The sequence below is a fragment of the Flavobacterium sp. DSR3-2 genome (assembly GCF_049896525.1).
In the GTDB taxonomy this organism is placed as follows: Bacteria; Bacteroidota; Bacteroidia; order Flavobacteriales; family Flavobacteriaceae; genus Flavobacterium.
On the sequence record NZ_JAFCUM010000002.1, the window covers coordinates 346,029 to 403,699 of the forward strand.

48 protein-coding genes and 2 tRNA genes (2 of these 50 cut by a window edge) are annotated in these 57,671 nt (G+C 35.0%); 24 read left to right on the forward strand and 26 right to left on the reverse strand.

Annotation, left to right across the window (positions count from 1 at the left end):
* On the forward strand, positions 1-469 hold the 3' portion of the coding sequence (locus ACP7AV_RS05060; protein ID WP_426091013.1) for an ATP-binding cassette domain-containing protein. Its footprint begins 1,439 nt before the window's first position; 469 of the gene's 1,908 nt are visible here — the last part of the coding sequence; its start codon lies beyond the left edge, outside the window; the stop codon is at positions 467-469.
* A gap of 30 nt (positions 470-499) precedes the next feature.
* Here the strand turns inward: ACP7AV_RS05060 and ACP7AV_RS05065 are convergent, their stop codons facing one another.
* On the reverse strand, positions 500-1,468 hold the full coding sequence (locus tag ACP7AV_RS05065) for an App1 family protein (protein ID WP_426064139.1): 969 nt from the start codon (positions 1,466-1,468) through the stop codon (positions 500-502).
* A gap of 64 nt (positions 1,469-1,532) precedes the next feature.
* Between ACP7AV_RS05065 and ACP7AV_RS05070 the strand changes: the two genes are divergently transcribed.
* The gene (locus ACP7AV_RS05070; RefSeq protein WP_426064138.1) at positions 1,533-2,423 is read left to right on the forward strand and encodes a diacylglycerol/lipid kinase family protein; all 891 of its coding nucleotides are present in this window, start codon (positions 1,533-1,535) and stop codon (positions 2,421-2,423) included.
* Here ACP7AV_RS05070 and ACP7AV_RS05075 read toward each other — a convergent pair.
* Positions 2,416-3,564: an 8-amino-7-oxononanoate synthase gene (locus ACP7AV_RS05075; protein ID WP_426091014.1), complete on the reverse strand. Its 1,149-nt coding sequence runs from the start codon at positions 3,562-3,564 to the stop codon at positions 2,416-2,418. The genes ACP7AV_RS05070 and ACP7AV_RS05075 overlap by 8 nt on opposite strands.
* A 212-nt stretch (positions 3,565-3,776) precedes the next feature.
* Here ACP7AV_RS05075 and ACP7AV_RS05080 point away from each other — a divergent pair, with 212 nt between their 5' ends.
* On the forward strand, positions 3,777-3,938 hold the full coding sequence (locus ACP7AV_RS05080; protein ID WP_426091015.1) for a 4a-hydroxytetrahydrobiopterin dehydratase: 162 nt from the start codon (positions 3,777-3,779) through the stop codon (positions 3,936-3,938).
* Positions 3,939-3,996: 58 nt separating this feature from the next.
* Here the strand turns inward: ACP7AV_RS05080 and ACP7AV_RS05085 are convergent, their stop codons facing one another.
* A complete protein-coding gene (locus ACP7AV_RS05085; protein WP_426091016.1) occupies positions 3,997-4,479 on the reverse strand; it encodes a DUF1761 domain-containing protein in 483 nt (160 codons plus the stop codon).
* A 179-nt stretch (positions 4,480-4,658) separates the two neighbouring features.
* Between ACP7AV_RS05085 and ACP7AV_RS05090 the strand changes: the two genes are divergently transcribed.
* Positions 4,659-5,513, forward strand: coding sequence for a leucine-rich repeat domain-containing protein (locus ACP7AV_RS05090; protein ID WP_426091017.1), 855 nt, complete (start codon positions 4,659-4,661; stop codon positions 5,511-5,513).
* A 708-nt stretch (positions 5,514-6,221) separates the two neighbouring features.
* Here ACP7AV_RS05090 and ACP7AV_RS05095 read toward each other — a convergent pair.
* Positions 6,222-6,294 (reverse strand) — tRNA-Met (locus ACP7AV_RS05095).
* Positions 6,295-6,326: 32 nt separating this feature from the next.
* A tRNA-Met gene (locus tag ACP7AV_RS05100) sits at positions 6,327-6,399 on the reverse strand.
* Between the two features lie 117 nt (positions 6,400-6,516).
* Between ACP7AV_RS05100 and era the strand changes: the two genes are divergently transcribed.
* Positions 6,517-7,398 (forward strand): GTPase Era, encoded by an 882-nt coding sequence (gene era, locus ACP7AV_RS05105; protein WP_426064133.1) that lies wholly within the window; start codon positions 6,517-6,519, stop codon positions 7,396-7,398.
* Positions 7,399-7,557: 159 nt separating this feature from the next.
* Here era and ACP7AV_RS05110 read toward each other — a convergent pair whose 3' ends face one another.
* Positions 7,558-8,055 carry a hypothetical protein gene (locus tag ACP7AV_RS05110; protein WP_426091018.1) on the reverse strand — a complete coding sequence of 166 codons (498 nt, stop codon included), beginning with the start codon at positions 8,053-8,055 and terminating at the stop codon, positions 7,558-7,560.
* Positions 8,056-8,162: 107 nt separating this feature from the next.
* On the opposite strand from ACP7AV_RS05110, the gene der reads away from it, so the two are divergent.
* Positions 8,163-9,473, forward strand: a complete 1,311-nt coding sequence (gene der, locus ACP7AV_RS05115; RefSeq protein WP_426064131.1) for a ribosome biogenesis GTPase Der — start codon at positions 8,163-8,165, stop codon at positions 9,471-9,473.
* An 80-nt stretch (positions 9,474-9,553) separates the two neighbouring features.
* The gene (locus tag ACP7AV_RS05120; protein WP_426091019.1) at positions 9,554-10,345 is read left to right on the forward strand and encodes an SDR family oxidoreductase; all 792 of its coding nucleotides are present in this window, start codon (positions 9,554-9,556) and stop codon (positions 10,343-10,345) included.
* Positions 10,346-10,413: 68 nt separating this feature from the next.
* On the opposite strand, the gene ACP7AV_RS05125 is transcribed toward ACP7AV_RS05120, so the two are convergent.
* From ACP7AV_RS05125 to ACP7AV_RS05165, 9 genes are all read right to left on the reverse strand, one after another.
* The gene (locus ACP7AV_RS05125) at positions 10,414-10,656 is read right to left on the reverse strand and encodes a hypothetical protein (protein WP_426091020.1); all 243 of its coding nucleotides are present in this window, start codon (positions 10,654-10,656) and stop codon (positions 10,414-10,416) included.
* 133 nt (positions 10,657-10,789) lie between these two features.
* Positions 10,790-11,530 (reverse strand): DUF2490 domain-containing protein, encoded by a 741-nt coding sequence (locus ACP7AV_RS05130; RefSeq protein ID WP_426091021.1) that lies wholly within the window; start codon positions 11,528-11,530, stop codon positions 10,790-10,792.
* 186 nt (positions 11,531-11,716) lie between these two features.
* Positions 11,717-14,260 carry a TonB-dependent receptor gene (locus ACP7AV_RS05135; RefSeq protein ID WP_426091022.1) on the reverse strand — a complete coding sequence of 848 codons (2,544 nt, stop codon included), beginning with the start codon at positions 14,258-14,260 and terminating at the stop codon, positions 11,717-11,719.
* 247 nt (positions 14,261-14,507) lie between these two features.
* Entirely contained in the window at positions 14,508-14,918 is a 411-nt protein-coding gene (locus ACP7AV_RS05140; protein ID WP_426064126.1) for an RrF2 family transcriptional regulator, read from the reverse strand.
* Positions 14,919-15,050: 132 nt separating this feature from the next.
* A complete protein-coding gene (locus ACP7AV_RS05145) occupies positions 15,051-15,863 on the reverse strand; it encodes a TPM domain-containing protein (RefSeq protein ID WP_426091023.1) in 813 nt (270 codons plus the stop codon).
* Entirely contained in the window at positions 15,863-16,300 is a 438-nt protein-coding gene (locus ACP7AV_RS05150; RefSeq protein ID WP_426091024.1) for a TPM domain-containing protein, read from the reverse strand. The genes ACP7AV_RS05145 and ACP7AV_RS05150 overlap by 1 nt, the downstream gene beginning before the upstream one ends.
* Positions 16,301-16,311: 11 nt before the next feature.
* Entirely contained in the window at positions 16,312-16,899 is a 588-nt protein-coding gene (locus ACP7AV_RS05155) for a LemA family protein (RefSeq protein ID WP_426064123.1), read from the reverse strand.
* 71 nt (positions 16,900-16,970) lie between these two features.
* Positions 16,971-17,303: a MerR family transcriptional regulator gene (locus ACP7AV_RS05160; protein ID WP_091202441.1), complete on the reverse strand. Its 333-nt coding sequence runs from the start codon at positions 17,301-17,303 to the stop codon at positions 16,971-16,973.
* 99 nt (positions 17,304-17,402) lie between these two features.
* Positions 17,403-18,380: a M23 family metallopeptidase gene (locus ACP7AV_RS05165; protein ID WP_426064122.1), complete on the reverse strand. Its 978-nt coding sequence runs from the start codon at positions 18,378-18,380 to the stop codon at positions 17,403-17,405.
* Positions 18,381-18,720: 340 nt separating this feature from the next.
* On the opposite strand from ACP7AV_RS05165, the gene alaS reads away from it, so the two are divergent.
* The 4 genes from alaS (at position 18,721) to ACP7AV_RS05185 (ending at position 24,121) form a co-directional block, all read left to right on the forward strand.
* Entirely contained in the window at positions 18,721-21,396 is a 2,676-nt protein-coding gene (alaS, locus tag ACP7AV_RS05170; RefSeq protein ID WP_426091025.1) for an alanine--tRNA ligase, read from the forward strand.
* A gap of 235 nt (positions 21,397-21,631) precedes the next feature.
* The gene (locus ACP7AV_RS05175) at positions 21,632-22,411 is read left to right on the forward strand and encodes a hypothetical protein (RefSeq protein ID WP_426091026.1); all 780 of its coding nucleotides are present in this window, start codon (positions 21,632-21,634) and stop codon (positions 22,409-22,411) included.
* Positions 22,412-22,541: 130 nt separating this feature from the next.
* On the forward strand, positions 22,542-23,498 hold the full coding sequence (locus ACP7AV_RS05180; RefSeq protein WP_426091027.1) for a GSCFA domain-containing protein: 957 nt from the start codon (positions 22,542-22,544) through the stop codon (positions 23,496-23,498).
* 2 nt (positions 23,499-23,500) lie between these two features.
* Positions 23,501-24,121 (forward strand): DUF4230 domain-containing protein, encoded by a 621-nt coding sequence (locus ACP7AV_RS05185; protein WP_426091028.1) that lies wholly within the window; start codon positions 23,501-23,503, stop codon positions 24,119-24,121.
* Between the two features lie 104 nt (positions 24,122-24,225).
* Here ACP7AV_RS05185 and ACP7AV_RS05190 read toward each other — a convergent pair whose 3' ends face one another.
* The 9 genes from ACP7AV_RS05190 to ACP7AV_RS05230 all read right to left on the reverse strand — a co-directional run bounded on the left by ACP7AV_RS05190 (position 24,226) and on the right by ACP7AV_RS05230 (position 43,584).
* Entirely contained in the window at positions 24,226-25,983 is a 1,758-nt protein-coding gene (locus ACP7AV_RS05190; RefSeq protein ID WP_426091029.1) for an aromatic amino acid hydroxylase, read from the reverse strand.
* Positions 25,984-26,896: 913 nt separating this feature from the next.
* The gene (locus ACP7AV_RS05195) at positions 26,897-28,030 is read right to left on the reverse strand and encodes an esterase-like activity of phytase family protein (protein WP_426091030.1); all 1,134 of its coding nucleotides are present in this window, start codon (positions 28,028-28,030) and stop codon (positions 26,897-26,899) included.
* Between the two features lie 62 nt (positions 28,031-28,092).
* Positions 28,093-28,494 (reverse strand): group III truncated hemoglobin, encoded by a 402-nt coding sequence (locus tag ACP7AV_RS05200; protein ID WP_426091031.1) that lies wholly within the window; start codon positions 28,492-28,494, stop codon positions 28,093-28,095.
* Between the two features lie 60 nt (positions 28,495-28,554).
* Positions 28,555-29,091, reverse strand: a complete 537-nt coding sequence (locus ACP7AV_RS05205) for a DUF4136 domain-containing protein (protein WP_426091032.1) — start codon at positions 29,089-29,091, stop codon at positions 28,555-28,557.
* 49 nt (positions 29,092-29,140) lie between these two features.
* Positions 29,141-31,123, reverse strand: coding sequence for a urocanate hydratase (locus ACP7AV_RS05210; protein WP_426091033.1), 1,983 nt, complete (start codon positions 31,121-31,123; stop codon positions 29,141-29,143).
* 76 nt (positions 31,124-31,199) lie between these two features.
* Positions 31,200-31,376: a DUF5522 domain-containing protein gene (locus ACP7AV_RS05215; protein ID WP_426091034.1), complete on the reverse strand. Its 177-nt coding sequence runs from the start codon at positions 31,374-31,376 to the stop codon at positions 31,200-31,202.
* Between the two features lie 252 nt (positions 31,377-31,628).
* Positions 31,629-38,198, reverse strand: a complete 6,570-nt coding sequence (locus ACP7AV_RS05220) for a LamG-like jellyroll fold domain-containing protein (protein WP_426091035.1) — start codon at positions 38,196-38,198, stop codon at positions 31,629-31,631.
* Positions 38,199-38,726: 528 nt separating this feature from the next.
* A complete protein-coding gene (locus tag ACP7AV_RS05225) occupies positions 38,727-38,948 on the reverse strand; it encodes a hypothetical protein (protein ID WP_426091036.1) in 222 nt (73 codons plus the stop codon).
* A 37-nt stretch (positions 38,949-38,985) separates the two neighbouring features.
* Complete coding sequence (locus tag ACP7AV_RS05230; protein ID WP_426091037.1) at positions 38,986-43,584, reverse strand: M14 family zinc carboxypeptidase; 4,599 nt, start codon at positions 43,582-43,584, stop codon at positions 38,986-38,988.
* Positions 43,585-43,918: 334 nt separating this feature from the next.
* Here ACP7AV_RS05230 and ACP7AV_RS05235 point away from each other — a divergent pair, with 334 nt between their 5' ends.
* The 5 genes from ACP7AV_RS05235 to hemL all read left to right on the forward strand — a co-directional run bounded on the left by ACP7AV_RS05235 (position 43,919) and on the right by hemL (position 49,811).
* Complete coding sequence (locus ACP7AV_RS05235) at positions 43,919-44,257, forward strand: hypothetical protein (protein WP_426091038.1); 339 nt, start codon at positions 43,919-43,921, stop codon at positions 44,255-44,257.
* 473 nt (positions 44,258-44,730) lie between these two features.
* The gene (locus ACP7AV_RS05240; RefSeq protein ID WP_426091039.1) at positions 44,731-46,563 is read left to right on the forward strand and encodes a T9SS type A sorting domain-containing protein; all 1,833 of its coding nucleotides are present in this window, start codon (positions 44,731-44,733) and stop codon (positions 46,561-46,563) included.
* A 90-nt stretch (positions 46,564-46,653) separates the two neighbouring features.
* Positions 46,654-47,550: a 1-aminocyclopropane-1-carboxylate deaminase/D-cysteine desulfhydrase gene (locus ACP7AV_RS05245; protein WP_426091040.1), complete on the forward strand. Its 897-nt coding sequence runs from the start codon at positions 46,654-46,656 to the stop codon at positions 47,548-47,550.
* A complete protein-coding gene (locus tag ACP7AV_RS05250; protein ID WP_426091041.1) occupies positions 47,543-48,481 on the forward strand; it encodes a glucosaminidase domain-containing protein in 939 nt (312 codons plus the stop codon). The genes ACP7AV_RS05245 and ACP7AV_RS05250 overlap by 8 nt, the downstream gene beginning before the upstream one ends.
* Before the next feature lie 43 nt (positions 48,482-48,524).
* Positions 48,525-49,811: a glutamate-1-semialdehyde 2,1-aminomutase gene (hemL, locus tag ACP7AV_RS05255; protein ID WP_426091042.1), complete on the forward strand. Its 1,287-nt coding sequence runs from the start codon at positions 48,525-48,527 to the stop codon at positions 49,809-49,811.
* Between the two features lie 65 nt (positions 49,812-49,876).
* Here the strand turns inward: hemL and ACP7AV_RS05260 are convergent, their stop codons facing one another.
* Entirely contained in the window at positions 49,877-50,341 is a 465-nt protein-coding gene (locus tag ACP7AV_RS05260) for a hypothetical protein (RefSeq protein WP_426091043.1), read from the reverse strand.
* Positions 50,342-50,536: 195 nt separating this feature from the next.
* Here ACP7AV_RS05260 and ACP7AV_RS05265 point away from each other — a divergent pair, with 195 nt between their 5' ends.
* The 8 genes from ACP7AV_RS05265 (at position 50,537) to ACP7AV_RS05300 (ending at position 57,553) form a co-directional block, all read left to right on the forward strand.
* Positions 50,537-51,025, forward strand: a complete 489-nt coding sequence (locus tag ACP7AV_RS05265; protein ID WP_426064101.1) for a c-type cytochrome — start codon at positions 50,537-50,539, stop codon at positions 51,023-51,025.
* Between the two features lie 16 nt (positions 51,026-51,041).
* A complete protein-coding gene (gene nosZ / locus ACP7AV_RS05270) occupies positions 51,042-53,015 on the forward strand; it encodes a Sec-dependent nitrous-oxide reductase (RefSeq protein WP_426091044.1) in 1,974 nt (657 codons plus the stop codon).
* Positions 53,016-53,079: 64 nt separating this feature from the next.
* A complete protein-coding gene (locus ACP7AV_RS05275; protein WP_426091045.1) occupies positions 53,080-54,096 on the forward strand; it encodes a nitrous oxide reductase accessory protein NosL in 1,017 nt (338 codons plus the stop codon).
* 81 nt (positions 54,097-54,177) lie between these two features.
* Positions 54,178-55,407, forward strand: coding sequence for a nitrous oxide reductase family maturation protein NosD (locus ACP7AV_RS05280; protein ID WP_426091046.1), 1,230 nt, complete (start codon positions 54,178-54,180; stop codon positions 55,405-55,407).
* A complete protein-coding gene (locus ACP7AV_RS05285) occupies positions 55,404-56,126 on the forward strand; it encodes an ABC transporter ATP-binding protein (RefSeq protein ID WP_426091047.1) in 723 nt (240 codons plus the stop codon). The genes ACP7AV_RS05280 and ACP7AV_RS05285 overlap by 4 nt, the downstream gene beginning before the upstream one ends.
* On the forward strand, positions 56,110-56,877 hold the full coding sequence (locus ACP7AV_RS05290) for an ABC transporter permease subunit (RefSeq protein ID WP_426091048.1): 768 nt from the start codon (positions 56,110-56,112) through the stop codon (positions 56,875-56,877). The genes ACP7AV_RS05285 and ACP7AV_RS05290 overlap by 17 nt, the downstream gene beginning before the upstream one ends.
* A complete protein-coding gene (locus ACP7AV_RS05295) occupies positions 56,877-57,170 on the forward strand; it encodes a hypothetical protein (RefSeq protein ID WP_426091049.1) in 294 nt (97 codons plus the stop codon). Before ACP7AV_RS05290 ends, ACP7AV_RS05295 begins: the two co-directional genes overlap by 1 nt.
* Before the next feature lie 11 nt (positions 57,171-57,181).
* Entirely contained in the window at positions 57,182-57,553 is a 372-nt protein-coding gene (locus tag ACP7AV_RS05300) for a group III truncated hemoglobin (protein WP_426091050.1), read from the forward strand.
* 69 nt (positions 57,554-57,622) lie between these two features.
* Here the strand turns inward: ACP7AV_RS05300 and ACP7AV_RS05305 are convergent, their stop codons facing one another.
* Positions 57,623-57,671, reverse strand: partial view of a fasciclin domain-containing protein gene (locus tag ACP7AV_RS05305; protein ID WP_426091051.1) — the 3' end only. The gene runs 506 nt beyond the window's last position; the window shows 49 of its 555 coding nt (coding positions 507-555); its start codon lies beyond the right edge, outside the window — the gene reads right to left on this strand; its stop codon occupies positions 57,623-57,625.

Consider the following 57,671-nt stretch of genomic DNA (forward strand, 5'->3'; position numbering starts at 1 on the left):
GAATGTTTTGAAAGCCGCACTTCAAAAATTTGGGGGAACTTTATTGTTGGTTTCTCACGACAGGGACTTCTTGCAGGGGATGTCAAATTTGGTGTATGAATTTAAAGACCAAAAAATAAAAGAATATTTAGGCGACATCAACTATTTCTTAGAGCAGCGTAATATGGAGAATATGCGTGAAGTCGAGAAAAAAGATGCTGAAAAAGCAGCTGCACCAAAAGAAAGTAACAAAGCTTCTTACGAAGATCAAAAGAAAGGGAAAGCTTTACAAAACAAATTGAGTAAAGTAGAAAGTCAAATTAAACAATTAGAAAAGGATATTCAACAAGATGATAAAATGCTGGCATCTAATTACGATAAGCACATTGAAGATGCGAAGTTTTTCACTGCTTACAACAAGAAAAAATCAGAGTTAGACAAACTGCTCTTAGATTGGGAAGTTGTTCAGGAAGAAATAGAAAATGTATAAAAAAGAGAGTTCCATTTTGGAACTCTTTTTTTATACAATAATTCCAATAGATTTGGAGTGCGCGATTGCTTCACTGCTATTTTTGAAGTAACAAATTGAAACGTTTAAGGTTTCTAAATTTTTCATCACATTTATTACTTTTTCTTTTTGCGTTGAACCAGTCTGTCGGATATATACGGCTTTTACGGTAACTGGAAAAATTTTGCAAATGGCTTCGTATAAATAAGGATCATGTTGTGAATCATCGCCAAGAAGCACATATTCTAGATTGGGGTAAAACTCCAATATGTGTTTTATTTTATCAAATTTATGATTGTGATTTCCGCTGCCGGTGAAGAAAAAGTCAGTGAGACTCGTTTTAATGTCCTTCAAAAGTAACACCGCTTTAGGCAGTTCGTGAAGTTCGGTGAATTTTGTGATGAAACGGTATAAATTCCACTCGCTGCTGGAAACATAGAAAAAAGCATTAAACTCTTCCTTTTTTTCTCTTCCAGCAGTACTCAAAGCCTGATAATGGGTAACAACATCATCATATATTTTTCTCTTATTTACGTTTTTAAATAATAAAACATATAATTTTTTCAATGGATTCAGTGTGTGAGATACTAAAAAAGTATCATCAATATCAGAGATAATTCCGAGATTTCCTTTATGTGGCCGAATGTAACTGTCTTTTGTAGTGATGGTTCCATTTTTATAGACAATGCTTACTTCATAATCGATCCAGCCGTAATTTTTGTCTTGGTCTAATGGAACGCAAAATTTAAAATAGCCATCCACAAGTGTTTTGGTATGAATTTTGGAATTGTTGTGTTTTAAATAAACATCGGCGTTAGCCTGCGTTTTTATTTGAAACATTTTAATAACAGAAGTAGCATTTTTTAGATTCTTTTTTTGAAAATTATATTCTTCTACCGATGTTGGTTTGAAAACATGGCCCATGACAATTAATTCTTGCTCATTCGCGTAGCCTCGGTATAATTTTAAAATTGGTTTCATATATTGTATTACTTTTGATAAAAGTTCAATTTATAGGTTTTTAATCAATAAAAGAAGAAAAAGTTTGAAAAAGAATATCATGTTAGTTGTAAATCCTATCTCTGGCGCTGTCGATAAGTCAGAACTAATTGATGCTGCTACTGTTTTTGCTGACAAAGAAAATTTAAATCTTGTAATTTACAATACTTCAGGAATTTCAGATAGTGAAAACATAAAGGTGCTTTATGATACCTACATTCCAAAACGAATTATTGTGGCCGGTGGTGACGGAACCATAAAAATGGTTGCTGAAGCTATGGAAACACACGATGTTATTATTGGTATTTTGCCAGCTGGTTCTGCTAACGGTTTAGCGGTAGATTTGAATTTACCATCGACCATTGAAGAAAACCTAGAAATCGCTTTTCACAATGATTATATGGAAATCGATATGATTTCTATCAATGGAAAAAAAAGCATTCATTTAAGTGATTTGGGTGTAAATGCAGAAATGATAAAGAACTATGAAAGCGGAAGTATTCGAGGTAAATGGGGATATGCTTTGCAAACATTGTCTACTTTGATTGATTTAGACGATCCGTTTGTGGCAACAATTACCGGTAATTTTCCAACGATAGAATGTGAGGCAAGAATGATAGTTATAGCGAATTCTCAAAAATACGGCACCGGAGTTTCCATAAACCCGAATGGAATTATGGACGACGGAAAGTTTGAATTGGTTATTCTGAAAAATATGGATTTATTAGTACTAGGTAAAATTATCACTGGAAATATGCCCGTAGATAACAATGATGTTGAAATTATTTCTACTGATAAAGCATTTGTTACTACCAATATTCCGGTTAGTTTTCAAATTGACGGTGAATATTGTGGAACAGAAACAAAGTTGAATATAGAAATTTTACCCAAACAAATGAAAGTTGCAATTCCCAATCCAATAACTGAAATTATTTAAACGGATTGCGTTCTTGCCAGACAGTTTCAGGTTCTAAATATTTAAATATTTTAGGAAGATATACATTTACAATCTTAGAACTATGATGCATCAATCCGAACATTTTTAACGGTTTAGCACCAACAGAACTTTTAATTTCCAAAGCGGTTCTGGCAAAGATAATTTCGTTGAAATTTTTATTGATGGAGTAGGCAATCATGTCGTACAGCATGTTGAGATACAGCATTTTTTCACGCTGAATACTTTCGTCGTAACCCAGAAAATAAGTGTCCATGACTTCTCCGTTTTTTATTAAAGTATTAAATCCGATGAGTTTTTCGTCGATAAAATAGCCGTAAAATAGAAATTTTTCTTTAAAAGTTTCTTTAAAAACCCTAAAATGATTCTTTGGTAAAAAGAAAGTGTTAAAAGGTGCATTTTTGGCTACGTGAAAATACAACTCATAAATAGTATCTTCAAGAGCAATAATATCTTCCAAATGCAATTTTCTTTTCTCAATTAATGCTGCTTTTTTTCGGGCTCTTTTATATTGATCTCTGTATTTTTTTGAAAGTGATTCTATATAATCTTGTTCAGATTGCCAGTTTTTATTAATCGAGAAAACCATGTTAGGTTGTGTCGAAAATAGATAATCATTTTGGAATTCAGGAATGTCAAAATTTTTGATTTCTTCCTTGTCGAAATCTTTATACGTGGTAATGTGAATCTTTATGCCTTTGGATTTAAAGATTTTTTTTAATTCCGATGTTGCTGCATGCAAGGTTTGCATTGCGTCCTTGTGATGAATGGCATTGGACAAGGCAAATGAATTTTGGCCAGTTAGCATATTGTTGCCAATAACAAGTACGTTGGACGCAAAGTTTCCGAAAATAATATTTCGTACAGCGGTTTTAATGCATTTGTCGCGCTCCCCAAAAGATTCCAGTGCATTCAAATCCAAAAATTGCGAAAGTGCAATACCTACCAAAATCTCATTGTCGAAAATTCCTATGAAGTGACAAGTCATATTTTCAGGGGAAGATTTTTCTAAAACTTGTAAGTATTTTTTAGATAAAAAAATTGTCGAAACAGCTAAATCATCCCAAATTTCAGGAAGTTGAGCAGTTGAGTTATAAATTTTGAAGGAATAAGCTGTATTCAAATTGTGTAGAAATATTTTTCCAAAATTAGTTAATAAAGTTAAAGAATTATAGATTGTCTCTAAATTACTTAACTATATAAAAATAAAAAAATAAATTATGAAAACTTATTCAGAGAAATCTATTCAAACCGATTTGAAAGTGCTAAAAGAATGAAAATTTATCAAGAATTGAATAGAGAAAAACTTTAAATTCTTAGATTTTACGCAAGTTATTGGTTTTCGTTCAAGTACGATTAATAGCTGAAAAGAGCAATCGCCACCCGGAATTATTCAATGTATACAACAAAGTTACGAGTCGCCTTACTACACATGATGCTGGAGGTGTAACTGATATGGACATTGATTTGACAAAAACAATTGAAAAAATTCAATAAAAATAAATTTCGATTAGCTTATTGATAGTCGAAATTTATTTTAAATCAAAACAAATGTTTACTTCCAGGCACATATAATTCCACCCATAATTGTAAAGCATAGTATCCAAAATCCACCGGTTACAAAAGTGTATTTGAAACTTCTTTTTTCGTATAAAGCATTTGTTCCAATAATTGGCAAAGCAAAAAAGAGCCCGCTCATAAATCCGTGTAAAGCTCCATGTTTGAAGGTTCTAAATGCGGTTCCATAATCGGTCATAAATGCGGAGAAGGATGGTTTGGCAATACTGGGATCTCCTCCAACCATTCCTAGAGCACCAAATTGATGTATTGTTAGCATTTGAAGTGAAAAGCTAATAAAAAAAGCGTAAAGTAATGAGGTGCCAAATAGTAAAAGCATATTTCCTTCCTTCAGATTTTCTGCTGTAAGGCTTGATTCTTTCATCCAAATAGTTCCAAAAACTTTTGGGTGGTACCAAAAAAATCCGATTACGAGTGTCGATAAAGCCGCAACAAATAGTGCTAAGAAATTGATTTCCATAAATTTGGTTTTGTGGTTATTAAAACAAATTTAATAAATTATAAATTAACATCAAAAAAATCAAAATTGTAAGTTATTACAGTATATAAAAAACAAAACAATGTATTTTGTCGATTATATTTGCGGATTAACTATAATAAAAGTAGCTTAGATCTGTAAAAATTTAAAATATCTTAATTATGAAAAAAACAGCTACTTTATTATTCATCCTTTTGTTTTCCATTTCGATGTTTGCCAATGTATCTCAATCAGAAAAAGATGCGTTAATTAAATTGTACCAATCGACAAATGGCAAGGAGTGGACTGTAAAATGGGATTTATCTTCCCCTGTTTCGACTTGGTACGGAGTGAAAGTACTGGATGAAAAAGTAATTTCAGTTCGTTTAGCTGATAATAATTTAGTGGGTGACATTCCCGCTGAAATTATGAACTTGGTGAGTCTTCAAGAATTGGATTTACACAAAAATCAAATTTCAGGAAATATTCCTTCGGCTATCGGGAAACTAAAAGAAATGAAAGTGTTGAATCTTTCTTTCAATAAATTATCAGGAATAATTCCATCTTCAGTTTGTGAAATGAGTAATTTAAAAGAATTAGAGTTGTATATGAATGCGCTATCAGGAGAATTACCAATGCAAATTGGAGCCTTGAAACAGTTAGAAGTGTTATCATTGTTTAATAACGAGATTGTGGGAGAAATTCCAAATTCGCTATATGACATCAAAACAATAAAAACATTACTTCTTAATAGCAATAAACTTGTGGGAGAATTAAGTCGCGATGTAGAAAATATGACTTCTCTTGAAAACCTTAGTTTGTTTGATAATAATATGATTGGACAGGTTCCAATGGAATTGGAAAAATTAGACAATCTAAGAGAGATGAATATTTCTTACAACAGATTTAATGGTCTTGTGTCTAAAGATTTAGCCGTTTTGGACACCTTGAATATGACCATGTTAAATGAGCAGGGAGTTACCGTATTATTAGATGTGACAACCGGCAGAAATTCAGCAATTGCTTCAGAGGATTAATTTTCAAAAAACAACAGATACGTACTTTTAACAAAATAGAATTTAGTTGATTTTTGGTTATGTTAATTTTAATAAACGTAGTTGGTAAAAAACCTGTGAGACTTGTTTCACAGGTTTTTTTTATCAAATGAATTGAGAACTTTATTTTATACTTTTTTGCATTAATTCATTGGCTATAAGAACGTTTTTAAACGTGTTGGCTATTTAAAATTTTTAGCTGAATTTGAAAAGTTATCCAATTTAATATATACCATTTTTTTGTTGTTTGAATAAATTTTAAATCTGTCGACACATTTTCATTATTAATGTTTCTAAAGGTTAATTTCTTCAAATTAATTGTTCGAAACTTAATTGAAGTGTAAATAAGTTTCTTGATCTAATCCATTTTAATTTTCTCTTTTTGAAGTTCTAAAAGTGGCGTTCCAGAAAATAATTGAAAATGAAAAATTGCATAGATAGTTGAAGTTGTAAAAGCGAGAATATAAATCAGGAGGCTATTTCTTACGCTAGTTTTTTCCAAAAGGACTCTGAGAAGAGGTGAAGATCATATTTATATTTCCGAGAGGTGTTATTGATACTGTTTTGGCTTTTAAATGTAATACGTTTTCTTACGTTACTTAAATCTAAAAGATTTTACAAATTCTAAACAACAAATTTATCAAAGGTTTTATAACAAAAAAAGCTCCAGATTTCTCTGAAGCTTTTTAGTAGCGGGAACAGGACTCGAACCTGTGACCTTCGGGTTATGAGCCCGACGAGCTGCCTACTGCTCTATCCCGCGATGTGCGTTTGTAATTTCAATAAAATCCTTAGTAGCGGGAACAGGACTCGAACCTGTGACCTTCGGGTTATGAGCCCGACGAGCTGCCTACTGCTCTATCCCGCGTTGTTTCGGGTGCAAATGTACAACGAATTTCCGTATATCCAATAAAAATTTTTAAAAATGTTTTATTTCATCTATTAACTTGATATGTCTACCTTTGCACAATAAATTATTATAGAAATGTCACATAAAGCAGGTTTTGTAAACATCATAGGAAATCCAAATGTTGGGAAATCAACATTAATGAATGCCTTTGTTGGAGAAAGATTATCAATTATTACTTCAAAAGCACAAACAACACGTCATAGAATTCTAGGAATTGTAAACGGGGAAGATTTTCAATTGATCTTATCGGATACGCCGGGAATCATAAAACCAGCCTACGAAATGCAGGCGTCCATGATGAATTTCGTAAAGTCAGCTTTTGAAGATGCTGACATCTTGATTTATATGGTGGAAATTGGAGAACAGGAATTGAAAGACGAAGCATTTTTTAATAAAATTATTCATGCTACAATCCCAGTTCTACTTCTATTAAACAAAATAGATAATTCTAATCAGGAACAACTCGAAGAGCAGGTGGCTTTCTGGACTGCGAAAGTTCCTAATGCAGAAATTTTCCCAATATCAGCTTTACAGAATTTTAATGTACCGGAAGTTTTTGGACGAATCATTGAATTATTACCAGAATCGCCTGCATATTATCCAAAAGATCAATTGACAGACAAACCGGAACGTTTCTTTGTCAATGAAACCATCCGCGAGAAAATATTGTTAAATTACAGCAAAGAAATCCCGTACGCAGTAGAGATTGTAACCGAAGAGTTTTTTGAAGATGAAAACATCATTAGAATCCGTTCTTTGATTATGGTCGAGCGCGATACTCAAAAAGGAATCGTCATCGGACACAAAGGTGCTGCTTTGAAAAAAGTAGGTATGGAAGCCCGAGCTGATTTAGAAAAATTCTTTGGCAAACAAATTCATATTGAGTTGTATGTGAAAGTGAATAAAAACTGGAGAAGTAACGTGAATATGTTAAAACGATTTGGTTATAACCAGTAATTTTTCTGGTTCGTTTTTTTCAAAAATCAATATTGGAATTCAATTTCTGATATTGATTTTTTTTTAGCCCAGATAGCAGCGGCATCCTTTTGTGCAGTCCCGAAACTTCGGGACAGTACAAAAGATATAGCGGAGAGCTGGAATTGCTCCAAATAAAAACTAAGATTCTATAATTTCCATAAATAAGTTTTCCAGATCATTCATTTGGTTGTGGCCGTTACTACGGATCTGTTTGGCTACAATGTATAGTAAAAACCAGGCAAAAACCATTAATCCCATTACTACTAAATCGAATGTTACGGGGTTTTTCAGGATATAATCAGAATAAGCAATTCCCGAAAAAATCAAAAAGATTCCCGCAATAATAAAATGGAAGAACATAAAAAGTGTCCATAAGGTTGGATCAGGGCCAAATAATGCTCTGATATGAGTCTCGTTTTGGTCTTTTGATTCCATTTCTAAATGCAAATGGGGAGACCAATACGCTTTTTTGGGGCCTTTGATGTTTAACCAAATGTGATAACCCCGAATTTTAACGAAGTAATCCTGAGACTTGATTCGGGTATAATTGGCAAATTTAACTCGCAAGGCATCGATGTTTTGCGGAACATCTTTGTAAAACCGTAAGCGAAGTCTGAGCTCATTATTAGTATCCATAATAGTAAACTTGTAAGTATTAAAAAGATAAGGGTTTGCTAATATATCAAAAAAATTGATATTCATGGTTATAAACACTACCTTTGCAAAATATTTGAATTTATATTATGAATAATATTGTTGCGATAGTAGGAAGACCTAATGTGGGGAAATCAACCCTTTTTAATAGGCTGATACAAAGAAGAGAAGCTATTGTAGATTCAGTATCGGGGGTTACCCGTGATAGAAATTATGGTAAAAGCGAGTGGAACGGAAAAGAGTTTTCTGTAATTGATACCGGCGGATACGTGCGTGGTTCTGATGATGTTTTTGAAGGAGAGATCCGCAAACAAGTGGAATTAGCTATTGATGAGGCTGATGTTATCATTTTTGTGGTTGATGTTGAAGAAGGGATTACCCCAATGGATGATGCCGTTGCGAGATTGTTGCGTAAAGTGACGAAACCGGTTTTACTTGCTGTAAATAAGGTGGATAATGCGATGCGTGAGAAAGATGCAATTGAATTTTACAATCTTGGTTTAGGCGAATATTACACGTTTGCCAGTATTTCTGGAAGCGGAACAGGAGATTTATTGGATGCATTGATTGATGCTTTTCCTATAAAACCAGAGCCAACACAGGAAGAAGTGGTATTGCCTCGTTTTGCAGTTGTAGGTCGTCCCAATGCTGGAAAATCAAGCTTTATCAATGCGTTAATTGGCAAAGACCGATATATTGTTACTGATATTGCGGGAACTACCCGTGATTCTATTGATACTAAATTTGACCGTTTTGGTTTCGAATTCAACTTAGTTGACACTGCAGGAATTCGTCGTAAAGCGAAAGTAAAAGAAGATTTAGAGTTTTACTCGGTAATGCGTTCGGTTCGTGCAATTGAACACGCTGATATTTGTATTTTGATTATTGATGCCACCCGTGGATTTGAAGGCCAAGATCAAAGTATTTTTTGGTTGGCTGAGAAAAACCGTAAAGGTGTTGTAATCTTGGTGAATAAATGGGATTTAGTAGAAAAAGAAACGATGTCAACTCGTGATTATGAAGCTAAAATTAGAGAAGAATTAATGCCGTTTACGGATGTGCCTATTCTTTTTGTTTCTGCTATAACGAAACAACGTTTGTTGAAAGCATTAGAAGCTACTGTAAAAGTTTTTGAAAACAGACAACAACGTATCGCTACGTCAAAATTCAATGAATTCATGTTGAAAGTGATTGAAGCTTATCCGCCGCCAGCAACAAAGGGTAAATATGTGAAAATTAAATATTGCATGCAGTTGCCAACTCCAACACCACAATTTGTGTTTTTTGCTAATATGCCACAATACGTAAAAGAACCTTACAAGCGTTATTTGGAAAATAAAATTAGAGAAAACTGGGACTTTTCAGGAGTGCCAATCGATATTTATATCAGAGAGAAATAGTCTTTATTTCCATAATTATATTAGAAAGTTTATTGAGTTTGTAAAAGCTTGATAAACTTTTTTTATTTTTAAGAAAAAATATGAACGCAATAAACGATAAAGTTGTTTGGATTACTGGCGCTTCCAGCGGAATAGGAGAGGCTTTAGCGTATGAATTAGCCACTAGAAATTGCAAACTGATTCTTTCGGCACGAAATGGAGAAGCTTTAGAAACTGTAAAATCTAAATGTATAAACGCTGAAGTAATCATTTTACCTTTTGATTTAGTTGATTTTGATAATGCTAAAAATCATGTAGAAAAAGCTGTTGCTGCCTTTGGAAAAGTGGATGTACTTATCAATAATGGTGGCGTTAGCCAGCGTTCCCTAATTGTAGAGACCGATTTTGAGGTCGATAAAAAATTAATCGAAGTTGATTATCTCGGTACGGTTGCGCTGACAAAAGCTTTATTACCTCATTTTATTAAAAACAAGACAGGACATTTTGTTACTGTAACTAGTTTGATGGGGAAATTCGGGTCGCCCTATCGTTCCGGATATTGTGGTGCAAAACATGCCTTACATGGTTTTTTTGATGTGTTAAGAATGGAACATCAAAAAGACTTTATCAATGTGACGCTTGTTTGTCCTGGATTTATTCAAACGAATGTGGCCAAAAACGCAATGACGGCAGACGGATCCAAACAGAATATAGACGATGCGGCAACTCAAAATGGAATGTCAACAAGCGTTTTTGCCAAAAAATTTGTGAAAGCCGTTGAGTCTAAAAAATTTGAAATTTATATTGGTGGTAAAGAAATTATGGGAATTTATCTGAAACGATTTTTCCCAAAATGGTTGCATTATTTTGTTTTAAAAAGCAAAGTGAGATAAATTTTAATAGTGGCTAATAAAAAATCCCGAGCAATCGGGATTTTTTGCGTTAAAATGGATTCGAATGATTAGCTTTCTTCTTTTTCTTCTTCCAAAGTCTCCATAGGATGATCACCGTACCAATCTTTGAATGTTTTTGTAGTTTTATAATCATCAGTAAGGACGGTATATACCATTAATAGTATTAGTGGAATACCAATGCAATATAGGGTCATTATTACCGGCAAAGCAACGTTAGTTTGACATAAACCGGCAAATACAAAAATATAAATGGTAGTGAACCAAACGAGTTTAATTGCAAAATTTTTCATGGTCATATCTTTTTACTAAAGTTACGCCATGAATTGCAAATATTACGTTAATATATTGACAATCAATATTTAAAGTAATACTGATTATTTCTTTCTTGTAATCTTACAATCGATTACGGATTGTCAATCCAATTTAACCCTTTTTTTGGATTTTTATTTTATGGTAAATACTAAATCGAATGATGTCTCTGTTGAAGTAGTTGACTCCTCCAACTCGTCTTTGGAAGCTATTGAAATAACCTAGTTCAAATGCTAAATTGGTATTCATGCCATAATGTATTGCGGCATAAATTCTATTTTGATCAAACGTATTTTTGATGATTTTTTCTCCAAAATTGAACATTATTTCATCGGATACTACTGCTTTTAATAATTGTTTTTCTTTTCTCCAAAAAGTATAATCACCTTGAAGTCGGTATCTAAATCTCCACGAAAATGCGCTGCCTGGCAACAACTCTTCCTTATTGGAATTGTGAATAAATCGCTCTTCTATTTGAAACCGTTGCATCAATGTTACTTGCCTCACGTTTATTTTCAACGTAATATCTTGTTGTCCTCGGTATTCAGGTATGTTAAAATCATTGTTTGTTTCTTGGACTTGTTTGTCAACAGAGAAATAAGCAAAGCCAACACCGGTCTCTAAATAATCATTGATTTTATAACGTCCTTGAACGCGAACTACATATAAATTCCTTTGTATTGGTTTTATAAAAAGCCGGTTGTCAAATTCAGAATGCAAAGACCATTTATTATTTAAGAGCAATTGATTGTAATAGCGCGACCAAACGATACTTTGATGATCTATATTTTTCCCCGTTTGTGCTTGACAAAGTACTGATACAAATAAAAAGAAAATGGTTCTAATGGTTTTCACGAAGTTTTATTTGAATTTTTGCAAATTTACATAAAGTCTACAAATCCTATAGGTTTTGTTACTTTTTTTAAGTATTTTAACAAGTTAAAATTATTAATTATGTTATAGAAAAAGTAAAAACAGCACTTTAAAACCTAAGTTTTAACAATGCTGTTTTAAATTAAATGTTTCTCGAAGTTATTGTGTTTACAATGAATAGCGAAGTGTAATTCCATAGGTTCTCTGATCGCCTAATACTCCTACATATTGTCCTGAATTTCCGCCGGCAGGTAATAGTTGTTCGTAATAATCTTTATCTAAAAGGTTACGTCCCCAGAATTGTACAGAAAAACCATCCGTTGCACGAAAACCCAAACGAGCATTGAATAGGGCATAACCCTGAACTATTAAATATTTTGAAGCAGATGGACTTGAAGAGAATTCAGAACGTGCGTAAGAATCAATTCCAAGGAATATTTTTCCCGTATTCCCAAAAAATCTTGCTTTGTTTGAAAATTCACCTCCTAAAGATCCTGCCCATTTTGAAGCACCTGGCAAAGCAGTTCCGGAAACATCTTTGAAGGATACTGCTGCTCCTGTTTCTTCCAACGGAAGAGGTGCATTTGTAAATTTAACATATTTACTATCTGTGTAGGTCGCTGCGCCATTAATGGTAAAATGTTTACTGATTACAAAACTGGCATCCAATTCTACTCCTTGTACCTTTACTTTATCTGCATTGGCAAGATATCCACGGTTTACACCTAATTCAGCTGCCTGCACATTAGTTTGAAAATCTTTGATATTGGTATTAAAAAAGGTTAAATTGAATATTGCGTTTTTAAACGGTGATGTTTTTATTCCAATTTCATAATGATTTACTTCTTCCGGTTTAATTACGGCAAGTTCAAGAATTGGCTGTCCAGCAAGAGTAGGTAATCCCGCTACGTTTACTCCAACGGGTTTGTAGCTTTTTGCATAAGTCGCATATGCGTTAATCTTGTCAGTGGCTTTAAAAGAAATGGTTACGTTTCCGGAAAGGTCAGTATTATCTGTGTTAGATGAAAATGACTGATCCGTATAAACTAATTTTTTCAAAGCAATCAAGGCTGGCTCATTCGTTTGAAGTCCTCCGTATGTTGTACGGCTGTAATCCGCATCTTTTTTATCAAAATTATAACGTAAACCGGGTAATATGTGTAAACGTTCTGTTATAGCCCAGTCCAACTGACCAAATACTGCCGCACTGGAAGCTCTAATGCGTGCATCCGTTTTGATGCCGTAACCTTCAAATAGATTTGGTGTTTTCCATAAATTACTGGTGGTACTTTGGGCAAATCTCCATTGCGCATTACCGGATTCTTCAGTACCATCTGTTTGTGATGTTTGGTCAATAAAAAAGACACCAACAACCCCACTTAATTTAGAGGTAAGATGACCTGCGTAACGTGCTTCTTGTGTTATTTGTGTCTGTACGGTTGGGTTTTGCGATTTTGTTAATACTTGTAATCCTGTAAAATCTCTATCGTTTGATGGATCCCAATTCCAAAAACGCCAAGCTGTCGTTGCCGTAAGTGTTCCGTTTCCAATTTTTGTATCTATGTTAAGAGATATACCCCCCATATCTTGCCCTGAACGCCATGGCGTATCGTGATCAATTTTACGATCAAACGCATTTAAACTTGGCAGTTTATAATTCAAATCAGCAATAATAGCATCAAATTGACGGTAAGCTGCTCTTTGTGTCGGTGCGATACCTGCAACTACCTGAGCATATCCGTCGGGACGTTGAGTCGTAAAATCTGTAGCTAAAATGATATTAGTTCTTTCAGAAGGCGTAAAAAGTAATTGTCCTCTAATTCCTTGATTGTTGAGGGTGTTGGTAGGTTTTCCTGTTGCAATGTTATCAATCAGACCATCACGTTGCGTACCAGAAAAAGAGATACGACCTGCAATTTTTTTACCTAATGCACCTGTTATCGATGCTTTGGCTTGGAGAAATGCGTAGTTTCCGTAGCTAATTTCAAATGTTGCACCTGAAGTAAAGCTTGGTTTACGAGTAGTGATGTTAAAAGCTCCCGAAGTTGTATTTTTACCAAACAATGATCCTTGCGGGCCCCGCAATACTTCAATTTGTTCTACATCGATAAAATCTAGAGTGGTTGCCGCTGGACGTGCATAATAAACGCCATCAACATAAAAGCCGACACCTGGATCGATTCCATCATTAGTAAGTCCAAAAGGAGAACCTAGGCTTCGGATGTTAATACCGGTGTTTCTGGGGTTTGACGAATATAATTGAACGGATGGAACAAGTTCTTTTATACGATTAACATTAAAAGCTCCAGATTGTTCTGCCTGTTTTCCTGTAATTACTGATATTGCGATTGGTACATCTTGTACTTTTTCTATTCGGCGCCTTGAGGAAACTACAACCTCGACCAAAGCATTTTCTTCATCAAGCGTTATTTGTAATGAAGATATTGGTAAAGAAATAATTTCTACTTCTGCAGTTTTGTATCCTACATATTGAACCAAAAGAGTTACAGGGAGTTTTCCTTTGGTGTCTATTATAAATTTCCCGTAAGAATCTGAAGTAGTGTTAGAGTTAGTTCCTTTTATAATAACATTTGCAGCTTCTAATGGAATGTTTTGGTTTGTAGTAATGACACCTTCAATGTTTTGTGCAAATGAAATTGAGAAAGTTAAAAAGGATAGTATTGTAAGTATATTTTTTACGGAATTTTTCATTTATATAAAGTATATGTAATTAGTAGAATTTAAATTAAATTTTTTTTACTAACACATACACATCATTTGAGAACTCTTTTCTTCAATTACAATTAGTTGATTTTTTCGGGATTGCTTATTCAAAAAAGCAAGCTGACTTTGATGCGTTTTCATACTCTTAAATTTGGATTGTTAACGGTGTATTAAATTTGATGCAAATATATAATTAATTCTATAAAACTAGTAGGGTTTATAAATATTTTTTTTATTATCTTACTAACGAAGCTATGGTAATGCCTTCCATCGCCTTTAGCGTTTCTTCTCTAATAGTAATTAATCCGTGTCTTAACAGGCATTTAGATTCATCGACACAATCTGAACAACGTTCATAAAAATTTAATGAGGCACAAGGGAGTAAAGCAATTGCACCATCAAAAAGTCTGTGAATATCGGCTAAAGTAATATCGTTTTTAGATTTTAAAAGATAATAACCACCACATTTTCCTTGTTTACTTCCAACAAAATGACCACGTTTAAGATCCAACAGAATTTGTTCCAAAAACTTTTTAGGGATTGAGGCTGACTCAGCAATTTCGAAAGTTTTAGAAACATGGGTTTCTTCCTGTTGCGCTAAATATAAAAGTGCTTTTAGCGCGTATTTGGCTTTGTGTGAAAGCATTTTATATAATTGATTTAATTTTTAATGGATTTTAAATAGTACAAATATTTAAAAATAAAAATTATTTGCAATCTAAAAAATCCTTTAATTTTTTGATTTTTATTATTTGTTTTATCAAAAAGGAACTGGAAACTACCAGTCTCCACCAGATCCACCACCAGAGAAACCTCCGCCTCCAAATCCACCTCCGAAACCTCCACCGCCAAACCCACCACCCGATGAACCTCCGCCAAAACCACCTCCACCACTATTTCTACCTAGACTACTCAGAATAATGACATCCAATAAACTAGGTCCTATTCCGCCACCTCTATTGCCGGAATTTCCACCACCACCTTTGTTTCGAGCAATCAGCACTAGTACAATGATGACAATAATAATAATTGGTAAAATCGGAAATCCTTTATCTTTTGTCGTCTTTACACGCTCTCCTTTATACTTTCCTTTAAAAACATCGATCAATGCATCGGTTCCTTTATCAAGCCCATTGTAATAACTTCCGGATTTAAATTCAGGGATAATAATATTTCGGGTAATTTCTCCACCGATACCTGCAGTCAAACGATCTTCAAGACCATATCCTGCGGAGATCCATATTTTTCTTTCGGCTTTAGCCAATAAAATTAGAACGCCGTTGTCATTTTTTGCCGTTCCTCCAATACCCCAAGTTTGTCCCCATTTTGGTGTAAGAATACCAATATCTTCGCCTTTGAGCGTTTCTATAGTAACAATCACAATTTGAGTGGTGGTAGAATCAGAATATTTTATCAGTTTTTCTTCCAGTTGCGCTTTTTCTTTTGCGCTTAAAACATTCGCATAATCATAAATAGAAGTCTGTAAAGTTGGTTTTTCAGGAATGGTAAGTTGCGCAAAGCCAATTTGTGTGAATAACAAACAAAGAAACAGCTTTAGGAAAATTATAGTATTCTTTTTTTGTAATAACATTATCCTCTAGATATTTCGTTTGATAATTCATTTGTGTCGCCTTCCAGAAAAGGGAAATATTTCTGCAATTGCTCTCCGGCTCTGGTAATTCCGTCAATAAGACCTTGTTTGAAATCTCCTTTTTTGAACTCTGCTACCATAATATCTCGGGTACAGTTCCAAAAATCATCTTGAACAACATCATTAATACCTTTGTCACCACAAATTACAAAATGTCTGTCTTCAATAGCTAAGTAAATCAAAACACCATTTTGAAGTTCGGTTTCATCCATTTTTAGTTCATGAAAAACTTCCATGGCACGATCATACGCATCCATGGAAGTTGTTTTTTCTATATGAACTCTAATCTCGCCAGAAGTATTTTTTTCAGCCATACGAATAGCTTCAACAATTTTTTGTTCATCTTCTTTGGTTAAAAAATCCTCTACTTTTGACATTGCTTTTTAGATTAGAATTTTACTTCAACGGGTTTATCTGCACCTTCAACTGCAGTAAAGTATGCTTTCTCTTTAAATCCAAACAATCCCGCAAATAAGCTGTTTGGAAATGTTTTAATATGAGAATTATATGGTTTTACCGCTTCATTAAAACGCGTTCTCGCGGTTAGAATTTGATTTTCTGTACTCGCCAATTCATCCTGTAATTTCAAGAAGTTTTGGTTCGCTTTCAATTCAGGATATGCTTCAACAGTTACTAATAATCTTGATAATGCTGATGAAACGCCACTTTGTGCTTTGTTAAATTCTGCTAATTGTTCCGGAGTAATATTGGCAGGATCAACATTTACTGATGTTGCTTTAGAACGTGCTTCGATAACTGCCGTCAATGTGCTTTTTTCAAAATCGGCAGCACCTTTTACAGTATTTACCAAGTTTCCAATAAGGTCATTTCTTCTTTGATACGCAGTTTGGACATCACCCCAAGATTGTTCAACATTTTGGTTTAACGTTACCGCAGTATTGTTAATTCCTTTCACCCAGCTATAAATTACAAAAATTACAACTGCTCCGATAATCCAAGGCAAAAATCTTCTCATGTTTATTTAATTTAATGTTTAATATTTAGTTTTTATTTTTAATTTGTTTTTTAGAAAAACAATTGATATTTCTAAAGTTCGTTTTTAATATTTGTTAATTGTGTGCGAATGGTTTCTAGTTTCCGAATAATTTCAAACTTATCCAATGTCTTCTTTTGTCCTTCTTTCAAATGGGTTTTGGCACCTTCCAGCGTAAAACCTCTTTCTTTCACTAAATGATAAATCAATTGTAAATTAGTGATGTCTTCCGGAGTAAACATTCGATTGCCTTTAGCATTCTTTTTTGGTTTCAAAATATCAAATTCATTGTCCCAAAAACGAATCAGCGATGCATTCACGTCAAATGCTTTGGCTACTTCGCCAATGCTGTGATATCTTTTGTCTTTAGAAAGTTCAATGTGCATGTTTTTTTATTTTTTTTGTCCAGTTGAATTAGTCACTGAATACTGTTTTTTATCTTCTCACTGAACACTGCCAACCGAATACTGAACACTATTTTTGCATTAGTCTAATGATTGATTCTCTTGGTTCGCCAATTGTGCGATGACGACATACTCTACTGCCGAAATATTTCCGTAATAAAAATTAAGCGGATTTACTACTTTTTTATCCTTATGAACTTCATAATGCAAGTGCGGCCCTTCGGATCTTCCCGTGCTTCCCACATATCCTATAACATCGCCTCGTTTTATGCGTTGTCCCGCTCTCGCTTTGTATTTGCTCAAATGTGCGTACAAAGTTTCGTATCCAAATCCATGCCGAATAACAATATGATTTCCATATCCTGAGGCTGTATTGTCTGCTTTTGCTACAACTCCGTCGCCCGTGGCATAAATGGGAGATCCAGTTTTAGCTGTAAAATCCATGCCTTCATGCATTTTTCGTGCTTTTGTAAAAGGATCCGTTCGGTATCCAAAACCAGAGGCCATTTGTTTTAAATTTTCATTTCGTACTGGCTGAATGGCAGGAATAGCTGACAAAAAATCACTTTTGGCTTCTGCCAATTTTAAAATCGCATCCAGTGATTTGGACTGAATCGACAATTCTTTGCTCAGGACATCGATCCTTTTCGTGGTATTGATAACCAACTGTGAATTGTCGTAACCCTCTAATAATTGATACCTGTTTTTTCCTGAGAATCCCGCTTTCCGAACAGAATCCGGAATAGCGGATTTGTTGAAATACACACGATACAAATTATTATCCCGATCTTCAATATTATCAACAACGTCATTTAGCTGATCCATTTTTTTATTTAAAATGGCATAATTCAATCTCAAATTTTCAATTTCACGCGCCTGCAAACGATCTTTTGGCGTTTCAAAATAAGGAGTATTCAATAAAATTACAAAACTCAAAAAACCAAATAACGCCGATGCCAATAAAAACAGGATAATAACACCAAATTTTCTTCTTTTTTGTGTCTTTATTTTTCTGTAAGCTAGATTTTCGGAATCGTAATAATATTTTACTTTCGACATATTTTAAAATACCCTATTTTTGCACACTGTAAAAGGTTAGACGAACAAATTTAAGAAATGTTTCATTTGTTACACCTTTTTTTTAGGAATAAATAAAATAATGTGCCTGTTCCAGCTATTCGTTGCAAGTTCTCGTTTATACCTCTTTTTTTCTAATGAGCCAGCAGGAGCTTCCTACGGTCGCTCTGCTACCTCAAGAAAAAATAGAGGTATAAATCTCGAAGCTTTTCACTGCTATCTGGGGCAAAAGAAATTAAAAGATTTAATGATTTTAAGATTGAAAATTTCAATTTTAAATAATCTTTAAATTTTTGAATCTTTAAATATTTAAATTAAAAAAATGAAATCACAAGACGTACGTAAACAATTTCTGGATTTTTTCGCATCAAAAGGGCACTTAATCGTTCCATCAGCACCTATAGTTCTAAAGGATGATCCAACCTTGATGTTCAACAATTCAGGAATGGCGCAGTTCAAAGAATATTTTTTGGGCAACGGAACTCCAAAAAGCACCAGAATTGCCGATACGCAAAAATGCCTTCGTGTTTCAGGAAAACATAATGATTTAGAAGATGTAGGTTTTGATACCTATCACCACACCATGTTCGAAATGTTAGGCAACTGGTCTTTTGGTGATTATTTCAAAAAAGAAGCCATCAACTGGGCTTGGGAACTTTTGACAGAAGTTTATAAAATCCCCAAAGAAAATTTATATGTTTCCGTTTTTGAAGGAAATAAAGAAGAAAATGTACCATTTGATCAGGAAGCTTGGGATATTTGGAAGGGACTAATTGACGAAGACCGAATTATTCTTGGAAACAAAAAAGACAATTTCTGGGAAATGGGCGATCAAGGACCTTGCGGACCGTGTTCAGAAATTCATGTTGACATTCGTTCTGCTGAAGAGAAAGCGTTAGTGTCAGGAAAAAGTTTGGTGAACAATGACCATCCGCAAGTAGTGGAAATCTGGAACAATGTGTTTATGGAATTTAACCGTAAAGCAAATGGTACTCTGGAAAAGTTACCTGCAAAACACGTGGATACCGGAATGGGATTTGAGCGTTTGTGTATGGCATTACAAGGAAAAACATCTAATTATGACACTGATGTCTTTACACCACTTATTGAAAAAGTGGAACAAATTACAGGATTAAAATACACACCAAATGATGTCACTCTAAGCGAAGTCGAAGAAAGCGAAGAGCAAAATAAAACCAATATCGCTATTCGTGTAGTGGTCGATCACGTTCGTGCCGTAGCTTTTGCTATTGCCGACGGGCAATTGCCATCCAATACAGGCGCAGGTTATGTAATTCGTAGAATTTTGCGTCGTGCAATTCGTTACGGATTTACGTTCTTGAATACAAAAGAACCTTTTATCAATCAATTGGTAGCCGTTTTGGCCAATCAAATGGGTGAATTTTTCCCGGAAATCAAATCGCAACAACAATTGGTTACGAATGTAATTCGCGAAGAAGAAGCATCGTTCTTAAGAACATTAGATCAAGGATTGCAATTACTTGAAAATGTAGTTGCCGAAACAAAAGGTGCAATAGTTTCTGGAACAAAAGCATTTGAATTGTATGATACTTTTGGATTTCCTATTGACTTGACTGCATTAATTCTGAGAGAAAAAGGATTTGAACTGGACGAAGTTGGTTTTAACGCTTCGATGCAAGAACAAAAAACACGTTCTCGCGCAGCATCAGAAGTTTCAACCGAAGATTGGTCGGTTTTAATACCTGGGAATGTAGAAACATTTGTTGGGTACGATCAATCTGAAAGTGATGTAAAAATCACTCGTATTCGTAAAGTGGACAGTAAAAAAGATGGGGTTTTATACCAAATCGTTTTAGATAACACACCATTCTATCCAGAAGGTGGAGGGCAAGTGGGTGATAAAGGAACTTTGGTTTGCTACGCCAGTTCGCAATTGCTCGGGTCAGCAAATGATACGATCGAAATCATCGACACTAAAAAAGAAAATAACCTGATTTTGCATTTTACAAAACAATTACCGGCCAATGTAAACGCTGGTTTTGTTGCCATAGTAAATCAGGATTTAAGAAGTTTGTCTTCCAGAAATCACTCTGCCACACATTTAGTGCACCAGGCGTTGAGAAGTATTCTTGGAACGCATGTAGAACAAAAAGGTTCTTTAGTAAATCCAAATTACTTGCGTTTTGACTTTTCTCATTTTGCTAAAATGACAGAAACCGAATTGCAACAAGTGGAAGATTTTGTAAACGCTAGAATTCAAGAGCAGTTACCACTTATCGAAAGAAGAAACATTCCTTTTGCGCAAGCAGTTCAAGAAGGAGCGATGGCACTCTTTGGAGAGAAATATGGTGATGAGGTTCGTGCGATTAAATTTGGCGAAAGCATGGAATTATGCGGTGGAATTCACGTAAAAAACACGGCTGAAATCTGGCATTTCAAAATCGTTTCTGAAGGAGCAGTTGCGGCGGGAATTCGTCGTATCGAAGCGATTACAAGTGATGCGGTAAAAGCCCATTTTGCATCGCATGAAAATACATTGAAAGAAGTAAAAGCAGCCTTGAAAAATCCTCAGGATATTTTGAAAGCCGTTCATTCGATGCAAGAAGAAAATGCCAAATTGGCTAAGCAAATTGAGTCTTTGGTAAAAGATAAAGTTGAAAATTTGAAAGCGAGTTTGATTGCTGAAATTCAGGAAATAAACGGTGTTCAATTCTTGGCAAAGCAAGTCGATTTGAATCCAGAAGGAGCCAAAGATTTAGCGTATGAACTAGGGAATTTAGGGAATAACCTGTTTCTTGTTTTGGCTACAGCCGACGAGGAAAAACCAATGTTAACTTGTTATATTTCTAAAGAATTAGTTGCGGAGAAAAACCTAAATGCAGGACAAGTGGTTCGTGAATTGGGTAAATTTATCCAAGGAGGAGGAGGAGGTCAGCCGTTCTTTGCGACAGCAGGAGGGAAGAATGTAGCTGGAATTCAGCAAGCTTTGGAGAAAGCGATTGAGTTTGTAAAATAGAACAAATTTATTTTTAATTATAAATACCCTTTTAGAATTATTTTCTAAAAGGGTATTTTTTTAACTACAATTCCTTGTTTTAGTATCCTTATGCGGCATTAAAATTAGTTTTTAAAAGTAGTAGTTTAACCGAAATGTAGGGATTATAACGATGAACATTGTAGCGGAAATTATATTTGTGTAAACTTGAAATCTTTTGTGCCAAAAATTAAATGGTAGAAGCGATAAGTTTATTATGAAAAATAAAATAGTTCTACTTTGGGTCTTATTGGTTTTTGTATTGACACAATTTTCGTGTTCCAATGATTTGGAAGATAATGTAGAATTATTGAAGAAAGTTGTTGAAACTTCAGAAGAAGGGACTTCAGAAACAACTTTATTCAGTTACAATGGCAATGAAATCGTGAGTATTGAAGGGGCTGAGAAACGTACTGATTTTACTTATACCGATGGTTTGATTATAAAAATGCAAACGCTAAATAAAAAAAATCAGCTTCTGGAAACTATTGAATACAGTTATCTAAAAGGTAAGTTGTCCCTAGTTCAATCTTTAGGTAATTACAGAATCAAGTACATTCGTAATTCCGATAAAACGGTATCTTATGAAAGATTTACGATTATTTCAACGAATCAGCAGGTAAAAGAATTTCACGGAATATTGTATTTTGAAAATGAAAATTTGATCAAAGACGATCGAATATTAGACAATGCTAACGCCGGAGTTATCTCGAATCACAGCGTAAGCTATGATTATGATGTTGAGAAAAATCCCATGATTAATGTTACGGGGTTCAGAGAATTATTAAATCAAAACGAAAAAATTTCGCTAAATAATACTGTAATTAGCACAGTGATTACAACTGTTTCAAAAGATGACCAAATATCGTCATCAGCTATTATGTATAAAAGCTTCTATACTTACGATTTGGAAAATTATCCAAAAGAACGGGTTTCAGAAACTGCAATTTTTGCTAATGGGAATACTGGTTATTTAAAAACACAATATTTCTACTAATGGAAACAGTTATTTTATGTCAACCCTTTCAACGTTTAAAACTTTAAAGGGGTTTTTTATGCCAATGAAAAAAGAACTAAATATCATTTAATTCGCTAAAATTCCTGAAATTTGTAGCAAATAGAAAGTAATGCAATTCAGAACCTTAATTTCCATTTCTAAAAGTAATTGTCCTATAGATTATAATTCTAAAATTATGTCTTTAGGATCTTGTTTTGCGGTAAATATGGCAGAGAAATTCGACTACTTTAAGTTTCAAAATAGCTCTAATCCATTTGGAATTCTGTTTCATCCCTTCGCGATTGATAAGCTCATTGATTTTGCTGTTTCCGGAAAGCAGTTTACAGAGAACGACATTTTCTTTTACAATGAGCGCTGGCATTGTTTTGATGCGCATTCGGATTTGAGTAATTCAAATAAAGAGGATTTATTAACGTCCTTAAATGCACTGATCAAATCAACAAATCAACGCATAGCCGAATCGACACATATTATCATCACGTATGGAACATCGTGGATATATCGAAACATAGAAAGCGATTTTATTGTTGCGAATTGCCATAAAGTGCCACAAAAGCAGTTCAAGAAAGAATTACTTTCTGTTGAAGAAATAGAGGAAAGTATTGCAAATACAGTAAAGTTAATTCATGTTGTAAATCCAGATTGCACCATTATTTTCACGGTTTCGCCGGTACGTCACATCAAAGATGGATTTGTAGAAAATCAGTGGAGCAAAGCTAACTTGGTTTCCGCTATTCACAGTGTTTTAATTACTGAACACTACAAAATTAATACTGATTACTTTCCTTCTTACGAAATCATGATGGATGAACTTCGGGACTACCGTTTTTATGCCGAAGATATGTTGCATCCCAATCAAGTGGCGATCGATTATATTTGGAAACGCTTTAAGGAAACTACGATTTCTGAAACTGCTTATAATGTGATGGATGAAGTGGAAGGTATTCAAAAAAGTCTTTCGCACAAGCCTTTTAATCCGAATTCTGAAAGTCATTTGAAATTTGAGTCTAAAGTCAGAGAAAAAATCACTAAATTGGAGTCAGAATATTTATTTATGAAATTTTAATTATGTTAAGAAGAATACTTATTGCAATAGCAGTTATCGGTGGAATATTTTTATTATTCAAATACTGCGATTTTAAGAAAAACGATGATGAAGACATCAGTTACAATACTAATCTCATTCAACAACAAATTCTAAACGTTGGTAAATTGGTAGTTACCGAGGGTCATTTCTCGGAAGTGATTACCTATAAGAATCAACAGAAATATTTGTTGGATATGCTTTCTTTCGAGAAAAAAGCATTAGTGATTGTTAATGCTGATGTAACCGTTGCGTATGATTTATACAAAATGAAATACGATATTGATGAAAAAAATAAAACAATCACTATTATTAGCATTCCAAAAGAAGAAATAAAAATCAGCCCTGATATTCAGTTTTACAACGTCGAACAAAGTAAATTAAATCCATTTACGGGCGATGATTACAATAAAATCAATAAATCGGTTAAAGCGAATCTGGCTAAGAAAATCGAAAAATCGACCTTGAAGTCAAATGCTCAAAATCGATTGATAAGTGAATTGTCGAAAATATTAATTCTGACCAATACAATGGGCTGGAAATTACAATACGAAGGAAAAGTTATCGAAAGCGAGAAAGATTTTGGACAAAAAATAAAATTGTAATAGTTTTTTCGTCAGGTTGAGCGCACTCGAAACCATTTTTATAGCTGTTTAAGCCTATTAAAAAATCTCGACTGCGCTCGATTTGACAAACCTAAATTGGAAAACTAAGCTTTCTCTTTATCAAAAATCAAATCCAGACCACCTGCAATTAAGTGGGCTACTTCGGACCTCTTTACTTTCAATTGATCGAGATAAACTAATCCTTCCTGTAATAATTGCGGTTCATTTCTATCTTTTAATAGTTCCATGATTTCAATAGTTAATAACCAATCGTTTGGATGATTATCTCGTAATTTTTCAAAAACTGGTGCCAAAGAGGTTTCCTTATCCTTGGTTTCTCTAATATTTCGAATTGTTTGGTATAAAACCTCCAAATCATCACGCTCTGCGGTATGTTTTGCTTTAATGGTTTTACTGCTTGGAACATGCGAAATCATATCAAAACTTATTACATCAGCAGGACCTGAAAAAGCAGAAATCACTTTTTTACCAACAGCCATATCGTAAATTCCCCATTCCGGCTGAAACAAAGTAGTTTCTCCGTGGGTCACGGTACAATTTTTTAAACTGATTAAAATTATTTCACCGTGCAGATTTCTTGATCCTGTGATAATTTCTCCTTTTACGGTAATATCTCCTTCAAATTCAAGTGTTACGGTTTTACTTTCAGTGATAGAATAAGCGCTTAAATCTCTTGGACTCATGTCTTCAATCGCGAGATTTATTCCTTTTAGTTTCCCAATTGGACTTCCAAAACCTTTGGCGTGTTTAGCCGTTCCATGACCTACTAACTCTTTTTCACGGTATGACAACGCTGTTTTTCCTGTAGTTTGTATATAAACAGGTTTTCCTTCTTCTTCAATAACATTGGTAAAAACTCCCGAAATCTGAATTCCAGTACTCAATTCAATTGTTCCTAAAGCATTGGAATGGATCAGCTTATTGATTCCCGATAATCCTCCGGTGCGCAACGCCATTTTATTGGCAAACTCTTCCAAAACCAAGCTTAAATAAGCAAAATCTGGAGTGACGTAAAGTTGTGGTTGCAGTTTTGTTATGTCAAAACTCTGGTTCGCTGCAGACAGGTCGTAAGGAATTTTCTTCACATTATCCGTCATGCACCACGCACTTTCTCCAATGGAAGAAAGTAGTCCAGCCCCATAAATTTTTGGATTGTCGATAGTTCCAATCAAACCATATTCCACGGTCCACCAATGCAGATTTCTTATTTGCGCCATTTCCGATAATTCACCCATGTTATTCTGCAAATCTTCTACCGCTTTTTCGGCAGAATCAATATCGGCTTGCGGGGTGTCTTCGGCCTCTTTCAAGATAGAAAGCAGTCGGATGGCTTCATACATTTGGTAATCTTTGTGAGAAGAAATCGCTTTGCAGCCTATTTCTCCAAAACGACGCAGGTATTCAGCATATTCCGGATTGGCAATAATGGGCGCATGACCAGCGCCTTCGTGAATAATATCCGGAGCAGGCGTGTATTCTATATGTTCTAGTTGACGAATGTCAGAAGCAATTACAAGCACATTATACGCCTGAAATTCCATAAAAGCATTTGGTGGAATAAATCCGTCCACCGCAACCGCTGCCCAACCTATTTCAGTCAAAATACGGTTCATGCCATACATACTCGGAATGTTGTCAATCTCGATTCCCGTTTTTTTCAATCCTTCCAGGTAGGAGCTATGCGCCACTTTTGATAAATAAGCTACATTTTTGCGCATCACATAACGCCAAACCGCTTGATTTATAGGCGTATAATCGCTGTAATCCTGAGGTTTAATGAATTGTTTTAAGTGCTTTGGCAATCTGTCTAATAACGGATTGCTTTCTATGGTTGAGTTCATATCGAAAACATTGTAGTTCTACTGCAAAAGTACAAATTTCAGGAGCTATTTCCCGCTTTTCATTGCAAGTTTTTGCAAACCCGTTTGTTTTTCTAGTGTTCCCGCAGGAGCTTCCTTTGGTCGCTCTGCAGCAACAAGAAAAACCAAAACGGCTTTCGCAAAAAGCTTTCCATTTCACTCGGGGCTAGGGGAGTTAAGGTGTAATATGAGATTAGGTTTGATTTAAGATAATTTCAGTGGCATCCTGTCATTGTGAGCAACGAATCAATCACATTAACACATTACATGAAGAAATTCCACTCAGTTTGTCACACTATCGTTTAGGCTTACAAAAATTTTAGAGCTGTCAGTACAACAATCGAAATTGCTATAAAAATCCAATTTTTTATGGTAGGGTTGTATTTCTGTCTGAATTCTATATTAATTAATGCTAATATGATAGCTATAAAAATAACTGTAATTATCCCTAAAATAAATATAGAAATCAAATCTAAATCATTAGGATTGCTTTGGTTTAATCTATAAGAATTAATTATCAATATAATTGTAAACATAAACCAATTTGTAACGCTCATAACCCATCCTTTCGATAGGTTTTTGATTAAAAGTATTGCTGATGAAATGGCAATAAGTGATACAATTACTAAAGTACATTTTTTCTAAGAGCCATCTGAACAATGCTTTGATGGTCCACTAGTGGGTTTTTCCATAAAAAAGTATAATAGTGATTACAAGTTATGTAAACAAAAAACAATATAAAAAACCCACAGTAAATCTGAATTCCTGATAGAATAAGTTCAAATATTCTCCAACTATGTTTCATTGCGTTTTTTATTTTAAACGGTTTTTATTCTTATTTTTGTTGGCTGGAATGCAATTCTGCGCGAACGGTTGTGCTTATCCGAGCAATCAATTACTTCATCAACTCAAACACCAACACCTGCGTTTTTTGTTTGTCTGAAAAATTATTATCCGAAACGAAAATAATGGATGGAGTACCATTTGACAATTTTGGACCAAAAGTAAGTCCTTCGATATTATCAATAAAAATTCCCAAATCATCCATGTTTAGCATCAGTTTTTTAGAAGCTAATTCCAATTTTTGGTTTTGTAGAGAATTGAAATTTTTAACGTTAGTTGCCTTTTTTAAGTCACACAAAAATACTTTTACCGTGCAGGCTTGTGTACCGGTAGAATAAGAACGTTCCACAACCAATAACTGATTTTTGCCGTAATACTGAATTGCCGAAACGCCATTCACGGCAAAAGCTCCTTTCGGATTAGGTTCACGAGCAATAGGTTCTAGTTGGTAACCATATTGCGCGGTATTCTTTTTTGTTTTGGTATTAAATTGATACAATCGAATCAAACCGCCTTTGCTGGTATTGGCTTGGTTGCCATCTTCAAATAAAGGTTCTTCAATGTTGGTATAGATATTTTTATACTTTTTGTCAAAAGTTATCCCTTCTAAAGTGCCATTATTTCTCGGGCCTTTTTCAAGTTTTTGCATTGCCAAATTTTCTGGTAAGGTTATATTTCCAATATAATCACCTTTTAAATCCATAAAATTTAGGGACGGATTTTGTAAAACTTCTTTATCTGCAGTTATAACTCGAGCGCCTTCGCTACTCCAAACCAAAGTGTTCGTTTTTGGATTGAATCGGATGTCTTCCGGATCTGCTGAAGTATTTGGCGTGGTGTTCCAATTGCCAAAAACTTTTCCGGTCTCATTTTTTAAAGTGCTGACACTTTGGAAATCGATACCTTCTACCTTATTTTCTAGCAAACGAATTTTTACAGTATAAAATCTTGAATCGCTGAACACCGATCGATCATCACTGATCAGATAATACAAATCATTTTTCGCATCATAATCGATTCCGGATAAACCGCCCACTTTTGTATTCTGAAACGTTTCATCAAAAGGAATTTCAACGGAGCTTATTAATTTTAAACGCGGAGTTGGTTTGTTTTCAGCCGTTTGCTTTAAATTGGAACAAGAAAAAAGAAGAGTAGGTAAAACGACAAGTAATAATAAATTGCGCATAAAAGAATGTGTTGCTGTTTGCAAAAAAGAAAGATATTTTGGCTTAAAAAGCCACGGTATAACTATGAATTATTCGTTTGATTTTTCTCAAGATTGCGGAAGTAGTCAATTTTGTAATTAAACATTTCAGCCATATTTTTTGCGCGAAGTTTAGCTTCTTCAGCTAATGGACCAGAAAATAAGCTGTCAGTGGTTTCCGTGAAAATTTCCATCCAACGATCAAAATGTTCTTTAGCAACTGGCAATTGTTTGTGTGGCGGAAATGGGCTTCCGGAATAAGAATGAACTTCGAGTAAAATAGTTTGCCAAAAACGATACATTTTTTCTAAATGTTCTGGCCAGCGGTTACCGATTTTTTCGTTGAATATAGGTCCAATAAATTCGTCTTTTTGAACTTTGGAATAAAAAGTGTCAACCAGTAATTTAATATCTTCGAGCGAAGTAATGTCGGTTTGTAATGTCATGATCGGGTATAAAAAAAGCCTACGCAAAGGTAAGCTTTTATGTTTGAATCTGATGGGAAACTATTTCGCTTTCGGCGGGAATTGCTCTAAAATTTTAGCAACAAATTCGTTGATTTGTTTTTCTTTTTCGTTGCGGTTTTCAGTCAAATAGCCAATCCCTTCGCCTTGCCAAACCAATTCTTTTTTCTTTGCATCAATTAAATCAATATACAATGTTCCTTCCGTTGATGAGGTCACGTAAGTGCTGCGACCTCCCCATAAGTAGGGATTCCAGCCCCAACCCCAACCATAGCCCCAACCGGCGTTGTATTGGTTTACGTCTATTCTTTCTCTCTCTTTTGTAAGTATATTAATCAGCAAATCTGGATTTTCACTTTTGGTCATTCCTTTTCTGCTTAATTCGGTGTCTATGGCATTGAGTATTCTTTTCTTGTCCAGTTCTGAAATTTCAACTCTATCGATGCCTTTTTTATGAAAAGCATACGTTTTGTATTGAGTAAAATCCACATTATTATCATAATCGGAGTATACTTTTACGGAAGTGCATGATGCAATTACGAAAAGTAGAAGTACGGGAAGGAGTTTAATTGCTTTCATGGTTTAAATATTTGATTACTAAATGTTTATTAAAGATACGTTCAAATTCTTAAAAATCCAACAAATTGTCGGCTACTCTATTAGGGATGGTCACTTTCAACAAAGGTTGTGTATCCATCGCTCTTTTAATTGCAAATAATGCACCTTCATTTCGCGCCCAGCTTCTTCGGGAAATTCCGTTGTTAACATCCCAGAAAAGCATTGATGCTAAACGTCTTGACGCTTCTTTTGAGCCATCAAGAACCATACCAAATCCGCCGTTAATTACCTCTCCCCAGCCCACGCCTCCGCCATTGTGAATGGAGACCCAAGTGGCGCCACGGAAGCTGTCGCCAATGACATTCTGTATCGCCATGTCAGCTGTAAATTTTGAACCGTCATTGATATTTGAAGTTTCTCTGTATGGAGAATCGGTGCCAGAAACATCGTGGTGATCTCGACCTAAAATTATGGTTCCTATTTCACCTTTAGCAATGGCCTGATTAAATGCTTCCGCAATATTTACACGTCCTTCAGCATCAGCATAAAGGATTCGGGCTTGCGAACCTACAACTAATTTGTTTTCCTGCGCGCCTTTTATCCAATGAATATTATCCTGCATTTGTTGCTGAATTTCTTCGGGAGCCGTTGTTGCCATTTCTTCCAAAACCTGGCAAGCAATGACATCTGTTTTGGCTAAATCTTCTGGTTTTCCCGAGGCGCAAACCCATCGGAAAGGACCAAAACCGTAATCAAAACACATGGGTCCCATGATATCCTGAACATAACTTGGATATCTGAAATCGATATGATTCTCTGCCATGACATCAGCACCGGCGCGGGAAGCTTCCAGTAAGAAAGCATTTCCATAATCAAAGAAATACGTTCCTTTGGCAGTGTGTTTATTGATAGCAGCACTGTGTCTTCGTAATGTTTCCTGTACTTTTATTTTGAATAAATCAGGATCAGTAGCCATCATTTCATTAGCTTCTTCAAAGGAAACGTCAGCAGGATAATAGCCGCCGGCCCAAGGATTATGAAGCGAAGTTTGGTCGGAACCTAAATCGATATGAATATTTTCCTGGTCAAATTTTTCCCAAACATCAACTACATTTCCAAGGTACCCGATGGAGACAATTTCTTTATTGGCTTTCGCCAAAGTGACTCTTTTTACCAAAGCATCAATATTTTCAATGACTTCATTGATCCATCCTTGACTGTGGCGAATGTGCGTTATTTTGGGATTTACTTCGGCACAAACGGTGATGCAACCGGCAATATTTCCAGCTTTAGGTTGTGCGCCAGACATTCCGCCCAAACCAGAAGTGACAAATAAGCCGCCCTTTGGACTGCGTTTTATTTTACGAAAACCATTCAAAACCGTAATAGTTGTTCCGTGTACAATTCCTTGCGGGCCAATATACATGTAACTTCCGGCAGTCATTTGCCCATATTGAGAAACGCCTAAAGCATTCATTTTTTCCCAGTCGTCCGGTTTCGAATAATTAGGGATTACCATTCCGTTTGTCACAACAACTCGCGGAGCTTCTTTATGCGAAGGAAATAATCCCATTGGATGCCCGGAATACATCGTCAATGTTTGCTCATCGGTCATTTCTGATAAGTATTGCATCGTCAATAAATACTGTGCCCAGTTTTGAAAAACCGCTCCATTGCCGCCATAGGTTATCAATTCATGCGGATGTTGTGCAACTGCGTAATCTAAATTATTTTGAATCATCAACATAATCGCTTTGGCCTGTTCGCTTTTTCCAGGATATTCATCAATTGGGCGCACACGCATTTCATAATCAGGACGAAAGCGATACATGTATATACGGCCGTATGTTTCCAGTTCTTGTCGAAATTCTTTTATTAGTTCAGGATGATGTTCAGGTTCGAAATAGCGCAAAGCATTTCGCAAGGCCAGTTTTTTTTCTTCTGTCGAAAGGATTTCTTTACGCTTTGGTGCGTGATTGATTTTTGTTTCGTATGTCCTTGGTTTAGGTAAATCCGATGGAATTCCTTGTTGTATTTGTTCTTGAAAAGTCATTTTATGGATGTATTTTGTGTTGCTGTAAATGTGTTTTATTCACTCAATGAAACTCAACACTTCGACTGAACACCGCTTACTTTTTATTGGTTCCTGTATTTTTATCAAAACCATACGGACAATGGCGACAGCCGCTTTTACAGCAATACCCTCTTTTTAAATGGTGTTTTTCTGTAAAGCATTTGTAGCCTTCGGGTGTAAAATAGAAATCTTCACCTTCAATTAATTTATTTGCATTTTTCTCGTCAATCATGTTATGGGATATTCTTTTGTGAAAATTATTTTCAATATTTCATTTTATACGATTCACTCAAACTATTGAGCTATTCCTTAAAACAGAATTATCTTAGCGAAACAAATTTAGAAATTTTATAAGGGAAGTTAGAATGAATCCCTTTCTATTTTTTTGAACGAATAAAATCAATGAATTGCCAGGAATTTTTTTAACTTTTTTTTCAAAAAAAAACCACTCGGTTAGGAGTGGTTTTTACAGGATTCTTGTTAATTAGTATATTATTTTTTTGGAAACTACAGTGTCATTATCTAAAGTGATTTTCACAATTAAACCGGCTGTTGTTTTGTTTAAATGGCTTAATGTATATTTTTTAGCATTTACTTTTTTATAACCATCTATTTTTCTTCCCAACAAATCGTATACGACAATATTTTTTATCAGCTGGTTTGAAGACTGAACGGTAACGTTTTGATTTACTACCACAATTACGCCATCAGACTTGGATAAATTAAAGCTATCCGTTCCTAATGTTTTGTCGGTGAAACGAAGGTAGAAACGATCGTTAAAAGTTCCTTTTGGAAGTTCCACTTCGTACAAGGTATCTTTTATGTTATGATAGGTTTCATCTGATTTATCATAAATGAAAACCTTTTGATTTTCATCAAAATTTTCTAAGCCATCTAAAACAAAAGAGATTTTTCCTATTGAGTCAGATCGTACACCAATAGGGTAGGAACTTGTTTCATCAAAATACCCTTCGCCTTCTATAATTAACTCTTTTTCTGAATTAACCAGATACATGTCGTTAGCAACATCGTCTATATTCTCGGCGTCATATCCTTCATTTATTTCTCCATTTGCTTTCTCATTCATAAAGGCAACAACTACTTGTCTGTGAAAAATTTCATTGTAATTGTTAAATCCTAAACGAACTCTTTTATACGTGTCTTTTGCTACTGGGTCATTACTATTATCGGTCCAATGGTCTAATCCTTTTGGTTTTGTTGGAATTTTGTACATTATTTGGGATTCTGTACTATTTTCCGTAATAAATGCTCTTTGGCTATTTTTGAAAGTGACTGTTCCTCCCGTTGCATTTCCAATAACAAAGAATCCCTGTCCAACAGGTATGTATTGATTTGGGGATGGGCGGGTGGAAACACCAGAGGGATTAATAAAATCTACTCCTACAGAACTTGGTGCAACACCGGTGGCTGCATTTCTAACACCATAGCCGCCTTGATATCCACCTAAATTATGTGTGTTATTTCCGGGGTAATGTTCCCAAAAATACAAAGCACCATCAGTAGCGGTTGGCGTTGTGGTGTCTATAGAACCACTATTATCTGCTATAAAAGCAGTAGCATCTAATGCTGAAGGGTAAGGGTTACCTACAAGTAATAGTTGATTTGCGGACACGGTATTGGCAATAGTACCATTATTTGGTTTGCCTTCAAAGGTAAGGTTTTGTGTTCCTGTAGTTCCAGACCCTTTCAAAGTAAATCCTTTGCCTGTTTGAATCATACCATTTTCTCCTATCTGAGTCCAGTTAGCATAATCTACTGCATTCAGGTTACTATCGAATTTATAGATCCAGTAACCGGCTAAATTAATTGGCGGTCCGGGTGATCCATTGTACCCTGGTATCCAGTTAATAGCTTTTGGGACTGAAGGATCAGTTCCGTCTCTTAAGACCCCAGCTACAGTAAAGATATTATTATTCAATGTGTTGTTTTTGGTTCCCACTGGAGAACCCCAATAATTATAATTGAATGTATTGGCTTGTCCTTGTTGGTCTCTTTCTAATGAACCCATACTTGTAGGATCTAAATCACTGCCTTCAGTTTGTACCAATTGAGATCTTCCTGCTAAATCTATTTTTCCATCTAATTTCAAGTAATGGGAAACTTCAATTTTAGTTCCCTCAGTTTGTAAACCACCATTGGTCGTTGCTATCAAATTTGCGTTTGCATCAACAAATAAGCCTAAAACCTTCTTATTACCAACCGAAGTTACTTTTGTGTTTGGATTTTTGACTTTTACAATATTCCAGTCAATTGTTACTGGAAGAGCAGGCAAAGCAGGGACTGCAGGATCTTCAATCGAAATACTATATGGTAAATCTTGAACGGTGCTGTTTATCCAGGTTCCTACAGTTTCCCAGTTTCCGGTAATAGCTTCTGATTCGTATGGTAAAGGAGCTGTTTGTCTATCCACAGTCGTTAGATTTCTTAGTGCAGCGGTATAATTACTATTTGACATATCTTTTGCATTAGTATAAGTGTAGGTTGACATAGGATAATAGGCTTTTAGACTTGTCCAAGCTATAATTCCTATATCATTTTGAGAGATGCCAGTAGGTATAATTGTTCCTTTTGTTTTAGATATGTCTTGTGAAATTTCCTGATTTATTACATAACGGAATTGAGCATCAGTGAGGGCGATATCCCAAACACGTACTTCATCAATAGAGCCATCAAAGAGAGCAGTAGGAGCTACTCCGTCAGCGGCAGCTAAAAGAAAAGATTGTGTTGTAGCAGTAGGAGCTCCTGCAAGAGTAGTGCTTACTTTGTTTACACCATCGATATAAATTTTAGCTGTGGTACCATTAAAAGTTACTCCTACATGATGCCACTTTCCTCTTGGAATGATAGCATTGGAGGTAATTGTTTTTTTAGTTGTACCAACATACCAGCTCATTTCTGCTCTTCCAGTTGAATTTATGCTTAAATCATAACCTTCTGAAAAAGAGCTATTTCTTTTTGAAAGAATGGTTTTGTTGAAATTGTCAGTATTTTTATTTATCCATGCCGAAACGGTAAATGAAGTGTTTAAGTTTAATACTTTTCCTGCATCTAAAAAGTCATTGGTCCCATCAAATTTGATACACCGCGTTAAAGTTTTCTCCGGAGCGTAACCAAAAGTGATGTATTTTACCCCAATAAAATCATAGGTGGTTTCCAATTCCAATCCATTAGCTGACATAATACGGTATTCTGCGGTAGGGTCAAAAGACGTTGTACTTGATACAAACATCAAGTAATCTCCGGGAGGTGTAATAGTTGCTGTAAGCATTGTTGCAGGAATAGATACTTTAGCCGTACCAACATTGCCACCAGTTCCTACCACTTTCCATGTTCTTCCCACCGAAATAAAACTTACATCACTGTTTAAAGTAGAAGGGGTTGTTATGCCAGAACTAATATTGACAATTACAGCGGGTTGTGCTGACAAAGTGCCGTGATTATTTCCCCAAACCAAGAATTTTTTATCAGTATCGAAGGTGTTAATGTTAAGATTATTGGTAGTATAGAGATTTGTCAAACCAATTGTTATGTCGTCTGGAGAATTTACGCTTTTAGATTGTTTTTGATTTAATTGGGAATTATCATCTCTGCCTATTCCTGCAACATCATAATTATATCCAACGTTTGTGGTTGTATTCCATATTATATTCCCTCCAGCGTCTATATAGTTGACGTCGTTCAACGCTGTTGGATCGGTACTTTCAGTTGTATGCATAGTTACCCCATATTTTAAACCTAAATAACTTTGAATTTTTTGTTGATTTAATTCGCTATTTGGTACGCTGTAAGAAACAATTTCTGAAAGTCTGCCGTTTAGGTTAGAATTTGTTCTTCCGCTAATACCACTACGTCCTGTTCCAATATAAAAAGGAAGGTTTTTGTATTCATAAAAATTCAATAAAGTTTTGTCACCAATACTTCCAGTTCTACCTGTTGTATTGTCTAATTTAATTCCATTTTTATAAATTTCGGTAGCGGTACCTGTCGCATTAGTTTTTACATTAATGATTAATGGTTCGTTATACGTAGTTGTTGATGATACAAATGCCCTTCCGTAGGAATCAACACCAGGGGTTGGTGCAGTATCGTTTGGATTATATGAGCCGATATTGTGTGCAATTACTTCATTAGTATAGCGTGAAGTTGTACTTCCAAGTCCCAAACCTGTCGGATCTTCGTGAAAACCTTCATCAGTACCTTTACCACCTAAAGGGATTTCTCTTGTGTTGATACCGGTGCTGGCGCCAACAACATCATCGGAATAAATTACAACAAAATAATCTTGAGAATACAATCCTCCCTTTCCTTTCATATACTCCATGGTATTTAAATCGAAATCTACAACCGGGTTGAAGTTAATATTCCTTGCAGCATTGTCACGATAAGTAGGAGCATCTGTAGTTAAGGCTTTTGCACTTTCTTTATTTATTAAATCGGCTCTTGTTGTGTCATAAGCTTGATCGTCCCAAGCGGTAAGTGCAGCGCCATCCGATACAGTAATTCCAGCATTAGTTTTGAACCAAAGACTTAAATTTTGATTTATTTTCGCAGGCGCAATTGGAGATACAGTAAGTGCAGCACTAGCATCACCTTCAATAGATAAATTATCAAAGGCTACGCCGTTATCTGTGGTCGAAGCATTGGATTTGAACTGTATTTTAAATTTAACATTTAATTTGTTTTTAAATGTCGTATCATCCAATGGAGTTGTAGCTCTTATAAATCGATTTGCCGGTTGAAAGGTAAGTGGTTTTGTAGTATCAATATTATTATTACTCCAACCATTTGATCCTAAAGAGCTTACTGTTGTCGTGTTGTACCAATTGACACTGTTGGTTCCTCCCATTGTTCCCAAAGGTTGATAGGTAGCACCATTTATTGAATATAAGATACGCATACCGTCATTATTTAATTCAGTATCATATCGAATGTCTATATTAAATAATAAATTTTGATATCCAGTAAAATTATATGCGGGGCTTTCAATTTCTAAAACTGCATTATTTGCATAATTTGCAAAAGAATTAATTCTCCAAAAAGAATTTTCTCCCATCTCCGCATCTCCGGCTCCCGTCGAGGTGAACGTATTAGGATAGGAAGATGTCCGTAGCCAAGATCCGTTAGTTGAAGTAGTATTTGTCCAACCTCCATCAGAAGAATCAAAATCTTCATAAAAAAGGGTGTAATCTTGTTTTTTAAGGACACTGTAAGTTACTCCAATATCTGCCGAACTATTGCCACAGGAGTTTGTTATTGACCAACGAAATACATAGATTCCATACGATGATACTGTTGCAGTAGATGCTCCCGAGGTGGTAGCGCTAAAAGTAACTGTCCCCGGTCCGGAAACCTTAGTCCATGATCCAGTTCCCGCACCAGGTGAATTTCCTCCTAATGAGGTAGAGAGAAACGAGGTGTAAATATTTTGTAAGCTACCCACTGAAGCTGTAACTCCTGCGTTTACAACTTGTGTTTTTGAAGCTACAACAGTACCACAAGCTCCGCCTGAAGTGGTTAGTGTTAATGTAACTGTACCAGTGTATGCTGGTGGAGGTGACCACTTGGTGGTAGTAGGTGTTGTTCCTGAATTATTTGTAAATGTTCCACCAACACCACCATCTGTCCAGATTGCAGCTGTTGCACTGCCTCCAAAAGACCCACCTAATGCTGCAGTGGTAGCCCCTTGGCATATAGCTGAAAGAGCAGAACCCCCACTGATAATTGGTGTATTAACTATTTGAATTTTTGTTGCCGTTGTTGTTCCGCAAGCACCGCCTGAAGTTGTTAGTGTTAATGTGGCTGTCCCCGAATATACTGCTTCTGGTGTCCATGTGGTTGTGTTAGGAGTTGCGCCCGTGTTGTTGGTAAACGTTCCTGCAGCTGTGCCTGATGACCAAACGCCAGCAGTAGCAGAGCCTCCATAGGAACCTCCTAAGGCTACTGTGGTACTTCCTTTACAGATGTCTGCAAGAGCGGTGCCAGCATCGGCAGTTGGCCCTGAGTTAACTGTAAAAGTAGCTGCACTAATAGCTGTTCCTCCACTAGTTGTAATACTAACGGTACCAGTTTTTCCTGTCCCAATTACAGCTACTATTTGCGTCCCGGAATTTGAGGTTATAGAACTTACTGCAGTGCCTCCAATTTTTACATTGGCAGCAGTTGCTCCCGTTAAATTTGTACCATTAATGGTTATTGAAGTATTTGGACAACCATTTGTAGCGCTTAAGCTAGTTATGGTCGGAGGTGGTGTTACTGGAGCTGGAGTATATGTTAAAGAAACCTCATCTATGGCGCCAGCTGGATTACTGCCTGTGGCATTGTTATTATTCCAGCAAAAAACTAACCTTTGTGTTGTTCCAGCAACAGAGTTTGCTATAGTAATGGGCGCAGAAGCTGCAAAGGATGTGGGATCAGAGGCATTATATTTTACCAGACCTATTCTCCCTGCAGTTAAAAGTGTTCCTGCAACTATTGGTGTAGAATTCGAAACAAGAAAAACCCTAATAAAATCAAATTCATCGGCACCAGTACCATTTTCTCCAACGCAACGCCATTTAAAGTTTAAATTGATGTTAGTTGCTCCAGGAGGAATCGTTAAATCTTTATAAATATAGTTTATTTGTATAACAGTGGCATTGTATTCATTAGTACTACCTCCGTTTACATTTCTGTCAATATAAGCCCCATAAATCCCATTTGTTTTGACAGCTGTTCCGTTGTACCATTTGTTGTTACCGCCGTTAACTACAGTCCAACCATTAGATGCAAAAGTAGCTCCAGTTTCAAAACCACCGTCACCTGTTGGCGATATTAAAACAGTTTGAGCATTTATATTAGGACCAGATAAAAAAACAAATAAAATAATCAGAGGTAGCATCCAATAGATATAAGGAGTTTTGCACTCTTTTTCTTTTACGGAAGAAAAAAAAGAAATTGATTTTGTCTTTTTTGCTTTTAAAAATCCTAAAAAATTAATAAATAGGAAAACTAAAGTCAGGAATGTTTTTTTTGAAAAAAGTATAGTTCTGTTCATATTTGGTGAAAAAGTATTATTTAACGTTACTGTAATCTTAAAATTGATGTCCGCTACATTGTAATTACCACTTGAGGTATTATGATGATTTTAATGGTCGTGTCAATCGTACTTTGGAGGTATTATTAAACTGTTCAGATATAAAATATTCTTTTGTACTTTACTCTTTTTTTGTCAATAAAAACCATCTATTGCCGATTAAACTCATAAAAAGTCATTTTTTATACAAATTTTTTTAAAAAAATGGAGTTATGCGCAGTGTATTATGTTCATTGTAAAGGTGCTATTTGCAGCAGAAAGTCTAAATATTTAACCGTTTTTTGAAATAATAAATACTCGCTCCCAACTCTAGTTAACTCCAATTCTATTGTGTGCTATGTTAGTTTCAGCGAATCTACCAACGATTTTTTTTTAATAAATAGTTTTTTGTTTACTTCGTTACAATATTTATTAATTATGACACTAAGAAAACCATAAAACAGAGAAAAGCTTTTTAGTATTAATTATTTTCACTAAGAAGTTATCATTTTAGACTGTTTGATGCTGCCTTCTTTTTTTTAAGGTGTAAAAAGCAAAAAGAACTCCCGCGACTGCCAAAAATATTATTTTTCCATTGATAGGTGCTGCTGGAGCATCATTTCCTTCTAATGTACCATCAACATTATCATCACCTGGAGGAATTGCAAACAAAAGGAAATTGGAGAAGGAACAGAAAAGAGATAAATACAGTTTTAGTGCTTTATTTTTCATTTTTTTAATAGAGTAATTTGTTTTTAAATTAAAAATATTAGTAAATAGCTTTTTTAATTACCATTTTGTTTTCGTCAGAGGTGATTTGAATTAACAGGGTCTGCTCTCCAATATTGAGATTTTTCAGAACAGTTGTACTATCATTTACGTTTTCTTGTTCTAAAATCAACCTTCCTCTAATGTCGAAAACGCGCACGGTTTTGAGGATTGTTTTGCCGGCATCAATAGTTAAATTTCCATTTTGCTTGAATACAATAATCGAATTTTCATCGAAAACTGATTTTTTTATTTCAAGTGAAATACTGCTTCTATAAATAATTTGAAAACGGGTATTAAATGTTCCACTAGGTGATTGAAAAGAATAAGCAGCAGCTTTGATGTCCTGTTCAATACCTGTGATGTTGTCTTTTAACAATATATCTTGTTTGTTAGCAAATAAACCATCAACATGATCAATTGCAATAGTAAAAGTACCCGCAGCGTTAGTTTTGAAAGTAAGCGGTACAATGTCCGTATCTTTAAAAGGCAGGCTTCTTCCCTGAATCACAAATTCTTCATTTTCTATCAGCGAGTTTAAAGCCGTAGCATTATCATTAATATATCTTCCATCTATTGTAGCATCCATTCCTGAAGTTGCTTTTGGCATGTAAGCAATCAACATTTGGTTTATCGGCATGGCATCTTTGGAAAGATTCAGCCAAATTCGGTGCAACTCCGTTTCTTTAATTCTCAAAAATTGATTAGCATTATTGGCAACACGCATTGCATTTGTAAATAAAATTGTAGTGCCCGTTGCTTTCGCAACAAATCCCTGACCCACCTGAATAATTCCGTTAGGTACAATGCTGCTTAGACCTCCTGCATTAGCAGTTCCTCCGGCTGTGGTGTACGAGGCATAAGAAGATGTTGCTGTATTATTCGTTTTTCTCCAAAAATATAATGCTTCAGTAATATTATTTGTTGAAATAAACGTGTTCGCATTTATGGAAGAAGGATATGGATTCCCGATTGCATGATAAGCATTGTTTGTGACGGTTATGTTGTAATTCCCATTATTAGGAACGCCTTGAAACTGACCTTCCCAAATAGTAGGCAAAGTAGGATGATTATTTGGCATACGAATTAAGTAACCAATTCCGCTAACAAAATTGTTTGTTGGAACGATGGTATTGTACAAATTTGTACTTGAATTGTAAGTGTAAAAACGATTGGATAGGGTCGCTGATGAGAACGGCTGTAATTGTTGTCCAGAAACCGGAGAAGACCACAGTACATAATCCAATAATTTTAAGTCTGAAGTTTTTCTTTTTACATTTATGTTACCGAAGTTACCATTGGTGTTTTTGGTTTGTAATAGGTTTGCGTTGTTTTCAAATGTTAATGACGACCCCGGTGCAACAGTTACATCTGTTGATATGTTAACGTTTATCCCGGAATTTACTAAAACAACTGCATTGTTATTTACGGTGAGGTTACAGGCAGCAACATCAGCTGCAGGAGTATAATTACCTGATATAATAAGGTGTTTTGTTGCCTTAGGTATTCCATTAGACCAAGAGGAACCATTCCAGGTGGTGCTCTCAATAATTACATTTTGATTCACGTTAATTGATTGCCCGTTTCCGTCATTAAAGTTCCACGTTACTACTGTAGTTCCAGGAGCAATAATAGGGAAAGTGTTAGTAGTTGTTCCAGTTATTGTTCCGGCACACAAATCAGACGTTGCAGGTGCAGTAGGCGTCACTTCACATTGTCCGGTTAGGTCAGCCAGTAAAGGAGAAAGAGGTGCAGTGGTATCATCAATAATTACATTTTGATTCGCTGTTATTGCCTGTCCGTTTCCGTCATTGAAAGTCCAAGTTACGATAGTAGTTCCTTGAGTGGTGATTGGGAAAGTGGTCGCAGTCGTACCTGTAATTGTACCTTTGCAAACATCCGTTGTTGTAGGTGCATTAGGTGTTGCTGAACATTGTGCGGTAACATTGGCTAATGTAGGGATAACAGGTGGTGTTACATCTTTTATTGTAACATTTGAAGTACATGTGGATGTTTGTCCGTCAGCATCTTGTACCGTAAGAGTTACATTTTGTATTGTATTTGCATGAGTACAGTTAAATGTGTTAGGAGAAACAGTAACGGTTATTATCCCTATATCATCTGTTGAACCATTATTGACATCAGAAGTCAAAACAGTCACAGATCCAGCGCTGGATAATGTCAATATTGCATCTTTACATGCAGCAACAGGTGGTGATGATTTTATTTCTAGTATCTTGAAATTGTCGAATGTAAATCCAGTAAAGGTAGTATTATATCCATGATCGCGATTGTTTGAATCAGTTCTTAATATGAATCTAAATCTAACATTTGCTTTATTAAATAATCCTGAATTTTCAGTATTATTTATAAAGAACTCTTCAAGTAACCATTTATTTGACTTATTTCCATCGTATAAAGGTTCTCCATCAGGTTGAAATCCTTTATCAGTAGAAGTTTTTGATGTTGATGTTAATGTTGTAGAATAATCATTAGTTGCTAAAGTAGAACCAGGTTTTGTATATTTTCCTTTCATAGGAATCCAAGTTGTTCCGTCAATAGATCCTTGTAACTCAACGTAATCAAAGCTTCTTTCTAAGTCCCATTTTGTATCAAATTGTATCACAATTTGCTGTTTTCCCACTAAAGAGATAGGTGTAGTTTGGGTTAAATTTGTAGTAGTAAGAGCATTTGCGTATGGTACTGTTGTACTTGCTGTAATTCCATTTGTCGCTCCAAAACCATCAGAAGTCACTGACCATCCGCCAGTAGTAGGGCTTGCTGTCCAGCCAGAACTTGTAATAGAGGTGGGATTTGCAGCTGCGGTAAATAGAGCTGTTGGATTATAATATTTTTCTAGTCTTGTTTTGTATATAATGTATTTTCCATTCGTTAAAGTAACCTCAAAGACTATTTTTTCCTTTGCCGCTATACTAGAATTCAAGACAAATCCAACATTAAGATTTCTCTGTTCTAAAATTGTCATTCCAGTTTGAATACCAACATTACTGACTGATATTATGTTAGATGAAATAGGCGTAACTGTTACAGTGAAATCCCCAACTGTTTGCCCGACTCTTTCCAATCCAAAGTTTAATGAACCCGAAGTACTTGTAATATCTGATTTTGATAAATCGTGAAGTTTGGCGTATGTGCCGCTGTAAAATCCTGCAATAAAATTCATTCTCATAGCCCGTTTAGATATAGCAGTAATATTTACAGGGTCAGGCCAAAAACCATTGTTTAAATAAGCCGCTGTCGATTCACCTTGAGCTCCATTCTCAGGAGTCCAACAAAGTGTAGACTTTCCAGAGCCACCGGACATCCAGTCATTGCAATTGCCATTATTCCAATAGCTTATATTTGGACTAGATCCGTACGCATATCGGTTATATTGGGTCATATCATGCGAATATTGATAATATTCATTTTCTCTGCCAGTTTTTACGCCACTATTTGTTTCAATATTATCAGTTCTGTAAAAAGCTGCTCTTCCATGAAGTACAGCATTTTTATAGGCATGATGGTTTATGGATGTTTTAAAATCGTGAAGTAAGAAAAACTCTTTAATGGAATTAGTTTCCGCTTCAGAAAATCCTCCTGTTCCTCTGTATGTGTCATCACAACCATTGGGAGATGATCCTGTATTATCATAACCCCAGTACGTTCCCCAGTTTCTGTTTAGATCAATTCCATCAAGGTATGTTGTACATGCCCCAGTTTCTCTTCGGTTTTTTCGTTGCATTCCGCCACCAGACGGTGATTGAAGTTGATTGAATGCTAATCCATCTGGGTTTACTATTGGAATAAAATAAAGAGCATGATTATCAACTAGGTTTTTCACATCAGAATCAGTTGCATAATTTTCTAAAAGATACCACATATAATACGTAAGATTCATTAAGCTAGCTACCTCTCTGGAGTGGGTCATTCCTGTGTAAAGGGTTTCAGGCTTAGTTCCTGAAACTGCTGAATTAGAAATCTCAACAACATAAATCGGCCTGCCTCCTGTAGTAAGTTGATTTGTTGGTGAAGTGTTACTTTTTATCGTTATTAAGTTTGGGTATAATGTATGCATTAGGTCTAATTGGGCGTAAGTTTCATCTACAGTTAAACAACCACCAAACGAAGCTCCTAATTGGTAGTTTGTTGGAACTGCCCAATCAATTTCAGTGTTCTCAAATCGATGAGTTATGTTACCATAAGTTGTTGCTTTCAAACTACTATTTTTATTTGTCAACTTTTTCAACTTTAACAATCTTAAAGTTGATTTCGCTACAGGTAAATTTTTGATAGCTCTTTTTGAGTAAAACTTTTCCATATCAGCAATTACAACTTGATAAAATGTTAATTTTTTAATTTTAGCCTCTTCATATGATGATACTTCAATAAGTAAATCTCCATTAGAATCAAGTTGAACGCCACAATCCAAATCCAATCCGCTTTTACCTAATTTATTTATTAAATCAGAAGATGGCTTTGGAATTTTAATTTTCTTGTAAATTTCATTAGGTATTTTCTCAATAACATTATTTGATTGAGCGTATGAAAAATAGCTAAAAAATAAAATGGTAAAGAAACAAAGAGTAATTTTTTTCATAAAATTTTAATTTCGGCAGCAAAAATATATTAATATTTTAACATTTCAAATAAAATCACCGTCAAAAAGAACTATTTATCCGATAAAAGTGTTTTTTTTTGTTAAATTTTTTGTGAAATGCATTTTTATTACGAATAAAATTTAAAATGAATTTAATTAAATTTTCTATTTTAAAAAATTTTATTGGTCTTATTATTCTTAAATGACTTTTCTTTATGTGCATCTTAATTTCTTCAGAATAATTAAATTGAATTGCCAAATGTTATTTCAACTTTTTAATTTAATTTTAGTAATTTGCTACACGATAGACCTAAATTTATAATCTGCGCAAACAATGTTTCTAATTGTCACTAAATATTTAATTCCCAAGGGCTATCATGGATTGGCTTTATTTCCTTTTGTATTTATAAAATTTAGTGTGGATAAAGAAAATATGGTTTTTTTAAATCATGAAAAAATCCATCTTCGACAACAATTAGAGTTGTTGATAGTTCCTTTTTTTATTTGGTATTTTATAGAATATTTTGTTCGAGTAGCTCAGTATAAAAATGCTGACTTAGCGTACAGAAACATTAGTTTTGAAAGGGAAGCTTATGCGAATGAATCTAATTTAGAATTTCTAAAAAAGAGACCTTTTTTTAGTTTTTTTAACTATTTGTTTTTGGAAAAATAGTGTTTATTTAAAAACAAATTATACTGCATTAAGATTTTTACACTTTGCTTTTAGTTGTCATTCTGATTTCTTTTCGCTAGGACTTTTTACGCCTTAAAAAGTATCAATCTCCATCAATTAACTCTTTTTTTGTTGAAATTTTTTTTACTGTGCTTTGTCATTATTTCACCTTTCTTGTAAATTTAATTATGTAAGAAATTATACAATATATATTTAAAAATATGTATTTAAACGATTTTTTATACTTTTTGTCGGTAATATTGCTCTTTGCTATTGTCTTTTTTTTGTAATTTTATATGAAAATATTAATCATTACATCCTTTTATAAATATAAATAAATAAAAAGACTACAAATAATTAATTTTTAAGCTTAATAGTTTCATTTTAAGTCGTAAAACTCTTTGATTTAATTTAAAGCCATACCGTGTTAAAATAATAAATAATATTTATAAATTAACTTAATTCATATGTTTATGCACTCAAAAATACTTAAAAAATCACTGCTTATTGTGACTGGAATTTTATTTCAAAACAATGTCAGTGCCCAGATGTATATAAGTCCTAACAGTTATATTTTTGCCAGTAACGAAGTTGTTTTTATCAACCAACAATTAGAACTAAATGCAGCTACCAGCAATTTTTATTTGAGGGAAAATGGACAGCTTTTGCAAGGATTAACTTCCATTGGTACAAATAAAGGATTGGGTAGTTTATCTGTTTTTCAGGAAGGAACAACTAATAATTTTCAATATAATTACTGGTGTTCTCCAGTGGGAGCAACGAATATTACTCAGGGAAATTCTCCTTTTGGAGTGACCCAACTTAAAGATGTTGCCAGTTTGATTACCTTTAATGAGCCATCAATATTACCAATGAATAATTATAATGGTGCCGCGAGTCCTTTAGCGATAGCCCCATACTGGATAAATAAATTAACCATTTCATCGAATTACTCCAGTTGGATTCAGGTAGGATCTAATTCCAGTTTGAATGCTGGAGAAGGATTTACAATGAAAGGAACTTCGGGAACAAATGCGACAACAGTAAACGGGATTCAGAACAATCCGGGAAGTAAACAGCGCTATGATTTTAGAGGAAAACCGAATGATGGCGTTATTGCAATATCCGTTGCAATTGAGCAATTTACTTTGACAGGAAATCCGTATCCGTCAGCAATTGACTTATCCGCCTTTTTAATTGGCGAAACAAATTGCACCGGGATTGCTTATTTTTGGGAGCAAGATCCAACAGTTAATTCTCACTTTATAGCGGATTACAAAGGGGGCTATGGGGCTTTTGCTCCAGGTAATTTGGGAAGTGCCGGGGTTTATACTCCTGCTACTTTTTATTCGTATGATGGTTCCGGAAATGAAGGATCAGCAGGCGGATCAGGAAAAAATTATGAAAAACGTTTTTCGCCAATTGGTCAAGGTTTCTTAATCGATGGAAAAGCAAACGGTTTTGTTCAAATGAAAAACAGTTATAGAGTATTTGTCAAAGAAGAATTAAACAGTTCATTAGCCAAGTTGGCGGGGAATATTACTACACCAAAAATCAATACTGGTTACATGGCTAAAACACAATCTTTATCAGGATTTGATTACACAACAGTAAGTTTAGCACCCACTCCACAAATAAAATTCAATACGTTGATGAACAATCAAGGAGTGCGGCAATTGGCTTTAACCTTAATTCCTGAAGCGACTGATGGAATTGATCGTGGTATGGATGCCATGTCTTCGAGTGATAGTACACCGGCAGATGTTTACTTTGTTTTAGAAGGCGGGGATTTTGTTATTAATGCAATAAATTTTGACATTGATAAAAAAATCCCCATTGGTTTTAGAAATGATAGAGCCGCTAATTATAAAATTACAGTAAAAGAAATAGTTAACTTTACGGGAGTAAGTACGGTTTACTTACACGACAAAGTAAAAGATTTATTTTATGATATTAAAAATGACTTTCATGAATTAGATTTGCCGGCTGGAGAGAATAATACTCAGTTCGAAATTACCTTCAAAAGCAACTCAACTTTGGGAGTCGAAGAGGCAGCCAAGGAGAGTTTTATGATTTTTCAAAATAATTTAACGAAAAATTTAACAATAGATAATCCTTTATTGATGGATCTTGAGACCTGCGGTTTATACGATGTAGCGGGTAAATTAATTTTTGTTAAAAAAGATTTAGGGGTGGATACTTCGTACAAATTTTCAACTTCAGGTTTAGGGGATGGAATTTACATTGTAAAATTGACCACGAAAGACAAATTAGCGGTTGGTAAAAAAGTGATTATTAAAAACTAAAATTCAGAAATGAGAAACACAGAAATGCAATCCATGGAGGTTGCACTTTTTATAATAGATTAATTTTATCTTTGTAAAAAATAAAACAGTTTGAATCAAAAGTTAATTACGGTGTTTCCGAACTTTATTTCAGTGCAAATCAAAAGGGAGGATTTGATCCATCCATTTGTTTCGGGTAATAAGTTTAGAAAACTGAAGTATAATTTGCTTCAGGCGAAAGTAGAAAATCAAGAAACGCTGTTGACTTTTGGAGGAGCTTTTTCGAATCACATTGCCGCGGTAGCTTTTGCCGGAAATGAAAAAGGATTTAAAACTATCGGGATTATTCGCGGAGATGAATTATCGGGTAAAGTTTCTGAAAATCCCACTTTATTATTTGCGCAAAATTGTGGCATGCAATTGGAATTTATTTCAAGAGAAGATTACCGCTTAAAAAGTGAAGGTTCTTTTTTGGAAAACTTAAAACAAAAATTTGGGGGTTTTTATCACATTCCAGAAGGCGGAACAAATGATTTAGCCATCAAAGGATGTGAGGAAATACTAACTTCGGAAGATGCGGATTTTGATTACATTTGTTGTTCAGTAGGGACTGGCGGAACTATTTCGGGAATTATTAATAGTGTTTTACCGCACCAAAAAGTTTTAGGATTTCCTGCTTTAAAAGGTGATTTTTTAAAAGAGGAAATTCGTAATTTTGTCCAAAATGACAATTGGGAGTTAGTAACGGACTATCATTTTGGTGGATACGCGAAAGTTACTGCAGAATTAATTGTGTTTATCAATCACTTTTATCTAGAAAATCAAATTCCTTTAGATCCTATTTATACTGGAAAGATGGTTTTTGGCGTTGTAGATTTGATAAAAAAGAATTATTTTCCTGCAAAATCAAAAATTTTACTTATTCATACTGGTGGAATGCAGGGAGTTAAGGGAATGAATATGAAATTAAAAAACAAACAATTACCAACACTAGATATCTATGTTTAAAAAAATCCTACTAATTTTTATAACGATAACGATGGTAGGCTGTAATGCCTCAAAACCAGTTATTACAACAACAAAAAAAGCGCCGTTAAAACCAAAAACGGAAATAGTTCGTAAAGTTAAAAAGACAATCGGTACAAAAGCATCAGTTTTAAAGGTGCCTGTAAAACAGCCGATTACAACAAATCCACCCAAACAAGTATACACAAATCAGGTAACGGAAGTAATTGTATCCACTTCACAAACAGTGGTTAGCAGCGATGTTGTGGCTAATTATATTACTAAATTTAAAGATATTGCAATGGATAACATGAAAGTTTATGGTATTCCTGCAAGTATTGTTTTAGCTCAGGGAATATTGGAATCTGGTGCGGGAAGGGGAGATTTAGCAGTAACCGCTAATAATCACTTTGGTATAAAATGCCATGAAGGCTGGACCGGCGAAAGTGTAAAACACGATGACGATGCTGCTCAGGAATGCTTTAGGAAGTACGATAATGTATCGGAGTCATACAAAGACCACGCACTGTTTTTAACTGGCAGAAGTCGATATTCTAAATTATTTGATTGCTCAAAAGGCGACTATAAAGCTTGGGCGAGAGGACTTAAAGCAGCCGGTTATGCGACGGACCCAAAATACCCGGATAAGTTAATATCATATATCCAACGATACAAATTGCATCAATATGATGATCAGGTTTTAGAGGTGGATTATGTTTTGAAATCCAATCAAATGATTGAAGACTTGAAAATTGAACCAAAAAATTCAAAAATAAATAGAGATAAGAATCTGATTTCATACGTGGTGCAAAAAGGAGACACGTTATATTCTATTTCAAAAAGATTTAATTTAGAGATAAAAGAGTTAAAAGAAAAAAACAATCTGGTAGAGAATGCGCTTTCAATTGGACAACAGTTGGAAATTTACCAATAGTTTTATTCTTTGAAATGTATCAAATATAAAATCCAAATTTTAAATGTTATATCAAAGAAGTAGTCAGCTTTTTGCTGAGGCAGAAAAAGTAATTCCAGGAGGCGTGAACTCGCCGGTAAGAGCATTTAAAGCAGTAGGCGGAACGCCAATTTTTGTAAAAAGTGCCAAAGGCGCATATTTGTACGATGAAGACGGAAACCGTTTGATTGACTATATCAATTCATGGGGACCAATGATTTTAGGACATGCTTACGAACCAGTTGTACAAGCTGTGATTGAGAAAGCGAAGTTGGGAACCTCGTTTGGAATGCCAACAGAATTGGAAACACAAATTGCAGCTTTGGCTGTGTCGATGGTCCCAAATATCGATAAAATCAGATTTGTAAACTCCGGTACCGAAGCCTGTATGAGTGCTGTAAGACTGGCTCGCGGTTTTACCAAAAGAGATAAAATAATAAAATTTGCAGGCTGTTATCACGGTCATTCGGATTCGTTCTTAATACAGGCGGGAAGCGGAGCAATTACTTTTGGTTCACCAAATAGTCCGGGAGTAACTGTAGGAACGGCCAAGGATACTTTGCTGGCACAATACAATGATTTAGAGAACGTAGCTACTTTAATCGAAGCAAATAAAAATGAAATTGCTGCCATAATCGTAGAACCTGTTGCGGGCAATATGGGTTGTATACCGCCTAATAAAGGCTTTTTGGAAGGCTTACGCCAATTGTGTACCGATAACGGAATTCTATTGATTTTTGATGAGGTAATGACCGGTTTCAGACTCGCCGCTGGTGGGGTTCAGGAATTGTTTAATATAGCGGCTGATATCGTTTGCTTCGGCAAAGTAATCGGTGGAGGATTGCCTGTTGGTGCTTTTGCCGCTCGTGCGGAAATCATGAATTATTTGTCTCCGATCGGTCCCGTTTATCAGGCAGGAACATTGTCTGGAAATCCGTTGGCAATGGCTGCAGGATTAGCGATGTTACAAGCGTTAGACCGTGATCGTGCTATTTTTCAAAGATTGGAAGAGAAAACAGCGTATTTGGCTGCAGGGATTGATAAAGTGTTGAAAGCAAATAACGTTACATTTACAATCAACAGCATTGGCTCGATGATTTCGGTTCATTTTGATGCTGCTCCGGTGGTTGATTTTCATACAGCAGCAAAAGGAGATAACGAAACGTTCAAGAAATTCTTCCACGGATTGTTGCAGGAAGGAATTTATATCGCGCCTTCCGCTTATGAAACGTGGTTTATTACTGATGCGTTAACGTATGAGGATTTAGATTTTACCATCCGAGCGATAGATAAAGTTTCGAAAACATTTTAAACGCAAAAAAGCCCCAATTTTGGGGCTTTTTTATAAAATAAGATGAAATATTGCAAGTGGACAGATTATTTTTTATCAATCATTCTTGCTGGTTTTCCGTCTTTATGGTGCACCATTCTTTTTTTCATTGCGTGATGTCTTTTCCCTTTAATGTCCTCCCATTTTTTGTATTGGTCAGCTGAAAGAATTTTTTTCATTCTTTCTTTCATCACAATTTGCTCGTCTAACATTTGATTTTTCTTAGCAAAAAGCTCGGCAGCAGTAAGTTGTTTTTTAGCCGAATCTTTGCTCGCTTTTCTCTCCGCCATTCTAGCATCTCTTTTGGTACTTTGTTCAGCAATAACTGTACTCATTTCTTTTTGCTGAGAAGCATTCAAATCTAATTCCAAAGTCATCTTTTTTAATTGCAATTGGTTTCTTTGCTCCAATGACATTTGCTCCTTTGTAGGTCTTTCTGTAACTACTTTTCTTTCTTGTGCAAAGCTTGTCATTCCGACAGCTAATAATGCAGCGATAAATAATTTTTTCAATTTGTGTTGTTTTAAGTTTTATGGATATAAGACAAGGGTCGGTTTAAAAAGTTTAATCGTTAACAAAAGTTTATCGTTTGGTTTACCAAGTTCAGTTAAAAAAACGGAAAGAAATACCGAATTAAGTATGATTCCAGTCATAATTAATGCGCTAATCTAATCGCAAATTTGTTAAACAATTCTAAAAACAAATTTATGTACAAATTAACTTTTTTTGTAGTTGCATTCGTAATGTTGACTTCATGTGGTGATAAAACCAAAACCAACGATGATTTTTCAAAAGATACTGCTGCACCTTCTGAAGAATCTGCAACAAATCCAACCGATGCGGTTGCGTATGATCCAAACAGAGGTATCGGAAAACACACCTCAGTAGATCTAGGCGATAAATTGGATGAGGCAATGGCTGCCGAAGGCGAAAAAATACAATCCGTTAAATGTTCTTCTTGCCATAAGTTGACCGATGAGAAATTAGTTGGTCCAGGATGGAAAGGCGTTACTCAGCGACAAAAACCAGAATGGATTATGAACTTCATCACTAATCCAGATCCAATGATTGATAAAGATCCAGCACTTCAAGCGCAACTGGAACTTTGTTTGGTTCGTATGCCAAATCAAGCTTTGACGGATACCGATGCCAGAAACTTGTTGGAATATATGCGTAAAAATGACGGAGTAAAATAATTTAACTCAAAATAACATGAACAATATTTTTATAAAAACAAGTCTTTCCATAGTCTTGGTCAGTGCATTTTTTGGTTCTTGCAGACCTAAAAATACTGCAGATGCCGTAGGAGGTGACGCAGCTCAAAAAGTCTATGTCGCTCCGGGAAAATATGACGAATTCTATAATTTCGTTTCTGGAGGTTTTAGCGGACAAATGAGCGTATATGGTTTGCCAAGTGCACGATTATTGAGAGTAGTTCCAATATTTTCTCAAGATCCGCAAAGTGGGTATGGATACAGTGAAGAAACAAAACCAATGTTGAATACCTCTCACGGTTATGTGCCTTGGGACGATCAGCATCATTTGGAATTGTCTCAAACTAACGGTGAGGTCGATGGTCGTTGGATTTTTGCCAATGCCAATAATACGCCCAGAATTGCCCGTGTGGATTTGAAAACGTTCAAAACAGTTGAAATAATTGAATTACCGAATAGTGCTGGAAATCACTCTTCTCCATTTATTACCGAAAATACGGAATATGTGGTAGCTGGAACCCGATTTAGCGTACCTACTGATAATGCTAACGGTGATGTGCCTATTAATACCTACAAAAAAAATTTCAAAGCCTATTTGAGTTTTGTAAAAGTAGGGAAAGCAGGTGAGATGGATATTGCTTTCCAAATTGAAGCGCCGGGAGTAAATTTCGATTTAAGTCATGCCGGTAAAGGCAAATCTCACGGTTGGTTCTTCTTTTCTTGTTACAATACAGAGCAAGCCAATACTTTGCTGGAAGTGAATGCTTCACAAAATGACAAAGATTATATTATGGCGGTCAACTGGAAAAAAGCGGAAGAGTACATTAAAGCCGGAAAAGGAAAAAAGGTAAAAGCTAAATACGTACACAATACGTGGGATGAAAAAACACATACGGCAAAGTCTGAAATGAGAACGGAAGTATTAGTATTGGATTCTAAAATATTAAAAGACATTTGCTACATGATTCCCTGTCCAAAATCACCTCATGGATGTGATATTGACCCTACGGGAGAATACATTGTGGGTAGTGGAAAATTGGCGGCTTTAATTCCTGTTTTTAGTTTTGACAAAATGAAAAATGCGATTGCTAAAAAACAATTTGATGGCGAATATGAAGGTATTCCGGTCATCAAATATGAAGCAGCGTTGTACGGGGAAGTTAAAAAACCGGGATTAGGACCGTTGCATACTGAGTTTGATGGAAAAGGAAATGCGTATACGACTTTCTTTGTTTCTTCAGAAGTGGTGAAATGGGACATTAAATCATTAAAAATTTTAGACAGAGTGCCTGTTTATTATTCTCCTGGACATCTTTCTATTCCTGGTGGAGACAGTAAAAAACCATTCGGTAAATACATGGTAGTTTACAACAAAATCACCAAAGACAGATACTTGCCAACGGGACCGGAATTAGCACAAGCTGCCCAGTTATTTGACATTAGTGGTGATAAAATGAAGCTTTTGTTGGATTATCCAACTATTGGGGAACCACATTACGCTCAATCTGCTCCCGCTGATTTAATCAGAAACAATGGTCAGTTAAAATTTTATAAAATCGAAGAAAACAATCACCCTTATGTTGCCAAAGGAGAAAAAGAAGCTAAAGTTATCAGACAAGGAAACCAAGTTCATGTTTACATGACTTCCATACGTTCTCACTTCGCTTCTGATAATATCGAAGGAGTAAAAGTAGGGGATGAGGTGTATTTCCATGTCACTAATTTAGAACAAGATTGGGATGTACCCCATGGATTTGCTATAAAAGGCGCTGACAATGCCGAGTTGTTAATCATGCCGGGTGAAACAGCCACTTTAAAATGGATACCGAAAAAAGTAGGGATATTTCCTTTCTATTGTACTGATTTTTGTAGTGCGCTGCATCAGGAAATGTCAGGATATCTAAGAGTTTCTCCAGCGGGAAGTAGTGTTCCCCTAACGTTTAGCTTAGGAACAAATATGCCGGCTAAATAAGAATCACTTCAAATTCAAGAGGGAACAAATTATTTAGTTTGTTCCCTTTTTTAATAAAAAAATCATGAATAATCCAAAAATTTCAACGCTTTCAAAGGTGATGCTTTTGTTGGTGATGGTGCTATTAGTGTCATCTGTTTTTGTTCCAATGTGGAGAATTGAATTGTCAGCTCCTCAATATCCCGAAGGTTTAGTATTGCAGTTGCATGCTAATAAAATTGGTGGAGATGTCGAGATTATTAATGGATTGAACCATTATATTGGCATGAAAACCCTGCATAAAGAAGATTTTATAGAGTTTACTGTATTGCCTTATATCATTGGTTTTTTTGCATTTTGTGCTTTGGCAGTTGCGATAATTGCAAAGAAAAAAGGACTTTATGCCTTGTTCATTTCATTTATTCTTTTTGGAATATTAGCAGGAGTCGATTTTTACCGATGGAATTATGAATACGGGCATAATCTGGATCCGAATGCGGCAATTAGAGTACCGGGGATGTCGTATCAGCCGCCATTAATAGGATACAAACAACTCCTGAATTTTGGAGCGTATTCTATTCCGGATATTGGAGGATGGATGTTAATTGCTTCGGGATTTTTATTGTTTTTATTGGTTATCAAAGAAACTAATCTATTGAATAAATTTAAAAAATCAAATACAACGGCAGCTTTGTTTGTCTTTTTATCTTTTTCTTTTTTTTCCTGCGCCAAAACGGAAGTGGTTCCCATTAAATTGAACGTTGATACGTGCGATTTTTGTAAAATGACTATCGCCGATGGTAAATATGCTGCAGAGGTGATTACTGAAAAAGGAAGAGTTTTCAAATTTGACGATATCATGTGCATGATGCATTATGAAAAAGAAAATGCCAACACAAAAATGACCGCTCATTATGTGAATGATTATACCCAAGATAATGTTTTAATTCCTGCCGAAACCGCTTTCTTCCTTTCCGGAGGAACGATTCAAAGCCCGATGAGAGGCGGCGTTATTGCTTTTTCTTCTGAAAATGAAGCAAAGGAATTTGGAATAAAATTAAAAGCAAAACCAGTTACTTGGGAAGTTGTAATTACAAAATAAAACAGTCGTTTTTTAAATCAGTAAGGAATTAAGAATAATGTGTTCTCTTAATTAAATTCTGATGGTTTAATTTTAAAAAAAATGAAAAAAATTCTCTACCTATTTCTGTTTTTTTCTTCATTCCTTCATGCTCATGTGATTGAAGTTGGCGCAAACAAACCGATAAAATCAATAAAAAAAGCCATTAATCTGGCTAAAATAGGTGACACGGTTTTAGTGCATAAAGGTGTGTATCGTGAAGGCAATATTGTTATTGATAAAAGAATCGTTTTTCTGGGTATAGGATATCCGGTTTTAGATGGACAAAAAAAGTATGAAGTACTTTCCATTAAAGCAGATAGTGTGGTTGTGCAAGGTTTCAAAGTGATAAAATCAGGGTATGCCTCACTCGAAGATCCCTGCGCAATTAAAGTGTACAATAAAAATCATGTCGTTATTCAGAACAATATTTTAGATGATAATTTCTTTGGAATTTATATTCAAAATGGTAAAAATTGCCTGATAAAAAATAATACAATTGTAGCGTACGGCAAAGAAGAACAGCAAATAGGTAACGGAATTCATTGTTGGAAAAGTGAGAATCTCCAAATTATCGCTAACACCATTTCTGGTCATCGGGATGGGATTTATTTTGAATTTGTTACCAATTCCCTTATCTGGAGGAATATTTCAACTAACAATATTCGTTATGGCTTGCATTTTATGTTCTCTAATGACGACGCGTATATTACCAATGTTTTTAAGAATAACGGCGCCGGCGTTGCGGTAATGTTTACCAAAAATGTCAAGATGTTCAATAATTATTTCGAAGAAAATTGGGGCGATGGCGCTTATGGATTATTCCTTAAGGAAATCACGGATAGTCATATCATTGGAAATAAATTTTCTAAAAACACTTCTGGAATTCACATGGAAGGAACCAATAGGATTCGGGTTGAAAAAAACGTATTTGAAGCCAACGGTTGGGCGATGAAAATTCAGGCCAGTTGCGTAGACAATGAAATCGTGAATAATAATTTTATTGGGAATACTTTTGATATGGGAACTAACGGAAGTTTAGTTTTAAACAAGTTTGATACCAATTATTGGGATAAGTACGAAGGATATGATTTAGACAAAAATGGTGTCGGCGATGTGCCGTATCATCCGTTGAGTTTATTCGCGGTTTTAGTTGAAAATAATCCCTCGGCGATGTTGTTGTTTCGGAGTTTCATGATCACACTTTTGGATAAATCCGAAAAAGTTTTGCCCAGCATAACTCCAGATAATTTTATAGACAATTCACCTCTAATGCATTCATTACCATTATGATTGAAATAAAAAATATATATAAAAAATTCGGAAAATTAGAGGTTTTAAACAACATTAATCTGTCCTTTACTAAAGGAGAATGCATTGCTTTAATTGGTCCGAATGGTTGTGGAAAAACGACTTTGATAAAAAGTATTTTGGGAATGGTTATTCCTTCTAAAGGCGATATTTTATTCAATGAAAAATCAATTTTAAAGGAATTTAAATATCGGGAACAAATAGGATACATGCCGCAAATAGGTCGTTATCCGGATTATATGACAGTAGGGCAAATCATCGAAATGATAAAGAAAATTCGAAATTCGGATCAGGTTTTAGATGAGGATTTAGTTCATGCATTTGAACTCGAAAAAATAGTTAATAAACAAATGAGGACACTTTCGGGCGGCACAACCCAAAAAGTAAGTGCTACATTGGCTTTTTTGTTTAATCCTGAGGTGTTAATTTTAGACGAACCTACAGCGGGTTTAGATCCATTGGCTTCCGAAATATTGAAAGAAAAAATTATAAAAGAAAAAGAAAAGGGAAAACTAATCTTGATTACTTCCCATCTTTTGAGCGAATTGGATGATTTGATTACTGAAATTATTTACATGCAAGACGGAACAGTACATTTTCATCAAACTATCGCGGATTTATTGGAATCAACAAACGAGCAAAAAATATCCAAAGCAATTGCTAAAATCTTAAAAAACAAAAGCAATGAACAGAATCATTAAAATCATTTTTATAGACATTCTGAAGAACAAAATTATACTGGCGTACACCCTTATTTTAGCTATTCTTTCATGGAGTTCATTCGGGCTTGAAGATAATTCTGCTAAAGGATTGCTTACCATTTTGAATATAATTTTATTCACGGTTCCTTTGGTTTCCATTCTTTTTGCCACGATTTATTTGTACAACAGTACGGAGTTTATTGAGCTTTTATTAAGCCAGCCCATTAAGCGCAAGAAAATATGGTTGAGTCTGTTTCTCGGACTTTCGTTAGCAATGGTTTTATCCTTTTTTATTGGTGCCGGAATTCCGCTTTTAATCAATGCGCCGGATAGCGTAGGCATTATGATGCTCGTTATAGGTTGTATGATTACGTTGGTCTTCGTGGCTTTGGCATTTTTAAGTTCAATACTGACCAGAGACAAAGCAAAAGGAATAGGGATTGCCATCATGGGCTGGTTGTATTTTGCACTGCTTTTTGATGGAATAATTTTGTATTTGTTGTTTCAATTTTCGGATTATCCAATTGAGAAAGCAATGATTGTTGTTACTGCGTTCAGTCCAATAGATTTAGCGAGAATTCAAATCTTGTTGCATCTGGATGTTTCGGCGATGATGGGATATACCGGAGCAATTTTCAAAGATTTTTTCGGGACATCTTTGGGATTGCTGCTTTCTTTCTCGTTGCTGTGTTTGTGGATTATTATCCCATTTTTCATTTCATTAATTAAATTTAAAAACAAAGATTTATAATGTTTAAAGAGATACTTCAAAAACTAGAAAATGCTGCTAATCCAGTGGCGCAAGTGGTTCAAAATACTTCTTGCAGTAAAGTAATGGTAATTGCTTTCAAAAAAGGAATGATTCTTAAGGAGCATAAAACGGATGTTCCTGCTAAATTATTAGTGATAAAAGGAAAGGTGATTTATAAAGAGGAGAATCAACAAAACGAACTCTTTCTTTATGACGAACAAGAAATTCAGGTAGCAGTTTTGCATTCCGTAGAAGCTTTGGAAGACAGTTTGTGTTTATTGTTTAAAGGCTAAAAAATCTAGAAATGAAAACAGATATTAAGAACAAAAACGACATTGAGAAACTGATAAACACTTTTTATGGTAAAATAAAAACAGATACTAAAATCGGTTATTTTTTTACGGACATTGCCAAGGTGAATTGGGATGATCACTTGCCAAAAATGTATGATTTCTGGGAAAATATTATGTTTTCAAAAGGAAATTATACAGGAAATCCGATGACTAAGCACAAAGAGTTGCATCAAAAAAGCGAAATGAAAGAAGCTCATTTCCACCATTGGAATGCCTTGTTCAATGAAACTGTTGATGAGTTATTCACAGGAGAAAAAGCAGAAGAAATCAAACAAAGAGCCATGAATATTTCGGCAGTATTGATGTACAAAACCATAGGATGAAAAGCATATAAAAAGCGTAAACTACTTAAGTTTACGCTTTTTTCAATCTGGCAAAATGAATTAATAATATTATTTCGGAAGTAAAACATCATTTATTACATGTATAATTCCGTTTGAT

What these genes read in the sequence shown, in the direction of transcription:
- ACP7AV_RS05065 (WP_426064139.1), bottom strand. Translation starts at nt 1,468, where the DNA reads ATGAAACCAATTTTAAAATTATACCGAGGCTACGCGAATGAGCAAGAA.
- ACP7AV_RS05085 (WP_426091016.1), bottom strand. Translation starts at nt 4,479, where the DNA reads ATGGAAATCAATTTCTTAGCACTATTTGTTGCGGCTTTATCGACACTC.
- ACP7AV_RS05090 (WP_426091017.1), top strand. Translation starts at nt 4,659, where the DNA reads ATGAAAAAAACAGCTACTTTATTATTCATCCTTTTGTTTTCCATTTCG.
- era (WP_426064133.1), top strand. Translation starts at nt 6,517, where the DNA reads ATGTCACATAAAGCAGGTTTTGTAAACATCATAGGAAATCCAAATGTT.
- ACP7AV_RS05110 (WP_426091018.1), bottom strand. Translation starts at nt 8,055, where the DNA reads ATGGATACTAATAATGAGCTCAGACTTCGCTTACGGTTTTACAAAGAT.
- der (WP_426064131.1), top strand. Translation starts at nt 8,163, where the DNA reads ATGAATAATATTGTTGCGATAGTAGGAAGACCTAATGTGGGGAAATCA.
- ACP7AV_RS05120 (WP_426091019.1), top strand. Translation starts at nt 9,554, where the DNA reads ATGAACGCAATAAACGATAAAGTTGTTTGGATTACTGGCGCTTCCAGC.
- ACP7AV_RS05125 (WP_426091020.1), bottom strand. Translation starts at nt 10,656, where the DNA reads ATGAAAAATTTTGCAATTAAACTCGTTTGGTTCACTACCATTTATATT.
- ACP7AV_RS05135 (WP_426091022.1), bottom strand. Translation starts at nt 14,260, where the DNA reads ATGAAAAATTCCGTAAAAAATATACTTACAATACTATCCTTTTTAACT.
- ACP7AV_RS05140 (WP_426064126.1), bottom strand. Translation starts at nt 14,918, where the DNA reads ATGCTTTCACACAAAGCCAAATACGCGCTAAAAGCACTTTTATATTTA.
- ACP7AV_RS05145 (WP_426091023.1), bottom strand. Translation starts at nt 15,863, where the DNA reads ATGTTATTACAAAAAAAGAATACTATAATTTTCCTAAAGCTGTTTCTT.
- ACP7AV_RS05150 (WP_426091024.1), bottom strand. Translation starts at nt 16,300, where the DNA reads ATGTCAAAAGTAGAGGATTTTTTAACCAAAGAAGATGAACAAAAAATT.
- ACP7AV_RS05155 (WP_426064123.1), bottom strand. Translation starts at nt 16,899, where the DNA reads ATGAGAAGATTTTTGCCTTGGATTATCGGAGCAGTTGTAATTTTTGTA.
- ACP7AV_RS05160 (WP_091202441.1), bottom strand. Translation starts at nt 17,303, where the DNA reads ATGCACATTGAACTTTCTAAAGACAAAAGATATCACAGCATTGGCGAA.
- ACP7AV_RS05165 (WP_426064122.1), bottom strand. Translation starts at nt 18,380, where the DNA reads ATGTCGAAAGTAAAATATTATTACGATTCCGAAAATCTAGCTTACAGA.
- alaS (WP_426091025.1), top strand. Translation starts at nt 18,721, where the DNA reads ATGAAATCACAAGACGTACGTAAACAATTTCTGGATTTTTTCGCATCA.
- ACP7AV_RS05175 (WP_426091026.1), top strand. Translation starts at nt 21,632, where the DNA reads ATGAAAAATAAAATAGTTCTACTTTGGGTCTTATTGGTTTTTGTATTG.
- ACP7AV_RS05180 (WP_426091027.1), top strand. Translation starts at nt 22,542, where the DNA reads ATGCAATTCAGAACCTTAATTTCCATTTCTAAAAGTAATTGTCCTATA.
- ACP7AV_RS05185 (WP_426091028.1), top strand. Translation starts at nt 23,501, where the DNA reads ATGTTAAGAAGAATACTTATTGCAATAGCAGTTATCGGTGGAATATTT.
- ACP7AV_RS05190 (WP_426091029.1), bottom strand. Translation starts at nt 25,983, where the DNA reads ATGAACTCAACCATAGAAAGCAATCCGTTATTAGACAGATTGCCAAAG.
- ACP7AV_RS05195 (WP_426091030.1), bottom strand. Translation starts at nt 28,030, where the DNA reads ATGCGCAATTTATTATTACTTGTCGTTTTACCTACTCTTCTTTTTTCT.
- ACP7AV_RS05200 (WP_426091031.1), bottom strand. Translation starts at nt 28,494, where the DNA reads ATGACATTACAAACCGACATTACTTCGCTCGAAGATATTAAATTACTG.
- ACP7AV_RS05205 (WP_426091032.1), bottom strand. Translation starts at nt 29,091, where the DNA reads ATGAAAGCAATTAAACTCCTTCCCGTACTTCTACTTTTCGTAATTGCA.
- ACP7AV_RS05210 (WP_426091033.1), bottom strand. Translation starts at nt 31,123, where the DNA reads ATGACTTTTCAAGAACAAATACAACAAGGAATTCCATCGGATTTACCT.
- ACP7AV_RS05215 (WP_426091034.1), bottom strand. Translation starts at nt 31,376, where the DNA reads ATGATTGACGAGAAAAATGCAAATAAATTAATTGAAGGTGAAGATTTC.
- ACP7AV_RS05220 (WP_426091035.1), bottom strand. Translation starts at nt 38,198, where the DNA reads ATGAACAGAACTATACTTTTTTCAAAAAAAACATTCCTGACTTTAGTT.
- ACP7AV_RS05225 (WP_426091036.1), bottom strand. Translation starts at nt 38,948, where the DNA reads ATGAAAAATAAAGCACTAAAACTGTATTTATCTCTTTTCTGTTCCTTC.
- ACP7AV_RS05230 (WP_426091037.1), bottom strand. Translation starts at nt 43,584, where the DNA reads ATGAAAAAAATTACTCTTTGTTTCTTTACCATTTTATTTTTTAGCTAT.
- ACP7AV_RS05235 (WP_426091038.1), top strand. Translation starts at nt 43,919, where the DNA reads ATGTTTCTAATTGTCACTAAATATTTAATTCCCAAGGGCTATCATGGA.
- ACP7AV_RS05240 (WP_426091039.1), top strand. Translation starts at nt 44,731, where the DNA reads ATGCACTCAAAAATACTTAAAAAATCACTGCTTATTGTGACTGGAATT.
- ACP7AV_RS05250 (WP_426091041.1), top strand. Translation starts at nt 47,543, where the DNA reads ATGTTTAAAAAAATCCTACTAATTTTTATAACGATAACGATGGTAGGC.
- hemL (WP_426091042.1), top strand. Translation starts at nt 48,525, where the DNA reads ATGTTATATCAAAGAAGTAGTCAGCTTTTTGCTGAGGCAGAAAAAGTA.
- ACP7AV_RS05265 (WP_426064101.1), top strand. Translation starts at nt 50,537, where the DNA reads ATGTACAAATTAACTTTTTTTGTAGTTGCATTCGTAATGTTGACTTCA.
- nosZ (WP_426091044.1), top strand. Translation starts at nt 51,042, where the DNA reads ATGAACAATATTTTTATAAAAACAAGTCTTTCCATAGTCTTGGTCAGT.
- ACP7AV_RS05275 (WP_426091045.1), top strand. Translation starts at nt 53,080, where the DNA reads ATGAATAATCCAAAAATTTCAACGCTTTCAAAGGTGATGCTTTTGTTG.
- ACP7AV_RS05280 (WP_426091046.1), top strand. Translation starts at nt 54,178, where the DNA reads ATGAAAAAAATTCTCTACCTATTTCTGTTTTTTTCTTCATTCCTTCAT.
- ACP7AV_RS05285 (WP_426091047.1), top strand. Translation starts at nt 55,404, where the DNA reads ATGATTGAAATAAAAAATATATATAAAAAATTCGGAAAATTAGAGGTT.
- ACP7AV_RS05290 (WP_426091048.1), top strand. Translation starts at nt 56,110, where the DNA reads ATGAACAGAATCATTAAAATCATTTTTATAGACATTCTGAAGAACAAA.
- ACP7AV_RS05295 (WP_426091049.1), top strand. Translation starts at nt 56,877, where the DNA reads ATGTTTAAAGAGATACTTCAAAAACTAGAAAATGCTGCTAATCCAGTG.
- ACP7AV_RS05300 (WP_426091050.1), top strand. Translation starts at nt 57,182, where the DNA reads ATGAAAACAGATATTAAGAACAAAAACGACATTGAGAAACTGATAAAC.